Source organism: Pedobacter nototheniae (assembly GCF_004335085.1).
In the GTDB taxonomy this organism is placed as follows: Bacteria; Bacteroidota; Bacteroidia; order Sphingobacteriales; family Sphingobacteriaceae; genus Pedobacter; species Pedobacter nototheniae.
On record NZ_RQRS01000010.1, the window covers coordinates 1 to 57671 of the forward strand.

Genomic DNA, 57671 nt, shown 5'->3' on the forward strand with positions numbered 1-57671 from the left:
GCATTGCGGTCGTCGGTACGATCGAAAGAATCAGACACTAAAATACTAAATCCATTGCTTCTTTTTTCTTGATTCATTTTAAGGTTTTTTTAAACCAAAATGTGTCAAGTTTTTTTAGGAGAGGACAAAATCCCCTCATCCAATCATTTCTTATATACATTCAATCATTCCATAGTTACGTTTAATCATTAACCGTTAACATTCATTCAATCAAAATCCCCTCATTCAATCATTTGTTATATACATTCAATCACGGGATTATAAACTTTTAGTTAAAATGCCTTTCTTTGCGCCATGAAAAAAATATACGTTTTATTTTTTCTTCTGGTGGTTTCTTTACCCGGCATGGCACAGATGAAACTCATCAAAAAACTCCTTTCTGAAGAAAAAGATACAACTCGTAAAGCTAGCTTTATGCCTATCCCAGTTTTTGGATATGCACAAGAAACCGGCTTTGAATTTGGTTTGGGCGCACTTTTTTCTTACTATAGAGATAGAAAAGATACAACCAACAGGAGTTCAAACTTTTCTGGAACGGCATCATACTCTACCAAAAAAACATATAGTGTAAGTTTACAGGGTGATGCCTGGAGCAAGGGAAATATTTATCATACAATTGCTGATATCAGGTTTAAAAAAATGCCTTTCGACTTTTTCGGGATTGGTAATAACACGCATAAAATAGATCAGGATAAACTGGTACAACAGCAATTAAAAATTGCACTCGATTTAGAAAAAACCTTTCTTAAAAATGCTTATACTGGTGTTTCATTAGGTTTTGAAGATTATGAGTTTACGGATAAAAACCCTGATGGAATTTTTAATAAACACAGTTTTTCAGGAAAAAAAGGTGGAAGTGTAATTTTTACAGGTGTATCTCAAAGTTATGATACCAGAAACTCCAACAACTACCCTACAAAAGGTTTCTTTGGGCGTGTAACTTACCAATATGCACCTGATTTTTTTGGTGGTGAGAGTTTTACCGGCAGTCAGATTACCTTAAACATCCGTAATTTTTGGAGCTTAGGCAAAAAACTGGTACTTGGTGCGCAAGGAATATACAATACTATACAAAGCAACCACACTCCTTTTTATTTATTGCCGCAATTGGGAAATGATGAGATTATGCGTGGCTATTATGCCGGCCGCTATCGGGATGAAAATTTACTGGCTTTACAAACAGAATTACGTTACCGCTATAACAACCGCTTTGGTGCTGTTTTATTTGCAGGAACGGGTACAGTTTGGGGAAGAACGGATTTTAGAGTAAATAAGTTTAAACCAAACTTAGGTGGTGGATTACGTTATTTCTTTGATCCAGCTAAAGGTTTAAGTGTACGCTTGGATTATGGTATTGGAGAAAAACTAAGAAATGAAAAGCGCCAAAGCGGGTTTTATGTGAGTTTGGCAGAAGCCTTTTAATTGCTTCTTCTACGCTCCTCTTCATTTCCAGGTTTCCGATCTTGTTGTTTAATTTTTGCATTACCAAAGCTATAGCGAATACTAAGTCGAAACTGGCGAGAATCGTAATAATTGTTATAGGATTGATTGATTCCATTAACAACGGTATTAAATCTATCCTTGTTAGTTTTAAAAACATCTGATGCACTGAAAGCCAACTGCAGCTTTTTATTAAGAAGCAAGGTTTTGAAACCCAAATCAATATTGCTTTGACTTTTTGTTTTGTTAAAACCATCTAAACCTGGAAATTGATACCAAAAACTAATATCGGTAAAAAGAGTTTTCTTCTGGTTGAGGGTAAACTGGTTTAAGGTAGAAAAATAGGCTCCAAAACCGTTTAAATTGGGCAAGGTTTGACTTATTTTGGATGTGGTTGTTGAATAAAGAATATCCAATCGATTACTACTTTCGAGCCATTTTAATTGATTAAGCGTTATTGAATTACTTAATTGGTATTGATTGCCGGTAATAAAGTTTACTGGTTTTGAAACTTGAATATTAGAGCTTGCTTCAACAAAGTTAACATCACTATAACCATTACTGGTATTACTGAAAGATAAAACGGTTGTAAAAATGCCAGCATAAGTATGAGAAATTTCAATATTATTATTGTACGACGGCTGCAAAAAAGGATTTCCTTCTGCATAGCTTGAGGGGTTGCTGTACCATCGGAATGGGTTTAATTTCCGGTAGGCTGGTCTATTAATTCGTCTGCCATAATTAATGGAGAGCACACTTTTGTTATTTAAATCATACGAAATAAATAAGGTGGGGAACAATTGAAAGTAATCGGTTTGATTTTCTTCATTTACGGATATTCCTTTAACTTGTGTGTACTCGCCTCTTAAACCTGCCTGGAATGCCCACTTATTAATCTGTTTATTCACATTTACATATATAGCCTGTGTATTTTCTTCATAGTTAAATACATTGCTTTGATTGGGATCGAGCTGATAAATTTCATTGTTCTTTTTATAGAATGAAACATCGCTGGCATTTTTAATGAAGCTTAACTTAGCACCAACAGAAAGCTTAAAAATTTTATAGGGTAAATCTACATCAGCCTTTAAAGTGTATAAATCTATTTTTTGCTTACTTGCAGATAAATATTCCGCAAACGAATTGGGAATAAAAGTACCATTGCCATAATAACCCGTATTATTAAAAAACCGTTGCTTATCATCGTTATATTTAAACCAATCTGCGTTAAAAATAATTTGCTTCCCGGCAGAATCAATTAGTTGCTTTATGTAGAAATTTGCGGCATTGTAATTTGATTTAATTATCGCATTTGCATCAGAATTTAAAATTGAATCTATTTTTTGCTGCTGGTTTAAGATCGTTGTCTTTATATTTTCTTCTGAATGAAAATCAGTATGACCTGCATTGTAAGATACCCCTAGAACCGTGTTTTTACTTAGCTGATAATCCATACCAACCTGTCCGCTGGGTACTGTTCTAAAATTTCGATCTTTATTTACCGTGTTTCGGGTTTGATCGGCGTAAAAAATATCGCTTTGCTCAAATGGAACTAAAGAACCTTTTCGAAAATTAAAATTCCCGTACAAGGTAAAATTGTTTTTTCTATAATTTAAATTACCGCCAATGGATGCCGTTTCATGACTAGCTTGTGTAAAAACAGAATTTATAGCACCTTGAAAACCTTCTGCTACAACCTTTTTAAGCACAATATTAATTAAACCATTGTTCCCTTGTGCATCATATTTGGCAGGTGGATTTGTAATTACTTCAATTTTTGAAATACTAGCAGATGGAATAGATTTTAAGTAATTTGACAGATCATCCTGAGATAACTGCACAAGTTTATCATTAATCATCACATTAACGCTGCTTTTACCCACTAACGAAATCTTATCGTTTAAAACCCTAACGCCAGGTACTTTTCCAAGCAACTCAAGTGCATCGGTACCTATACCTGCTATGCTATTTTCAGCATTAAAAACTGTTCTATCAATTTTTTTCTCTACTAATGGCTTTTTAAAGCTAACCTGAACATCATTAAGATTAGTTGTTGCAGCTGTTAAAACAACATTAAGCTCAAGGTTCTCTTTTAAGATTATTGTTTTTTCTTCACTAAGAAAATTGATGGATGAAAAAGCAAGTTTATATTCATCAGCTTTTAAATTATTAAAAGAATAATAACCTGTTTCATTACTTTGAGCATACTTAATACCATTTTTGCTACTCAATTTAATTGTAACTGCGCTAAGAAACTTATTCTCATTATCACTTATTTTACCACTAATTGTAAATTGTGCTGAAACATTTAATGTAAAAACTACTAATGCTAAAAAAGTTAAAAATATTTTCATTGATGGAAAATGATTATAGTTTAGGCTTTTAATTAATCTTGCCAAATCTCAGTTTTTCCCTTTAAGTCAAATTTTAAACTTTTCCCAGAAATTATTGCCTGATTTTTCCTGTTTACAAAAACAGGATCTTTTGCTGAGCCAGTTAAAGTTTTAGTGTTATAAATAATTTGATCTGCCATAATATCAAAATCCTTATAGCTCATTTTTGCATTTCCATACAAATAGATAATGCTTTTATCTTTACTCATTTTGACAGAATCTTTTGCGCTATATTCCACCTTATCTTCCAGTATGCTTTCAGGTCTTAATTCTGATGGCATGCTACTAGATTGCTTTAATTCTGTATTTGCATAATAAGTGCCTTTCTTTAACTCAAAAATCATTGTTTTGCTACTTACTTCATTTCCATATCTATTAACAAAAACAACATCTTTAGCATTGATAATTCCATTTTCCATATCCACTTCTGCGAAGGCAGCTTTGAGTTTACCCCCATAAACTTCCATTTCAACATCTTCAAACTTGTTTAGCTTTCTTTTCATATCTCCTATAAGCTTATTGTAAGATATTAATTTTGGCATCACCAATGCCCCGAATTTAGCTGTATCAGCATTTAGCGGTGTGGTTTTAAACTCTCTTTCTTTAGCTTTAAATTTAGAAGAACTAATTGTTTGTTTGTTTTTAGTTACTTCACTCGAAGTAGATTTCCGAATAAGATCTTTATTAACACTAACATTAGCTGGAGCTAAAATCTGAGCATAAACAATTTGAACAGAAAATAACCACATTAAGCCTAGGCCAAACGGCAAAACCAATAAATACGTTAACTTTTTCATGCTTTTAGATTTAGATTGAAACAACATTTTAATTCTTTCTTTAACTGGGCTTTTCACAAAGTTGTGAACTAAAGGCATATCGCTCTTTATTATTGCCAGTTTTAGCAACAAACCTGCATATTCTTTATTCCCAAAGCTTAAAGATGAAAGGTGATCCGCCTCGTACTCATGAACTTGTTCTAAAGCTTCATTATACAAGTACACGATAGGATTAAACCATAAAATCGCCTTACAAATCATCATCAGTATTTTATCTGCCGAATGATATTGATTAGCATGTACCTGCTCATGCTTTAATAAAATCTGTAACTCATCATCCGTTAAATTATCTCGATTAAAGAATACATAATTTAAGAAGGAGCAATTTGTAAAACCGCCTTGCTTAGGTATTAATTTTAAGCCATTTACCTGATGTGTGTATTTTTTAGCCTGCGTAAATAATTGAAATAATCGCAGCATAGAAATTAAAAACAATACTACCACTACAATAATATAGATCGTTTCTGCCAAAGTAAGCCAGTTTATCATTGCAATTGGTTCATCCTCTATCGTTTGTACTAATGGCATCGATTGTACTATTTCCTGAGGTTGAATAATTAAATTTTGTTGAGAGCTTATAGCGCTAGGCTCAGCAGCCCGCTCTATATTAATCTGAATTGCAGGAATAATGAAGCTTAATAATAAGCTGATAATTAAATAAAAACGGTTAATTTTAAAGAAAGTTAATCTCCTTAAAACCAAAAGATAAAATCCAAAAAGCAAAGTTGTACAAACACTTACTTTGAACAAATAGATTAACAACCATTCCATATTATGATATTATTAGCAACCTCTCTTTGAAAATGCCACAAAGCCATCCAAAATCAAATTGCTGATTCGACGTATATTTTTTTCCTCCTTGATGTAGGATAAACTTTTCTCATTAGAAATATTTCCAAGTTCAATCAAAATTGCTGGCACCTTTGATTCCCTTAACAAGAAAAGATTTCCATCCCTTAAGGATTTTTCTACTTCAATACCCTTTAACTGGCTAAGTTTACTCAAAATGCCTATCCCTAATTCTTCGGCCACTTTAACCTTGCTGTTTAATTTAGAAACATATACTTCAATACCGTTAAAGCTAGGCTTAACACCGTTTGAAACTGCATTGTGATGAATAGAAATAAATGCTGTAGAATTTTGTTTCGGTAATCGATCACGAAGTGTTAAGTACTCATCATTATTTCTGGTCAGAATTACTTTTATCCCTCTTTTTACAGCTTCCTCCTCTAAAATTTTAACTGCATTTAGGTTTAAATCCTTTTCTTTTTGCCCGTTCAATGCCATTCCAGCATCATCTTTTCCTCCATGCCCAGCATCTACTACTAAAGTAATTTCATCTTCTTTTAAATTTGGATTTACTTTCAAACCATTCTTAAAGTAACTTACCTCAAAAGCATTCGTCTCTATATTATTAGGCTGATTTTGGCTCATGTCTGCATGGTTTGCTACAATTATTTCTTTATGATTAACAAAAGCCACCAAACAGACAAAAACCACAGGAATAATTAATAGATAAATAAGTTTTTGTTGCTTTGAAGTTGGTTCTTTATACAACATCTTCACCCTGCTTTTTAGTGGAAGTTTACTAAAACTATTTGTTATAAAGCTTTTTGATGGTATGGCGAGATTCAATAATAATGAAGCATAAATCTTCTTATCAGAGGTTTTTGAAGTTTCTCTATCAGCTAAAAATTCGTGATTGTGGTCTATTGCATTTCTCCAGAAATAGATGATTGGATTAAACCACAAAATAGCCACAATTAGGTTGGCTAAAATCTTATCAAAAGCATGCATTTGCTTCACATGTACCGATTCATGTTTAATAACCAAACTTCTTTCTTTAAAAGGCAAAGCAGAATCAATTATGATATAGTTAAAGAAAGAACAGTTTTTTATTGCCGATTTTGCATTAACTAGAAAAACAAATCCATTTTTATCGATGGTTTGTTTACGAATTTCAGTTTTTACAAACCCTATCATAAACAGCATTTTAAAAAGATAAATTGCCAAAATAGAATAATAAGTATACTCAAAAATTCTACTCCAATTTATGTCTACAGTATGGGAAGATGCTCCATTATCTTGAAAATCTTTCTCAACTGTATTTGCATTATTATAGGTTACTTTGTTTACAATTGAGTGCTTAGGAGTTTTAATTTCTAATCGGCTTTCGACTGTTAATGCTGGTATAATAAAACTCAGCAATAGCATGAACAAAAGATAAACCCTGTTTAAGTTAAAAAACGTAAGTTTTGACAGCATTAATTTGTAAACCACAAAGAAAATCGCTGTACATGCCGAAACCTTCAGTAAATAAATTAATATTATCATTTCGTTTCCTGGTTAATAATTTTCTGAATTTCTTCTATTTCCTGCTGGCTTAGGTTTTCCTTTTTCACCATGAAAGAAATTAGGTTGCTAACCGAGTTATCAAAATAGCCCGAAAATAGTTTGGTGAAAGTTGTTTTAGCATATTCATCCTTGCTAATGGCCGGATAATACTCATATGTTTTTCCATATGCCTTATAAGCAACATATCCTTTTTTCTCTAAAAGCCTCACTATTGAAGATATGGTGTTATATGGCGGCTTCGGCTCGTCATCCAATTCATCAATAATATCCTTAACAAATGCCTTTTGCAGTTTCCATAAAACCTGCATTATACGCTCTTCTGTTTTAGTTAATTCTTCCATACTCAAACCTATAACTTATTTTTCAGTTTTACAACTTAAAAATAAGTTACACAACGTAAAAATCAGTTATTAAATATAAAAACCTGATAATAAAGCTATTAAAATAGTTTTCAAGATAAATAAAACTTTGAGAAGAGGACGTTTGGTGCTTATTGCGCTACCAAATAGCAAGACATTAAGTAATTACTTTCTGTTTTTAGCAAGCTTGCTTCTGGAACAGAAATTTTTAATATATGTTTACCAGCATTTAGCGGGCCCAAATTAACAATGCGAACTGGCACAGGGGCACCAGGGCACCAACTACGACGTTCATTCGCAATATTGCCGAAATATATTCCGTTGGGCTGGGTGTTATAAATTTCGAAAGGGCTACAATTTTGGCTCATATCTAAATGAGTATATTCTTTCCCATCTAAATACAAAACATGTTGCCTCCAATTGTATTCTTCGCCATTATCACCAGCTCCATGTCCTGATGAAATTAGATACAATACATTAGATTTACTATTTTTCTTTACCGTAAATTCAATTTCTTTAGCATTATAACCAGCAGTTGTATCCTTGCCATCCAAAGGGAAATAACTCAGCAAAGGGGTAATTTGACTGGAGCTTTTAGTTTTATTTTTATCGCTAATAAAATCAACAGAAACAGTAAAGGTTAACAGAGAACCATTGCAACCAACTACTTCTTTTTGTCCTGCTCCCGTTGTTCCAAAAATTTCTGTTAGTACCCAAATATCACTGCTTTTATCTTTAAATAAACCCGTTACCTGATCTGCTTGCACGATATAAGGAATTTGATCGGGCTTACGTGATTTATACATAAAGGGCGTCATAATACGCAATAACTCATATTCTTCGGCTTTGGGATCGTCAAACGATTTATTTTTTGGAGTCTTATATAAAGTTACCCGTCCTATTCTATCATAATTATCACAACCTGCAGTTACCACCAATTTAACACCCAAAGTACTGCCAATATTTGCTTTTTCTTCATCGGTAAACTTGCGCATGTATTTGGTGTTGCTTAATCTGGTTAAGCCCGGCAAAACTGGTTCATTTACTGGCTTTGCATAACCATCGTAAAAGTTTACACCACTAAGCACGCTGATTGTATTTCCATCCTTTTGAGCCAAACAGTATAGAGAACTACAGAAAATTAAACTAAAAAGAAAAATGTGTTTTTTGAAGATTATCATAGTCTTTGTTCAGATTAATTCTTTTTGTCTTTTTTCCTTAAATCAGCAATTTCTTTGACAATATCATTTCCATCAGCAGATTTTTGTTGCTCTACGGGCAGCGAATTAAAATAACCTTCTGCCTTGGCTAAATCAAGAGTAGAACCATTGGCTTTTAAGTACATAAAAATGGCATCAGGCGCATAAGGCTTACTTATATTTTGATCTAAAAATGTAACCAAAAGCTTCATTTTAGCATTTCTAACAGAATCTATCTCATTATCTACAGCTTTCATTTTTAAACTATCAGTTGCTTTGGTCCTTTTCTTTTTCCAGCCCAACAAACGCAAATTCGTATCTATTTTTAAATATACTTTTTTAAAAATCACGTATTCTTCCTGCATGGGTACACCAGTAACTTTTGCTCTACCTAAATATCCAGTAGCATCTACATTTACCGATCCTTCTTTTACAAAAAAGTTTAAAGTATTAGGATCTGCAGCCTGATTTGGCGAAGTTCCAGGTTTGGTAAAAAGTAGCTTTACCTTAACATTAGGACTTAAATTTTTATTGAAAGTAAAGGCATTATTTTTTATCCAAGTACTATCCAAAATGGATTGATCTTTTAGTTGATAAACGAAATAAATTAACCTCGAACTTTTATCATATTCAGGAAAATTTATTTTCCCATTTATTTGAGTTCTTACCCCCTGTGCAAAACATAAAATTGGAAGTAAGCTAAAAGTTAATATCAAAAACCGCTTCATAGTTGTAAATCTGGTTAGGATTTAAGCATTAATAAAAATCAAAAAATAAGTCTAAAATTTAAGCTTGAAGTGCTCTTTAGCTTGTCCTTTTTTGAAATAAACAAGTCCAATCCAAAACAAATCTATAGTTACTGTAACATCAGGATGGTTTTTAATTTCTGCCCAAGCTTCTTTCATTCCCTCACTCCAATAAATATCATCAAAAATCAGAAGTGAATTATCATGAACTTTAGGCAAGCACCAATTAAAATAATTTAAAGTTGCATCCTTTCGGTGGTTACCATCAATATAAACAAAATCTAACTTTTCTTGCTTGTCGATAATACCAGGCAATATTAAATCAAAATTACCAACGTGGAGTTCAATATTATCCAAATTCAAGGCTTTAAAATTGCTTTGAGCAACTTTTGCCGTTTGTGGACAACCTTCTATGGTAATAATTTTTGCTTCGGGTTTTGCTTTTGATAAATATGCTGAAGTGATACCGAGACAAGTTCCAAGTTCTATTAAGTTTTTCGATTCCGTGTTTTTCGCAAGGCGATAAATTAACTGGGCTAAACGCGGACTTTTAAGGGCATTTTTCGCAATCTGGCTAACCTTTTTTGTACGGTTTTTATTAAGGTGAGAACCCGCTCCAAGGTCTGTAACGGTGATTTCTGAATCGTCATTAAAAAGTTTTTTTCGCTGCGCTTCTACGTTTTTATATTCAGTTTTCTCTGTAAAATCGTAAATTACCTCATCGGCCAGTTTATAGGCAAACGGAGAATGTGTACCGTGCCTTGATTTGGCTGTTAAACGGTGTTTAAGATAATCTGTAATAAATTGAAATAGCATATTATTGCAAAAGTAATTAAACGTCGCAAATGGATGTACATTTTATGGAAAATAACGCAGAGATAAGTGCTTTAGTAAAATTGCTTGATGATCCTGATGAAGAAGTTTATCAGCATGTTGAGCAAAAGTTGCTGGAATATGGTGGCGCCGTGATCCACTATTTAGAAAATGCTTGGGAGCAATCTTTTGATGGGCTTTTACAAGAACGTATTGAAAATATTGTTCATCAAATACAGTTTAATACCGTTAAGGAAGATTTAAATTTATGGTATTTAAGTGGTGCATTTGATTTATTACAGGGTGCGCTGATAATTAATCGGTACCAATATCCTGACTTAGATGAGCAGAAAATAATAATTCAGCTGGAAGAAATTAAACGGGATATTTGGCTGGGCTTGCAGTACGAAATGAGTTCGGTAGAAAAAGTGAAACTAATTAACCATATACTTTACCAACAATATGGCTTTGGTGGAAACACTAAAAACCACCATGATCCGCAAAATTCTTACTTAAACCAGGTTTTAGAAAGTAGAAAAGGTAATCAAATTTCTTTGGCAATCATTTATTCTACGCTCGCTCAAAAGCTTGATTTACCTATTTATGGCATTAATTTGCCACAACATTTTATCTTAGGTTATATAGATGAAAGCAAGCAAGAGGGTACAGAGTATGGTGTGCTTTTTTATATTAATGCATTTAACCGTGGCAATATATTTGGTAAACATGATGTAGATCAGTTTTTAAGGCAACTTAATTTAGAAGCTTTACCAGAATATTATCGCCCCTGCACCAATAGCGACATTATTAGGCGGGTAATTAGAAACTTAATTTCTGCCTATGAAAATGCTGGTGCTACAGAGAAAGTGGCAGAATTAAATGAATTGCAAAATATTATTGCCGAAGATAAAGCTTAGAATGAGGTAGTTTTAAATAACCACCTCATTTATATAATTTATTTACAGCCGTAACCTATCTTATATTTAAGATTTGTAGTTACATCGGTATTGGTGGTGGTGCCAGTTAAGGTTTTAACATTTTTCACAATACCAATTGATACATAATTAGGCAACTGATCTACAGGACTAGAGGTATCGTTAACTACATTCCTCTCATATGTATAAGTATTAGTTGTAACGGTTTGATTAGTTACCGTACCCGAAACCGTTGTTTGGGTATTAACTATTTTGGTTACAATGCCAGTAGACATGTTTCCATAGATACGATATGGAGCATCAAAATGAGAAACCATTGTATTAAATGGCTCAGCAAATTGCAGATAAGGATTTGTTGGAGTTGATGAATAAGTGATTGCAGTAACATCAGTTTGATCTGCCGTCCAGCCTACGTCCTTTCTTGTAATACCAACTAAATTACCACCAGAATAAGACAAGGTATAAGTTGATTTTAAAACATTGGCTTCGTAATACTTTACAGAAGTAATATATCCATTGGTATAGGTATATTCTTCATAATTGGTGGTACCAGTACCCGCTACTTTAACAGCTGTGCCTGCATTTAGGGTAATATCCAAACTGCCGCTGTTAGTGCCAGTAACAGTTACCTTATCCGTATCGTAAGTAATATTTAAAGTGTTTTTTGTGCCCGCACGTTGAATTAAACGGTTACTAGCATCATAAGTAAGGTTATACGTATTATTTAAAGTTGTTTCTGTATAATCATCAATTTTAACAGCTTTGCAACTTTGATCTATTACTGGGTCAGTATCTGATGTTTTTTTACAGCTGGCTACCGCAATTATTGCCAATGCAAAGCTTGCAAACAAAACCTTTATTAGTTCTTTATTCATATTCCTTTGAATTTGTTTCAATAACTAGATTACTGAAATGTTTTTAAGCCAATCTTTCAATAAATTAAACCAATCTACATCAGATGTTTTATTGTGCAAGCCAAAACCATGACCGCCGTTTGGATACAAATACAATTCCGTTTTTACGTTATGTTTTTTAAGTGCATCGTACATCAAAATACTATTTTGAACCGGCACCGTTGTATCATCTTTAGCATGCACTAAAAATGTTGGCGGAGTTTTTTTCGTTACATTTTGGTTTGCCGAAAAGTAATGTTTTAAGCTATCTGGCGGATTTGAGCCCAATAAATTTTTCATTGTACCGGTATGTACCGATTGCTCAAAACTAATTACCGGATAAATTAAAGCACCGAAATCAGGCTTTAAGCTAACCTTTTCTGCATCATTTATTTTTACATCGTGGTAATGCGTAAGCAAGGTAGACGCTAAATGTCCGCCAGCAGAAAAGCCCATGATTCCAATTTTATTTGGTTTAATAGCATATTGCTTAGCATTTTTTCTTACCAGATAAATAGCTTGTTCAGCATCCTGAAGCAAGGCATAGGTTTTATCAACCATAATTTCTTCACTTGGCAAACGATATTTCAATACAAAAGCAGTAACACCTATTTCGTTAAATCGTTTAGCAACTGCGGTACCTTCGTGGTTATAGGCCAATATGCTGTAGCCACCACCAGGGCAAATAATTACGGCCGCTCCATTGGCTATTGCCGCAGGTGCCTGAAACACCATAAGTGTTGGCTCGCTCACTTTGCTAATCCGAATAATTCCGTCTTTTCCTGTTTCAGAAACCTCTTTATAAGTTTCACTATCTTTTGATCCAGGTATTTTACTCTGATATAAAGGAATAATTTGCTGCCCATGAGCATAAGTTGCGACCATAAAAAACAGAATACCTAAAAGTGATGATTTGATCATAATTTTCAATTAAAACTCCATTAAATATGCTTTTAGGAAATCATTAATATCGCCATCCAAAACCGCCTGCGGATTCGAAGTTTGATAATTCGTACGGTGATCCTTAACCCTGCGATCATCCAAAACGTAACTCCTAATTTGAGAACCCCATTCTATTTTCTTCTTAGAACCTTCAATTGCAGCGGTTTCTTCATTGCGTTTTCTTTGTTCAATTTCGTAAAGCTGAGATTTTAATAAACGTAATGCATTTTCCTTATTCTGCAGCTGAGATCTGGATTCCTGATTTTTTATAATAATACCTGAGGGTTTATGATACAAACGAACAGCAGTTTCAACTTTGTTTACATTTTGTCCTCCTGCACCACCAGCTCTAAAAGTTTCAAATTCCACATCGGCAGGATTAATATTAATCTCTATCGTATCATCCACCAATGGATAAACGTAAACCGAGGCAAAAGAAGTATGTCTTCGTGCATTAGAATCAAAAGGAGAAATCCGTACCAAACGGTGAACACCATTTTCTCCTTTTAGGTAACCATAAGAAAAGTCGCCATCAAATTGAATGGTTACTGTTTTTATACCTGCAATCTCTCCGTCTTGCCTGTCTTGCTCCGTAATTTTATAGCCGTTTTTCTCGCCCCACATCATGTACATACGCATTAACATGTAAGCCCAATCGCAACTTTCAGTTCCACCAGCACCCGCAGTAATTTGCATTACGGCAGAAAGCTGATCTTCCTTACTACTCAGCATGTTTTTTAATTCAAGATCGGCAACAGCTTGTTTACTTAAATCAAACTGCTCTTGCATTTCTTCTTCAGAAGCGTCTCCAGACTGATAAAAGTCAAACATCACTACAGCATCTTCTACTGCACGGTTTGCTTCATCAAATCCATCAGTCCATTTTTTCTTCGAACTAATATCGGCTAATACTTTTTCTGCTTTTTTCGGGTCGTCCCAGAAATCGGGCGCCATCGTTAATTTTTGTTCCTCACGGATGGCATAAAGTAGTTCATCAACGTCAAAGATGCCTCCTCAGTTCCGTTATTCTGGAACTTAAATCCTGTATTTGTTCTTTAGTCATTACGCAAATGTACTTATATATTTTTTTAATGGTTGGAGAAGATGTTTCGAAAGATCTAATCTAATCAATTTAAATTAATTAGATTTCAGGCGAAACAGAAAAGGCTATACAAATCTGTATAGCCTTTGAGAAAGAATCTTTTTTTCTAATTAAACATTCCTTTTAATTTATCAAGAATGCCGCCACCTTCTTGTTGCGTACCAGCAGCCTGATCTTTATTACCGCCACCAAACATTCCAATTACATCAGTCAGGTCAAATTTGCCATCTGCACCGCCAGCTAACTTACCAATTACATCCTGAATGTTAAATGAACTATCATTAGGATCATTGGTTTTCTGTGTAAACTTGCTAATAATTACAGGAATAATACTCGCCGCAATAGATTTGGCTGTATCACCACTAATTCCTAAAGCACTTAGCTTATCAACAAAAGTACCCGAAGCCTGAGTGGCAACGGCGCTCCCTTCTGCATTTTCGCTTTTAAAAATATCGGTTAAAGAACCAATATCACCTGAAGTTAATTTATCCTTCAAGGTATCAAAAATAGAGCTGGAAGCGGCTTGTATTACAGCTTCATTGTGCTCGTTTGGTATTGCGCTATTGTTAACAACAGCATCCTGTGCGTTTTCCCGCACTAATTCATTTAAGTTTTCTAACATGATGTTTTTATTTCTTATAATTTAATGAGGATGATTAACTGTCAATAGGAACTATATGCAAGTTACTTGCTTTAATCGAAATAAAAAATTCTTTTGTTTTTGAACCTTAAAAGACAATTTTAAATTTTTGCTTTATTACTTTTACAGAAAACAAAAGAATATGCTACCAAAAATAAATTTTACCGAAACGGAAGCTTACAAATACCTGGCTGACCATTTTATAGATATTAATCAAAAAAGTATTAAAGATCTTTTTGAAGCAGATGCGGATCGTTTTACCAAATTTTCGGTATTCTTTGAAGATATTTTACTCGATTATAGTAAAAACAGAATAAGCGATGAAACATTGGCTTTATTGATGCAACTGGCTCGTGAGTGTAAATTGGATGAAGCCATTAAATCAATGTACAACGGTGAAAAAATTAATGAAACTGAGGATCGCTCTGTTTTACACATTGCCTTACGTAATTTAAGCAATACTCCAATTTTGGTTGATGGCAAAGATGTTATGCCTGATGTAAATGCTGTTTTGGCTAAAATGGAAAAGTTTAGCAATAGCATTATCAGTGGCGAATGGAAAGGCTATACCGGTAAAGCAATTACTGATGTTGTAAATATTGGTATTGGCGGTTCTGATTTAGGCCCTGTAATGGTTACAGAAGCATTAAAACACTACAAAAATCACTTAAATATTCACTTCGTTTCTAATATTGATGGTACACACATTGCCGAAACTCTAGCTGATTTAAATGCAGAAACAACGTTATTTTTAGTGGCTTCGAAAACTTTTACCACACAAGAAACCATGACTAATGCACACTCTGCACGTAGCTGGTTTTTAGAAAAAGGTGGAAAAGAAAATGATATTGCCAAGCACTTTGCAGCCTTATCAACTAATGCTAAAGATGTTGCTGCTTTTGGTATTGATACCGAAAACATGTTTGAATTTTGGGATTGGGTTGGTGGTCGTTACTCTTTATGGAGCGCCATTGGCTTATCTATTTCTTTAAGTATTGGTTTTGATAACTTTAAACAATTACTTGCCGGGGCACACGCTACAGATAATCACTTTAAAACTGCAGAATTTGAAAGCAATCTTCCAGTAATTTTAGGCTTACTTGGCGTTTGGTATATTAATTTCTACAATGCAGAAACTCAGGTAATTTTACCATACGATCAATATTTACACCGCTTCTCTGCTTATTTCCAACAAGGTGATATGGAAAGTAACGGTAAACATGTAGATAGAAATGGCAACGAAGTTGATTACGAAACAGGACCAATTATTTGGGGCGAACCAGGCACCAACGGACAGCATGCTTTTTATCAGCTAATCCATCAGGGTACAAGAATTATTCCTGCTGATTTTATCGCTCCTGCACAAAGTTTAAATCCACTTGGTGAACATCACGCAATTTTACTTTCCAATTTCTTTGCACAAACTGAAGCTTTAATGAATGGTAAAACGGAAGAAGAAGTGGCTGCTGAGTTGAAAAAAGATGGTAAAACAGATGCTGAAATTAAAAAACTGGCTCCGTTTAAAGTTTTTGAAGGTAACCGCCCGACAAATTCAATTTTATTGAAAAAAATTACACCATATAGTCTTGGAAGTTTGGTTGCCATGTACGAGCATAAAATATTTGTGCAAGGCATAATATGGAACATTTTTAGTTTCGATCAATGGGGTGTAGAATTAGGTAAACAACTCGCTAAAAAAATCCTTCCTGAGCTTGAAGGAACAGGAAAAGTTTCTAGCCATGATAGCTCAACAAATGGACTAATTAACCAATATAAAGATTGGAGATAAATTAAATCAAATATTTAAAAGACAGCCACAAGCTGTCTTTTTTTGTAATATATTTTTTTACTTTAGCACAACTAACCCTATAGTTACAAACACTTATTATTTAAAATGAAAAGAAAATTCCTCTTAACAATGGCCATTTCGGGGCTGTACTTTGGCGCTTTTGCTCAAAAAGTACAGTTCACTGAATATGATCTCGACAACGGTCTTCATGTTATTTTGCATCAAGACAAAACTGCGCCAGTTGTGGCTGTATCTGTTATGTACCACGTAGGTTCTAAAGATGAAGATACCACGCGTACAGGTTTCGCACACTTTTTTGAACACCTTTTATTTGAAGGTTCTAAAAACATAAAAAGGGGTGAATTTATGAAACTTGTGAGCAGTAATGGCGGCCAAAACAATGCCAACACCTCTCAGGATCGTACATTTTATTATGAGGTTTTTCCTTCTAACCAATTAGAATTGGGCTTATGGTTAGAAAGTGAGCGTATGTTACAACCAGTAATTAATGAAGTTGGTGTAAAAACGCAAAACGAAGTAGTAAAGGAAGAAAAGCGTCTTCGTATAGATAATTCTCCATATGGTAAATTCACAGAGAAAATATTTTCACATCTTTTTGATGGCTCTCCATACAAATGGCAGCCAATTGGTTCTATGCAACATTTAGATGCTGCTAAACTAAGTGAGTTTATTGCTTTTTTTAAAAAGTATTATGTACCTAATAATGCAGTATTAACCATTGCTGGCGATATTGATGTAGAAAAAACCAAAGCTTTGGTAAAATCTTACTTTGCCGAGGTACCAAAAGGTGCACCCGTAATTAGAAAAACTTACGAGTTGCCTGCAATTACAAAAGAAGTTATAGATACAGCTTATGATGCCAATATTCAAATTCCTGCAATTTTTGCTGCTTACCGTGTACCAGGAATGAAGAGCAGAGAGAATAAGGTTTTAGGAATGATTAGCTCAATTTTATCTGGCGGTGGAAGCTCTAGATTAAGCACTAAAATGGTTGATCAGAAAAAAACTGCATTACAAGTGGCTGCATTTAATTATACTTTGGAAGATTATGGTGCTTATATCACACTAGCTTTACCAAATAAAAACACACCGCTTAACGATTTATTAAAAGATATAGATGATGAAGTTTTGCGTCTTCAAACCGATTTAATAAGTGAAAGTGATTATAAAAAACTCCAAAATCAATTTGAAAACAATTATGTAAGTGCAAATAGCAGAATGCTTGGTGTTGCAGAAAACTTAGCAAATGGCTATACTTTTCACAATAAAGATACAAACGATATTAACAAGCAACTGGAGGTTATTAAATCAATTACCCGTGAGGAAATTAGAGATGTTGCAAAAAAATATCTGAACAAAAACCAAAGGGTTGTATTGTATTACTTACCAAAAAAATAACAGCTAAAAACTATTTTCAAATTAATTACATTTCAGAACATGAAAAAATTATTCATTATAGCTGCTGTTTCCTTATTGGCTCAAGGCATATCAGCACAAACCATAGATCGTAGTCACAAACCAAAACCAGGCCCAGCGCCAATTATTACCATTGGTGATCCTGTTATTTACAAATTAGCAAATGGAATAACAGTTTTAGTAGTAGAAAACCATAAACTTCCTAAAGTAACGGCTAGTTATAGTATTGATGCGGGCCCTATTACAGAGGGTGCAAAAGCTGGAGTTGTATCCTTAATGGGTAGCATGCTAAACGAAGGTACAACAGGCAAAACCAAAATAGAATTTGATGAAGCTGTAGATCAGCTTGGTGCTGATGTAAATTTAACTGCTGCCGGCGGAAGTGTTTCTGCTTTAACGCGTTATTTTAGCAATGCATTTATGCTAATGGCCGAAGGAATCCGTAAGCCCTCTTTTCCACAAGCTTCTTTTGAAAAAATTAAATCTCAAACTTTAACGGGACTAAAATCTAACGAGAAGAGCGCAAAAGCAATTTCTGCTCGTGTTGTAAATGCACTTGCTTATGGCAAAAACCATCCAAACGGAGAATTTACAACCGAAACTTCTATTAATGGAATAACATTAGATGACGTTAAGAATGCCTACAAACAATACATTACGCCATCAAGAGGTTTCTTAACTTTTGTTGGAGATATTAAACCTGAAGCGGCAAAAGCGCTTGCAGAAAAAGCATTTGGCGATTGGAAAGGTACTGCGCTAACAATTCCAAAGTTGGCAAAAGTTAGCAATCCTGCTAAAACCGAGGTAGATGTTGTAAATGTTGGCAACGCTGTTCAATCTGAAATTACAGTTACCAACCTAATTGACTTACCAATGAGTAGCCCAGATTATTTTGCTGTTTTATTGGCAAATCAAATTTTAGGTGGTGGTTCTGAATCCAGATTATTTAATAACTTGAGAGAAAAGCATGGCTTTACTTATGGTGCTTATGCGAGTACAGGAGCTGGTCGTTTCCAATCAAAATTTTCTGCCACTGCTGCCGTAAGAAACGAAAAAGTAGATAGCGCTGTTGTTGAATTTTTAAAAGAAATAAACACTATTCGTACCGAAAAAGTTTCTGCAGAAGAACTACAAAATGCTAAAAATCTATATAATGGATCATTTGCCTTAGGACTCGAAAATCCTGCCCGCACGGCTTCGTTTGCAAGCAACATTTTAATCAACAACTTGCCTAAGGATTTCTACCGTACCTATCTGCAAAAAATTAATGCGGTAACTACAGATGATGTTTTAAGAGTTGCCAAAAAATATTTCAATCACGATGATACACGTGTTGTAATAGTTGGTAAAACGGAAGCATTTATTGAAGGCTTAAAGAAATCAGGTTTCACCGTGAACCAGTTTGATAATTATGCAACGCCTGTTGCTGCAAAGTAATCACTCAAATTTTATAACTTTTTTACAAAAACCTTTCCTTATTTAATTAGGGAAAGGTTTTTTTTATCAATAATTTTTACCTTTTGGTTATTTATTGGCACACTTAACCGGGATTATAAATAGCCTGAATTTTGGATGTTAGTATTATGAAAGATAATGCCTCTTTAAAAGAAAATAATCCCTCTCAAACAAGGAAATACAATGTCCCTTTTAGACAGCCAAAGATACCAAGTCATTCGCGATCGTTACCAAGTCATTCTAGACCATTACCAAGTCATTCTAGACCATTACCAAGTCATTCCAGACCGTTACCAAGTCATTCCAGACCGTTACCAAGTCATTCCAGACTGTTACCAAGTCATTCCAGACCGTTACCAAGTCATTCCAGACCATTACCAAGTCATTCCAGACCATTACCAAGTCATTCCAGACCGTTACCAAGTCATTCCAGACCGTTACCAAGTCATTCCAGACCATTACCAAGTCATTCCAGACCCATGGTCGGTGTTTCAAAATCTATCTTAAAAGATCCTGAACTAAACGACGCAGTCCTCTTGAAGACAAAAGCAACAATAACTGCTACTGAAAAATCCAGGGTGGCGGAGTAAAATATTTAGTTAGTGAAATTTAAACCGTTTCTTAGTATATTTATTATAATAATTCCTTTTATCTATGGATTTTTAACACTTTCTGCATCTTTAAATTGTTAAACACATATAAGAATGAAAAATTTAAAATATTTAATGAGCATAATACTCCTTGCAGTAACCGCTCAAGTTTTTGCGCAAACAGATAAAGAAACAACGGTCAGAATTGTGGATAATAAAAACTTCGTTTTTGTTGCAAACTCTGCCACACCACTATTTAATATGGATGTTACCAGAGTAATGGCAAGCATGCCTGGAGGGCAAAATGGAAGTTTAATTAATTTATCTGGTTCGCAGTACGACGTAAAAATAACACCAGATAGTATTGTCGCGTATCTTCCATATTATGGCCGTGCTTACAATGCACCTATGGATCCTAACGAAGGTGGAATAAAATTTACTTCAAAAGATTTTACATACACCCAAACGAAAAATAAAAAAGGAAACTATACTATCCAAATTAATACGAAGGATGTTAAACGGGATAATTATAGATTAACTTTTAGCGTTTCTACAAGTGGTTATGCCAGCTTAAATGCAATTAGTACAAATAGGCAGCCCATTACTTTTAATGGCTATATAAGTGAGCCAAAGAAGAAATAAGAATATTAAGATTTACATCAAAATGAGCTTGTCGAAATGCCATATTTACAAATAACTTTTAGACAAGCTCATAATTAATAACCTTATTTTTTGATAACCTGAATCTGAAAGATACTTGGCCATTTTTTACCTGCTACAAATAATCTTTTTCCGGCCTTATCGTATGCAATTCCATTAAGTACGTTATTTGCAATTTCATCTTCTGTTTTAAAATAGCCATTGGGTAAAAGTCCCGAAAGATCTATTTTACCTTCCACAGCACCTGTTTTTGGATCTATAATTAAAATATTATTGGTAGTATAAACATTTGCATAAATTTTTCCATCAATATACTCCAATTCATTTATCTGTTTTATTGGTCCTTTATTATCAAAGACATCGATTGAGCCGATTTTCTGATAAGTATCTTTATCAAGGAAATAGATTGTGTTAGAACTGTCGGTATTTAAAATTTTTTCTCCATCAAAAGCTAAGCCCCAACCCTCAATACCAACGGTATAAGGGAATTCAGAAAGTTTTTTAAAAGTAGTTTTATCGTATACAAAACCAACTTTTTCTCTATAAGTTAATTGAATTATTTTATTTCCAACCACAGTAATTCCCTCGCCAAAATATTGCTTATCCAAGTCTGTTTTCTGGATTACTTTTCCTGTATTCACCTCAACCTTTCTCAAACTTGAAGCGCCATAACTTCCGGCACTTTCATAAAAAAACCCATCATGATATTCCAAACCTTCTACATAAGATGAAGTATCGTGCGGCAAAGTTTTAATTATTTTATAAGTATATTCTATAGGAGCTTGAGCGGCCAAAATATTAATATTAGAAGTTAAATCTTCAGATTTGCCATCCTTATAAATTTTTGCAATAATTAAATGGCTTCCCATTTTAAAGCCGTCAGTTTTTAATTTAATATCTGCAGTATCCTTTTGAGAAACTATTTTGTTAGAATCAATGAAGTAAACCACAGAATCTACAGGCTTATCTTTTCCAAACTGAATATTTACATCCACTTGCTTCCCTAAAGCTACGTTTGTGCCAGATTCTGGCGTTATAAAACTTCTATAAGTGGTGGTGGTTTCTTGGTGACAAGCACTTGCAAATGCAATGGTGATGCCTATAAAAAATGTATTTTTAATTTGTTTAATCCTCTGGCCAAAATGCATCTTCAATATGTTTTAGTGTATAATTATGATCTTTTGTAAATGTGATGGCGATTATGTCAAAACGAATTTCATTTTGATGATCCATCATTTCAATATAAGCAAGCGAAGCCAATTCCATTTGCCTCTGCTTTGCTTTGTTTACGAAATCCTCTGGCTGTCCAAATGCTACTGAGCTTCTTGATTTTACTTCTACAAAAAACATTAAACCATTTTTATAGGCAATTAAATCTATCTCGGATTTACCGTGCGTCCAGTTTTCGTCTAAAATTTCGTATCCCTGTTCCTCTAAATAGCGCTTTCCAATAGCTTCACCCAATCTTCCTAAATCATTATGGATTGCCATGGAATGTATTTAATTAATAATTATTTAACAATTACAGACCCTAAAAATCTTGAAATATCTCTTTCAACATTTTTAATAGTTGCATATCGCTGCATTAAAATGGCTTGGTTATCACCGTCTTTTTCTTCTTTAATTTCCTTCAAAAGAGAGCTTAAAATTTCATCTACCTTCCTTTTCTTCAAATGAAATATCCCTCCTAAAATTGTAGCTTTTAAATTTGATGATTCATCCTTAACGTAAATAAGGTGTTTATTTAGCCAGTTTTCACTTAAAGAATATGGAGAAGTTGAAAGCGTAATAGCCAAATCTGCAATTGCCCTATCCTCGTGTTTAATAAAATGATTAGCGGTTGGTAATCGCCCATCCTCCAATTCTATTTTATAGTAATCGATTATCTTTTTGCACAGCGGATCGGTAAATTCAACATCGGCTAAGTTTTGCACAATAAAGGAGCCAATGTACATATCATCTATGCTATCCCAATTTACAAATTCGTGGCCATATGCTAATAATAACCGTACAATTTCCTTTTCCTGGTGCTCATCGGTATCAGCCTGCTCTTGTACGCCATCAGGCCCAGCGCTATCATCCCATAAATTATCAGGTGGACCTAGCGGTTCTGGTGGGCCAGACGAGTATGAATTATTATTTGAATAAGAATTGTTATTATTTGATGGAAAGCTTTTCTTCAGCTTTGCCGAACGCATTTTATTTAATTCTGTTAAGAGAATCCGTTCTTCAATTTCAAGCAAGCTACTGCATTCTCTTATAAATACGGAGGCTTTAATCGGATCAGGAATTTTAGCAATACTTTCTACAATATCACGAATAATCCCTGCTCTTTTAATGGGGTCGTTGCCAGCTTCCTTTAATAGAACGTTGGCTTTATAAAGGATAAAATCTTTTCGATTGTTTTCGATGTAAATCCGAAAAGCGCCTGCACCCACATGATGCATGTAAGAATCAGGATCGTGCCCATCAGGGAAGGAAACAATCTTAACATTTAGCCCTTCCTCCAAAATCATGTCCAAACCGCGTAAAGATGCCTTAATACCCGCTGCATCTCCATCAAATAGAATGGTTACATTTTGTGTAAAGCGACCAATTAGCTTAATCTGTTCGGTTGTTAATGACGTTCCTGATGATGCCACAACATTTTCTACACCAGCTTGGTGTACAGAAAGTACATCTGCATAACCTTCGGCAAGGTAACAGTTATCTAAGTCTCTTATAGCCTTTTTAGCATGAAAAAGACCGTAAAGAACATTAGATTTATGATAAATTTCACTCTCAGGCGAGTTTACATATTTAGGAACATTTTTATCAGTTTTTAGCGTACGTCCACCAAAACCAATAATTCTGCCAGTAAAATTATGAATGGGAAACATAACACGACCACGAAAGCGATCGTAAATTTTTCCCTTTTCATTTTTAATGGATAAACCTGTTTGCTCTAAAAACTCTAAATTATGGCCATTATTAATGGCGCTTTGGGTCATGGCATCCCAAACATCTGGTGAATAGCCAACTTCAAATTTCTTTAAAATATCTTCTCTAAAGCCACGCTCTTTAAAATAGCTTAATCCGATGGTTTTACCTTCGCTAGTTTCCCAAAGTTGCTTTACAAAAAACGCAGCCGCATACTGAGAAACAATGTAAAGGCTTTCCTTTGCACTTTGTGCTTCTGCATCTTGAGGTGTTAATTCTGTTTCGGCAACCTCAATATTATATTTATTCGCTAAAAATTTAAGTGCTTCAGGATAAGAATATTTCTCATGGTCCATAATGAAACGAACCGAATCGCCACCTTTGCCACAGCCAAAGCACTTATAAATACCTTTGGTAACGGATACGTGGAAAGATGGTGTTTTTTCTCCATGGAAAGGGCAATTACCAATTAAACTGGTTCCGCGTTTTTTTAAGTGCACAAAATCCCCTACTACCTCCTCAATACGGGCGGTATCCATTATCTTATCTATCGTTTCGCGGTTAATCATATACACATAATCCTCAAAATGAGAATTTCCCTTCTATTATTTAATCTTTAATTCTATCCATGTTCACTAAAGAACTTGCTTTATTTTACTAAAGGCAACAATTGATCTGCTACCAATTGATTACCAATATTGTTTAGATGTACTCTATCAACGGTTAAAATGCCTTTTTCTTTATCTTCAGGATTATTTTTGGCTTCATATTCTGTAAAAACCTTTCTCAAATCGCAAAGCGGAAGATTATTTTTTGCGGCAAGTTCTCTTATACCCGCTGCATATTTATTTAAATCTGCATCAAGATCATTTGAACCATCTTTTTTCTCGCCAACAACGGATGGGGTGCACAACACAACTTTACTTCCAACACCTTGAATTTTATTGATTAGAGCCTGATAAAATTTTAAATATTTATCATAATCTGTTCCAGTATGCGAAGATTGTTTGTGCCATACATCATTAATACCAACATAAATAACAACTAAATCTGGTTTTTTATTTAGTACGTCATCTTCTAAGCGCAAATATAAATCGTAAACTTTATTGCCACCAATTCCGGCACCTATAACATTGTATTTCGTAGAATCTAATGCTTTTTTAATCAAAGTTACGTAGCCATTAGCAGATACGCCTTGCTGGGTAATAGAATCACCAAAAAAGATTATACGTTTTGGTTTATAAGTCATTGCTGTTAAAGAAATTAAGCAAACGCAAAGCAGAATGCATGTTTTAAATAGGGATTTCATAATTTATATTCTTTGGTTCATGTTATTTCTTATCGTTCTTTTTAAAGTCAAGATCCTGGAAATCAAAACTAAAATCCGTTAATGGAGAAATGGCTTCCATTTTAAATCCATTTGAGCTGGCATTATTATCAAGAGAGAAATTTACAAATGCATCGGCATCTAAACTTCTGTCGTACCATTTTACAATAAAGGTATTTCCCTTATAATAAACCATATCTCCGCTTAGTTTTGGTGAGTTTTTAGCTTGAAAATGCATTTTCCCATTCTGTTCAGTAATGGTTACTTCACCAAACCAAACATCAGAATAAGTTCCTAAATATTTTTTTGCATCAACTTTATTAGGATTATTTTTTTGCTCTGCCGCAATATCAGCCCAAATCTTATCGGTTACTTTTTTAGCATAATCAACTTCTGCTTTTGCGCCTGCGGCATTATCTTTAACTCTGTCTTTGCCTTTAACATCGAAATACCCATCTTTAATAGACTGGGTGATGGAAGAGAAGGCTCCGCCAGCTTGTTGGTTGGTTAAAACAATAATCCCAAGTTTTAACTCTGGAACCAAAGTTACTTCACTTACCATTCCGGCCAATCCTCCTGTATGGTCAGCAACAAGATTTCCTTTTTCATCACTTAAAAACCAGCCCAATCCATAGCCATAAAAATGCCTGTTGTAAGAGCCTTTACCAGCAGGAATAACGCTGTGCATTGTCCACATATTATTTTGCGCAGCTTTACTAAATAAGGTTTTATCAAGCTTATCACCATATTTACCACCATTAAGTTGCACAAGTACCCATTTACTTAAATCATTTACACTGGTATTAATTCCGCCAGCTGCGTTACTATTTGCAGAGAAATCTTTAGCTATTACACTAACTTTTCCATTTATAGGTGCATGGGCATCAATAATATTACTTTTATCTTTTAGTCGATCAAACGATAAAGCACTTTTTGTCATTCCTAATGGTTGCATGATTCTGTTTTCTACAAAATCTTCATACTTTACGCCAGCCACACGCTCAATTACTTCTCCGGCTACGATATACAATAAATTGTCGTAATCCCATTTGGTACGAAAACTAGAAACTGGCTTCAAATATCTTAGGTTATGGATAATTTGCTTTTTAGAAACTGTTGAAGAATCAGGCCAAATCATTAAATCTCCTGCCCCCAATCCTAATCCACTTCTATGGGAAAGTAAATCGCTTATAGTAAATTCTGCCGTAACATAGGGATCAAACATCTTAAATTCGGGTATAACATCTGTTACTTTGGTATCCCAAGTTAACTTCTTTTCATCAATCAATATACCTAATGCCGCTGCTGTAAAGGCTTTTGTATTGGATGCAATGCCGAAAAGTGTATTTTCATCAACCTTTTGAGTGGATTTTAAAGAGCGTACTCCATAACCTTTTGCATGGATAACTTTTCCATCCTTTACCACAGCAACCGCAATTCCTGGAACATCAAAAGTTGTTAAAACCTTTTCAGTAAGACTATCTATTTGTTTAGACGTTAGTACTTGCGCTTGTAAACCTTCTAAAGAAAAGGCTGTTAAAGCAAAAAAGAATATGAGTTTGGAATAATAGCGTGGGCGCATGGATTAGGATTTAATTAAAACATTTAAAGATAATAAATCTTTTAGCCGTTTATAAGTCCTTATTTACCTTTCTCCAGTTTATAATCTTTATGCAGAATAAGGAAACTTGCTCTTTCTTCTTTTTTAAAGGGAACATTCCAATTGCCTTGATAAGTAATTTTTGTAGGTAATTTGTCTTCACCAAAATACCCCATTTCAATATTCATTTGTACATTAAAATCAAACAACATGTTGCTATATTTCATATCTACATAACGACCAAGAATATTAAAGTTGCGTTTATCAAAAATGGTTACAAGTTCTTTAATCATGATTCCATCTTTAGTCCAGCTGCTTAATTCGGGCTTAACAGAAACTCTAAACCGATACACGGGGATAGAATCCAGATAAGTTCCGCTTGTAAATCCATAATCATAATATTGGCGCATGTTGGCTGTAAAAATTTCTGTTTTACTACCAATAAATGGAATCCCTTTTACGGGGCGACCTGGATTAAAAATTAAAGTTTTCAACTTTTGTTTATACCCTTCGTTTGTTGTTCCACCTTTTTTGCCATCCAAAGGTGCGTCTTTAACAAAATCAGAACTATAGGCATTCATAAAAATATAATCAAACATTTCTACAGTATACAACTGGTATTTACCGTTTTTCTTGTATACTTTGCCTGTATCCTGCTTAACTAAATATTCAATTTTATATGGACCGCTATTATTATGGCGAATTTTTCGATAGATACGTCCATCAACTTTGTTCTTCTTATCATAGGTATAAATTCGGTTTTCAGCAATAAAACTATAACGTTTCATATCTCTGAAAGACTGATAAAAAGTGGTATCGTTTATAATAGCATTGATAAAAGTTTCGATATTTAAACGCTCGGCTTTAATATTTACGGTAGAATCAAGCGTTATGGTCTTTATCGTATCGGGGTTAAAACGATTAATTTCCTGACTATAACCTTTGAAAAAGAACGGTATTAACAATAAAAACAAAAATATTTTTTTCATGTGTTACTTTAAATGCAAAAATAAAGCCAAAGGAAATATCACTTATTAAAAGCACGAAGTAATCATACAGTTATAACTTAATTGTAATGTTGCTTCGTGCAGGCAATTACGATGGTAGCGTTCACTCTAATATTAGTTTCCTAATTGTTTTACAGCGATATAAGCCATTAACCCCGTTGATAGTTTAAGTGCATCTTCATCTACATCAAATTTTGGTGTATGCACGGAGTGCTGTGTATCTTTCGCTGCATTTCCAGTACCTAAGCGATAAAAACAAGCATCAGTTACCTGCGAATAAAAAGAGAAATCTTCGGCAGCCATCCAAATATCTAGATCTATCACATTTTCTTTACCCAAAAAATCTTCGGCAAAGCTTCTGGCATTTGCTGTTAATTTCTCTTCGTTAATTAAAAATGGATAACCTTTATGAATATCGAAATCACAACTTCCACCCATGCTCTCTGCCATACCTTCGGCCATTTTTTTCATGCGCACATGTGCCTCAGCACGCCAGTTTTCGTCAAGGGTTCTAAATGTACCTTCAATTTTAACTTCATTAGGAATGATATTAGTTGCGCCATTTGCAATTACTTTACCGAAAGATAAAACTGACGGCAAACGAGGATCTGCATTGCGACTAACAATTTGCTGCAAGGCAATAATGATGTGCGAAGCAATTACAACTGGATCGATATTTTGATGTGGTTGTGCGCCATGGCCACCTTTTCCGGTTACGGTAACATACAATTCATCAGTAGAAGCCATGTAAATACCTGATCTGAAACCAACCTTACCTGCGTCAATCAAAGGCATTACGTGTTGCCCAACAATAGCATCAGGTTTGGGATTTTCCAAAACACCTTCTTTAATCATAATGCTTGCTCCACCGGGCAACAACTCTTCTGCTGGCTGGAAAATTAATTTAATTGTTCCACCAAAATCATCCTTAAGCTGATTAAGAATATACGCAGTACCTAAAAGTGAAGAACTGTGTACATCATGGCCACAGGCATGCATTACGCCATGGTTTTTTGATCGATATGGTTTATCGTTTGCCTCATGTATAGGCAATGCATCCATATCGGCACGTAAAGCAATTACTTTATCAGATGGTTTATTCCCTTTAATTAAGCCAACTACTCCTGTGTTGGCACAATCAGTATATTCAATACCCCATTTGCTTAATTTTTCTTTGATAAATAAAGAAGTTTCAAATTCTTTAAATGAAAGTTCGGGGTTGGAGTGTATATGGCGACGGTAACCTACAACATCATTAAAAATGGTTTCGGCTAGGTCTTTAATTTTATCTTTGATCATCAGTAGTGGTATCTAAATTAGGTGCATTAATTTTTTCCCTGAAAATAAATAAGGTAGGGAAATTTGGTCTGAGTTCGTTCATTAATCGTTGCGCTTCAAGCTTTGTTCTAAAATCGCCAACGCGAACGTAATAATTGGGCTCTTTATAAATTATATAAGTATTAAGCTTTGGATAAAGGCTTTTAAACCTTGCCTGCTCATTAAAAACTTCTCGCCTATCCGAGCCATAAAAAATTTGAAGCCGGTAACCATACGAGGAAACAATGGCTTTATTGGGCTTAACTTCGCCCGAAGATTTATAAACTTCTATCCTTTTGGCAATTAAACTATCAATCAAAGGATCCTTGATAACCGTTACTTCTCCCTTTTGAGCAAAAGAAATTTTTGAAAAAAATATACAAAGTATAAAAGTAAAAACTATCTTCATGGTTAATTAACGTTCTAAGGCATAAACAGTATGACCGAAATCAATACAAAATTCGGCATTCTTTATGGCTATTACAAATTATATAGACAGGGCATTACTCAAAGTTGCCCAAAAACAGACCAATAACTATTATTAAAAAATAACCAGAAGTACACCAAAATAACCAACAAATAACCTCAACTTTAACCAACAACAAACTACAATAAGATTAAAATTTGGTCTTTTTAGATTGATTTTAATTTTATAATTGTGATTTTCATATAACCAATGAACCTTTTAACGCAAAAATCTCATTCAGATAAAGAACTGCTTCTTTTATTGAAAGAAAACAACCAAGTTGCGCTTAAATATATCTATAACTCCTATTGGAAACAGCTTTACCTTACTGCTTTTAGCATTATTAAAGATGCACAACAATCTGAAGACATTGTTCAGGATATTTTGCTTCAACTTTGGATTCGCAGAAATGAGGTAGAAATCGAATCGCTAAAATCCTACCTTTTCACTGCTGTTAAATACAAGGTTTTAACTTACATTAAATCAGCTGGTAATAGAAAAGTATTTTTAGAAGCTGATGAATTTGAAAAATTTGCCGGAACCACCGATTTAGGTGATCGCTTGGAGGAAATAGAAATTAATATGCTTTTAGATAGAGGAATTTCTACTTTACCAGAGCGTTGTAAACAGGTTTTTATACTGAGCAGGAAAGAAAACTTAAATAATAAAGAAATTGCCGAAAGAATGGGAATTAGTCCTAAAACGGTCGAAAACCAAATTACAATAGCTTTAAGGCAACTAAAATTATCTATGAGTGATTATGTTCTAATTTTCACTATAATTTTATTTTCATAAATATTTCATAATCCTTTGGGGGTAAGTGTGCTGTAATTAGACTTACCTATATGAATGTTCCAAAAACAGATCAAGAATTTAGAGAACTTGCACGTAAATGCGAACTTGGTATAGCTACAGAAGCTGAGCAAAAAGCATTTGACGCTGCCTACGATGAGTTATCTTTAAGATACAAGGATTGGAACCCCAAATTAATGGGCGATGAAGATTCTGTTAAGCAAGATATTTTTGCCCGATTGGAGCAAAACATTGCCAAGCACGAATCAAACAAAAAAAGGTTATGGTTTTATAAATACGCAGCAGCCTTTGCAATTTTATTTTCTGTGGGCTTAATATTTTATGCTCAAAACCATAAAAATAAATCTGTTGATCAAATTGTTTCTAAGAAAACAATAAAAGAGGATCAAAATCATAATAAAGCTTACTTAACACTAGCAAATGGCTCTAAAATATCATTAACGGATGCCGCCAATGGTAAAATTTTGCAAGAGGCTGGTATTTCTGTTTCCAAAACTAACGATGGACAAGTTGTTTACCGTGTTTTGGGTAGTGATGATTATGATGAAAAGCCAACAATAAATACAATTTCTACTCCCGTTGGGGGCCAATATTTAGTGGTTTTACCTGATAATAGTAAGGCATGGTTAAATGCTTCATCTTCTATTACCTTCCCAACTAAATTTGTAAAAAAAGACCGAAATGTTACCGCCACTGGCGAAGTATATTTTGAAGTTTTTAAAGATGCAAATCACCCTTTTAAGGTCGAATCTGGCGAGGCTGTAGTTTCTGTTTTAGGTACACATTTTAATATTATGAATTACGATGATGAACCAAGCACGCAAGTTACGCTAATGGAGGGTTCGGTAAAACTAAATTTAGGAGAGGTTTCACAACTTATAAAACCAGGAGAACAGGCTTATTTTATGCGTAATACCGACAAAATTATGCTTAAAACAATGGATACAGATGACGTTATAGGCTGGAAAAACGGCTATTTCAATTTTGATAATACCCCTATCGATCAGGTAATGAGAGAAATTAAAAGGTGGTATGATGTTGATGTAACTTACGAAGGACCAAAACCAAAAATATCAATTACCGCAATGATTTCGAGAAGTAATAAAATCGATAAAATACTCGATTTGATAAAGAAATCTGGAGGAATTGATTTCCAAATAAACAACAAACTAATTACAGTTAAAAAAACAAATGGAGGAAACTAAATGAAGAAATAAATACTCAGACTACTATTCGGGTTAACAAAAAATAACCTTTCCAGATTGCACTCCGGAAAGGTAAAAGTCCTGCTTGTCGGCAGGGTGAAGGGTTACCCAGAAATCAAATTTGTGAATCAACTTACTTAATAAACCCAACAATCTAATATATGAATGATTTATCACATTCACTAAGGAGTTATATTGCTCTTTTTTATCCCACTATTCATAAAAAACCAGCCTTTTTAGGTATAAAAAAAGCCCTTTTGGTTATGAAATTAACAGGAATAATAATTTTGATGATTACCTTTCAGGCAAGTGCAACAAGCTTTGCCCAAAAGGTTAGTATCAGCAAAAAGAATACCGAACTAAAGGAGCTCTTCAAGGAAATCCACAATCAAACGGGCTATGATTTTATTTACAACAATGATGTTTTAAATTTTTCAAGCAATTTTGACGTAAACGTAAAAAACAAAGAAGTATCTGATTTACTGAACGATATTTTCTTAAATAAGCCACTTTCTTTTTCAATTGAGGATAAAAACATAATTGTTAAGGTAAAAGAAAGATCCGATGTAAAACCTGATCGCATTATAACAGGAAGAGTTATAGGTAGCGGAGATAAACTACCATTACCTGGCGCTAGTATTAAGGTAAAAGGTACTACTAAAGCTGCATCAACAAACAATAATGGAGAGTTTTCCATTAAAGTAAATGATGGCGACGTTTTAGTATTCTCTATGTTAGGTTACATTACTCAGGAGATTAACACCAACGGTAAAACTGCCATAAATGTTAGCTTGGTACAATCTGCAAGTAACTTAAATGAAGTGGTAATTACAGGTATTGGTGGTAACGTAGATAAAAGAACATTTACTGGTGCTACAACCAAAATATCTGTAAAAGATGCTGAATTGGGCGGTCTACCTGATCCAAGTAGAATGCTTGAAGGTAGAGTAGCTGGGGTAAGTGTACAAAATACTACTGGTACATTTGGTACTGCTCCTAAAATTAGAGTGCGTGGTGCAACTTCTATTTTAGGTAGCTCTAAACCTTTATGGGTTGTAGATGGTGCTATTTTAGAAGATGTTGCTGACGTTTCTGCTGATGATTTAGCCAGTGGTGATGCCATGACGTTAATAAGCTCGGCGGTAAGTGGATTAAATGCTAATGATATAGAATCATTTCAAGTATTAAAGGATGGTTCAGCTACCTCTATATATGGTGCTAGAGCTAAAGCCGGTGTAATTGTAATTACTACTAAAAGAGGACGTTCAGGATATAGTCAGCTTAATTATGTTTCCGAATTCACTTCAAGAGCCACACCTTCATACGATGGCTTTAATATTATGAACTCTCAAGAGCAGATGGGTTTCTATCAACAAATCTATCAAAGAGGTTGGTTAAATTTAGCTGATGTTTCTAACGCTTCAAATAGTGGTGTTTACGGTAAAATGTACCAGTTAATTAACTCTGGTCAACTTTTAAATACAGAAGAAGCACGAAATGCATATTTGAGACAGGCAGAATATAGAAATACAGATTGGTTTGGAGAATTATTTAGTCCTAATATAATGCAAAACCATTCATTGAGTATTACATCAGGTACTGACAAATCTCAATACTATGCATCAGCAAGTGTTGTTTCTGATCCAGGATGGGCAAAGCAATCGCAGGTTAAAAGATATACAGCCAATTTAAATGCAACCTATAATATTTCTGATAAACTTAAGATTAACATTCTTACATCAGGAAACTATAGAGCTCAAAAAGCGCCTGGTACTTTAGGTAGAACTACCAATCCAGTTACAGCTTTAGTGAGAAGAGATTTTGATATCAATCCTTACTTGTACGCTATGTTTACCTCCAGAACTTTAGATCCAAATGAGAGCTATACTAGAAATTACGCGTCATTTAATATCATGAAAGAGTTAGAAAATAACTATATGGATATTAATGTTGCTGAAGTAAAATTTCAAGGTCAAGTAACTTGGAAAGTTTTAAAAAGCTTGGAATTAAATGCTTTTGGAAGTGTTAGATATCAGCAAACCTCACAACAGCATTATATTAAAGACGAATCAAATCAAGCTGAAGCTTATAGAGCGATGGGTACAACAATTATACGTAGTAACAATCCTTATTTGTATAAAGATCCAGCTAATCCATATGCTTTACCTGTAAGTATTTTGCCTGCAGGTGGTATTTATAATAGAACTGATTATAAAGCGCTTGTTAACGATTATCGTGTAAATGCCCGTTACAACAATACATTTGCTGAAAAGCATGTTTTAAATGTAGAAGGTAGTGCTTCAGTTAATTCTATTGATAGAAACAACAACTGGTTTAGAGGTTGGGGCTTACAATATGGTTTAGGTGAAATTCCTTTTGTTGATTATCGCATATTTAAAAAAGCACAAGAAGGAAACTCTCAATACTATTCAGTAAGCAATACCAGAGGTAGAGAAATTGCCTTTTTTGGTAAAGCAGCTTATTCGTACGATGGTAAATATAGTTTGGAAGTTACAGGCAGGTACGAGGGATCTAATAGGTTAGGTAAAAGTACATCAGCAAGATGGGCTCCAACATGGTCTGTTGGTGGTTTGTGGAACGCAAGTGAAGAAGAATTCTTTAAAAAACTATCAACACCAATATCTACATTAACTTTTCGTGGCTCTTACAGCTTAATGGCTGATAGAGGACCATCTTATGTAACCAACTCTTTAGTGGTAATTGGTAGTTATAATCCATGGAGACCAAATGTTACCGATAACGAAACTGGACTTCAAATTAACGATTTAGAAAATTCGCAATTAGGCTTTGAGAAACAGCACGAATTAAACCTCGGTATGAATTTTGGCTTGTTCCAAAACAGAATTAATGGTGATATTAATTATTACAGCAGAAAACAATTTGATTTAATTGGCCCTATAAATACTCAAGGCTTAGGTGGTCAGATTACTAAATATGGTAATATAGCCAACATGAAATCTAGTGGTGTAGAAATTGCATTATCAGGTACAATTATAAAAACACCTAATTTTTCATGGACAGCTAATTTCAACTATACTCATGCAACATCTGAAATAACAAATTTCTTGAATAGACAACGAGTTATTGATTTAATTACTGGTGTTAACCCAATATCTCAACAAGGATATCCGGCAAGAGCTTTATTCTCAATCCCGTTTGTAGGTTTACGTGAGGATGGATTACCTCAATTTACCAATGCAGATTATTCTACAACTGTTACAGGAATTAACTTTCAAAGTAGAGTAAATCTTGGTTATTTAAAGTATGAAGGCTCTATTGATCCTACGGATTTTGGTGGTTTCGGTAACGTATTTACCTATAAAGGATTTAGTTTTTCTCCTTACATTACTTACTCTTTTGGAAACGTGGTACGCTTAAATCCTGTTTTTAAAACAGCATATTCAGATTTAGATGCAACTACAAGAGAATATTTTGATGCATGGAATGTTCCAGGTGATGAAAATAAAACAAATATTCCTGTGGTTTTAGACAATAGATATATCCGCAATAGCAGCCAATATGAATATGCCTACAACGCATACAATTATTCTTCTGCTACCGTTGCTAAAGGTGATTTTATTAGATTAAAAGATATTTCTGTTGCTTACCAATTGCCGAAAGCATTTTTAGCACGTATAAAAGTAGCATCAGCAAGTTTAAGATTTAATGTATCAAATCTTTGGTTGATATATGCTGATAAAAAATTAAACGGACAAGATCCTGAATTTGCTAATACAGGTGGTGTTGCATTACCTCTAGCTAAGCAATATACTTTAACATTAAAATTAGGATTATAAATTATTTAATAATGAAAAAGATTCATATATATATAGCAATGGCTATAGTTGTATTATTTGCCTTTTCATCTTGTAAAAAATACTTGGATGAATTGCCAGATAACAGAGCCGAATTAAACAATGCAGATAAAATATCGCGATTATTAGTTTCAGCATATCCGTATGGTTCATATGTTGTGCCTACAGAGTATTCATCAGATAATGTTGATGATTATGGACCCAATTTTTCAACTACAAGATTGTGGACTCAACTTTATAACTGGGAAGATGCTACTGAAACAGCCAATGATGGAATTGAAAGAATTTGGAGTGGTAGCTATAGTGCTATAGCTAGCGCAAATCAGGCCTTAACTGCCATAGAAGAGTTAGGTAGCCCTAGCAACTTAAATGCAGCAAAAGGCGAGGCTTTAATTGCTAGAGCTTATAACCATTTTATTTTGGTGAATGTATTTGCACAACACTATTCTCCAACTACATCTGCAACTGATTTAGGAATTACTTACATGACTAAATCAGAAAACACACTTGATCCTAAATACACCAGAAATACGGTAAAAGAAGTGTACGAGTATATTTTAAAAGATATACAAGATGGTTTGCCTTTAATAAACGACGCATCGTATGCTAACGCAAATGTTGCTAAATTTCACTTTAATAAGTCCGCAGCTAATGCTTTTGCAGCTCGAGTAAATTTATATATGGGCAAGTGGGCAGAAGCAATAAAATATGCTACTGCATCATTCGAAAACTCGCCAACAAGCTATGTAAGAGATTACAACAAAATTGCAGGCTTCTCAGCTTCATTCTCTAATATGGCACGCGAATATAATAGTAGCTCTATCAAGGCCAACTTATTAATCACACCAGCAACTTCTTCTATGGGAACTATTTTTGGTGCATACACAAGTAATAGCAGATTAGTACCAGGATTAGCACTTGCAAATTTCGAAACAATCCAGGCAAAAGGTCCGTTTGGAACATTTACAACCACTGGTTACAGATTAAAAGCATTCTCTTATTCGGGAACCAGTAATAAAGTACTTTTCCCACATTTAAGCTATATTTTTGAAACTACAGATCCTGTGGCTAATACTGGTTTTTCTAAAGGAATATTTGCTCCATTTACTTTCGAAGAGGCTTTACTTACCCGTGCAGAGGCTAATATTCAATTAAAAAATTATCCTGCAGCCTTGGCTGATATGCAGTACTGGGGTAATTTTACCTACACGAGTACAACTTTACCTACTTTAACAGAAGCCAACATAAACACTTGGGCTAACTCTTTAGCATATTACACGCCAACTGCACCTACCCCTAAGAAAAAGTTAAACCCTGAGTTTACAATAGAGGCTGGAACTCAAGAAAACATGTTACATGCTGTTTTATTTATGAGAAGGATAGAAACTTATCATACGGGTTTAAGGTGGTTTGATATTAAAAGATACGGTATTGAGGTTACCAGAAGGCTTACAACTGGTGCCGTAATTAATAGTGTTTATGATAATACTTTAACTGTAAAAGACCCTAGAAGAGCTATTCAATTGCCACAAGATGTAATTGCTGCTGGTTTAACTCCAAATCCAAGATAATATGAAAATTAAATATAACCTTATAGGCCTAGCTTTTTTAAGCATGATTTATGTATCATGTAAAAAAGATAAACTAAGCGATCAAAGTGTTTTTATTGATTCTAAAACACAAAAAAATCCTTTAGATAATTATATCTATAACAATTATACGCTTCCTTACAATATTGATATTCTTTATAAATATATCGACAGGGAAACAGATTTAGTATACAATGTTGTGCCTGCAACGCATGATGCATCTATAAGAATGACTAAATTGATATTGCAATACTGCTTGAAACCTTACGATGATATAACTGGAAGTCAGGCGTTTGTAAGAAGCTATTTTCCAAAACAAGTAATGTACATTGGATCTCAACCTGTTAGAAGTAATGGTACATTAATAAATGGAACAGCAGAAGGTGGCAAGAAAATTAATTTGTATAACCTGAATAATTTAGCAGCAAATTCTACCAGTATGGCTAATTTAACTTCTAGTTATTTTAAAACATTTCACCACGAATTTCAGCACATCTTAAATCAAACTAAACCATATCCTACTAGTTTTGAAATGATTTCAGGTTTAGCTTACGTAGGTGATACCTGGAATACCGCATTTACATCTCCAACAACCTCAATTACTGCGGGATTTATTACTCCGTATGCATCTAGTGAATCAGGAGAAGATTTCGCAGAACTATATTCTATCTATGTAACCAGAACTGCTGCCGAATATACTGCATATTTAAATCAAGCAGGAACTAGCGCTGCCGCTTTAGCTGGAATCGCTATTGTAAACACTAAAACGGAAATTGTTAAGACCTACATGAAGAATGAATTTGGTATTGATATGGATGCTTTAAGAGCTAATATACAAACTAGAGGGGCTGGCTTAGCTACATTTGATCAAACTACTCTACCTTAATTAAAAGAATTATGAAAAAACAATTTTTATTATTATCAGTATTATCAGTTCTTTTAGTTGCAGGTTGTGATAAAAAAAGAGATAGAATATTTGATGAAGATCCAACAACTAGATTAAACGCAAGTGTTACAAATGCGTACAATGCCGTAAAAGCAAAAAAAGCATGGATTTTTAGTTATTATCCTGGCGCCAATACCGAATATGGTGGCTTTAATCTTTTTCCTAACTTTACTACAGATGTTGATGTAACTATACAAGCTGATTATACTACAGCGGGACAAAGTGGAACATTTAAATTTTATCCAGGTGCTGGACCAATCCTTTCATTTGATAATTACAATTCTGTAATTCATTATTTTGCAACACCTGGTTATTATACTGGTGTAGGAACTTCAGATGGTGGTATGAAAGGTGACTTTGAATTTTTAGTACTAAGTGCCAATCAGGATTCTATCATGTTAAAAGGTAGAAAATATGGCAACCTTATGAAAATGAAATCTGTTGATGCAGCTCAATTGCCAACCATTATTGCTAACTACAAAGCTGGTGCAGCAACTTTTAATGTATTCAGAACTTTTAAATTAGAAGTAAATGGTACAGCTTATGCAACTACTGCAACAACAGCCACAATAAATGGATCAGTAAGACCAAATCGCTATTTAAATGTAACTGCTAAAAACATGTCCATTTCATTTATCGTAACCGATACAGGAATTGAGTTTTATAAAGAGTATCAAATTGATGGTGTTAAATTTAGTAAGCTAAAGTATAATGCTCCAAATGCTACTTATGCAAAAGGTTATTATTCAAATACCAATGATTCATTTAAGGTGATTCCATTGTAATACCCAGCAAACAAAAAAAAAGCGCCGCAATTAATATTAATTGTGGCGCTTTTTTTTTTAGCGAATTATAGTAAAATAAAGTGCAACCAACATGTGCGCTTTATTAAAGCAAGTCTAATTTTGCTTTTGAGGCTCTAGTTTAACCTCATAAACTATTGGATCATACTTCATCATGGCTCCTGTAACTGCATCTACAGCAAAACCAAGTACAAATAGGATATTGACTATACCAACTGGATTAAATGTAGTTTCTGGTCTAAATGTTCTTGTTTCATACCCATTCATTTTTAGTGATACTGTTTGAGGGGTAAATCCCTTTTTTAAAGAAACTGCCATTGGCGTAACCCCTACTTTAACGCCATCAACCTCAATATCTGCGGCCGGAGGTGTAGAATTAATTTGAACAGTTTGTTTGGTCCCTGTAAAAACAGTGGCGCAGCTAGAGAATAGCAATGTTGCGCCTAAGGCGACAACGGTAAATACTTTTTTCATTTGTGTGTGTTTGTGTGTGTGTTTCCTACTCTTATGGCTTTTCGGTTACGCCCCGTTTTTAATGGTTTCTAGACTCCATTTTAAGGTTATTTATCATTAGGAAACTGCCTACCAGTTTCTAATTGATTTATTTTATTTTATAAAACTGTGATATTAAATACGATAGAAATCTTGAAAATCTACTCTCTAAATATAAGATTTAATATGAATATTAAAAATTTAGCTATAAAAAAAGGTCTTGATTTCTCAAGACCTTTAATAAGTATTAATGTTTTAATTACAAGTTAGCTCCGTGGCAGTTTTTGTATTTTTTACCGCTACCACAAGGGCAAGGTTCATTACGCCCAACTGTTGCTTCTTTGCGGATGGGTTGTTGAGGAACAGCCTCACGAGTATCTCCAAATTCAATACCTGGCTCTTCTCTACCAAACTCTTGTTTTGTAGTTTGTAGCTTTGGTTGCTTTTGTGGTGCTGGTGCTTCTCTAACCTGCTCTGCTTCTTGCTGCACAGGAATGCCTCCTTTATATAAGAAACTTACAACCTCTTTATTCACTGCATTTAACATGCTTTTAAATAAGTTGAAAGCTTCCATTTTATAAATTACTAATGGATCTTTTTGCTCGTAAACAGCGTTTTGTACAGACTGTTTTAAATCATCCATTTCACGTAAATGTTCTTTCCAACTATCATCAATTAAAGCAAGTACAATTGTTTTTTCAAAAGAACGAACAACCTCTTTACCTTTATTATCAATTGCTTTCTTTAAATCTACAGCAACCTGAATTCCACGAATACCATCAGTAAAAGGAACAACAATTTGTTCGATATGCTCACCACGTTCTTCAAAAACTTGTTTTAAAACAGGTAATGATTGTTGAATAATCGCATCAGATTTACGTGCATAGAAAGATTCAGCTTCATCAAATAACTTCTCTGTTAACTGAGTTATATTTGATGATGAAAATTCCTTTTCAGTAATAGCAGTATCGAAAGAGAAGTTTTTAATCACCTCTAATTTAAAGCCATCAAAGTTTGCTTCTTGTTTGTATTCGGTCACGATATCTTCTGCAACATCGAAAACCATATTGTTCATATCTACATCTAAACGCTCGCCAAATAAAGCATTTTTACGTTTAGCATAAATAACCGTACGTTGAGAGTTCATTACATCATCGTACTCCAATAAACGTTTACGAATACCAAAGTTGTTTTCTTCTACTTTCTTTTGTGCACGCTCAATTGATTTTGTAATCATAGAGTGCTGAATCACTTCTCCATCTTCAATTCCCATACGCACCATGATACCAGAAATACGCTCTGAACCAAACAAACGCATTAAGTTATCTTCTAATGAAACGAAGAATTGAGATGAACCTGGATCACCCTGACGACCAGCACGACCGCGCAACTGCCTATCAACACGACGAGATTCGTGACGCTCAGTACCAACGATTGCCAAACCTCCAGCTTCTTTAACACCTGCACCTAGTTTAATATCTGTACCACGACCAGCCATGTTGGTTGCAATGGTTACAGTTCCTGCTTGTCCAGCTTCGGCAACAATATCTGCCTCTTTCTGGTGCATTTTGGCATTTAATACATTGTGTTTAATTCCACGAAGTTTAAGCATACGACTTAATAACTCCGAAATCTCTACTGAGGTTGTACCCACTAATACCGGACGACCCGCTTTTGGCTCTAACTGACCTGTTTGAGGATTAACCGCTGGAATTAATGCACCTTTAGCATCAAGCTTAGGCACAGCTCTACCAGTTGCATCATATTTAATTACTGGTTTGCCATCTTTTTGCTTCGCATTTCCTTCTTTATCCAATTCATACTCTGTTTCGTAATGCGAGTATGGGAAAACAAGGAATTGAATTTCAGATGCTACAGCGTTATATTTTTCACGAACAGTACGGTAAACGTAATCTTGCTCATCTTTTCTTGAAATATTTCTATTGGTTGGAATTTCTACAACATCCAATTTATAGATAGACCAAAACTCACCTGCTTCTGTGGTTGCAGTACCCGTCATACCGCAAAGTTTGTGGTACATACGGAAATAGTTTTGAAGGGTTACTGTAGCATAAGTTTGCGTTGCATCTTCTACCTTAACATTTTCTTTAGCTTCAATTGCCTGATGTAAACCATCTGAGTAACGACGGCCATCCATAATACGACCAGTTTGCTCATCAACAATTTTAATTTTTCCTTCATCGATGATGTATTCAACATCAATTTCGAATAAAGTATAAGCTTTTAATAATTGATTTACAGAGTGGATACGTTCTGCTTTTACAGAATAATCACGCATTAAGGCATCTTTAGTAACCACTTTTTCTTCCAACGGAAGATCAGATTTTTCTAATTCTGCCACTTCAGTACCTACATCAGGTAAAACAAAGAAATGAGGATCTTCTCCTGATTGGGTAATTAACTCAATACCTTTTTCAGTTAATTCTACCTGATTATTTTTCTCATCGATGTAGAAGAACAATTCAGAATCTACTTTAGGCATATTCTTAGATTGATCTGCCATATAGTGGTTTTCCGTTTTTAACAACAAACCACGAACACCGCTTTCACTTAAAAACTTAATTAAAGCTTTATTTTTTGGTAAACCGCGATAAGCACGTAATAATGCTAAACCACCTTCACCCTCTTCTGTACCAGTATTACCAGCATTAATTAATTTTTTAGCCTCATTTAAAGCTTGTGTTACATATGCTTTTTGAGCATTAACCAAACGCTCAATGCGTGGTTTTAACTCATAAAATTCGTGTTGATCGCCGTGAGGAATCGGGCCTGAAATAATTAATGGTGTACGTGCATCATCAATTAAAACTGAATCGACCTCATCCACCATTGCAAAGTGCTGCTTGCGTTGTACCAGCTGATCTGGGGTTTGCGACATATTGTCACGCAGGTAATCGAAACCAAACTCGTTATTTGTTCCGTAAGTAATATCTGCTGCGTAAGCTTTTCTTCTTTCTTCTGAGTTTGGCTCGTGTTTATCAATACAATCTACACTTAAACCATGGAATTCAAATAAAGGGCCATTCCACTCACTATCACGACGGGCAAGGTAATCATTCACGGTAACGATGTGAACACCCTGACCTGCTAATGCATTTAAATAAGCCGGCAATGTACTTACAAGGGTTTTACCTTCACCAGTAGCCATTTCAGCAATTTTACCGCTGTGTAAAACAATACCACCAATTAATTGCACATCATAATGCACCATATTCCATGATACTTCTGTACCGGCGGCATCCCATTTATTTGCCCACTGCGCTTTATCGCCAACAATTTTAACATTGTTTTTGCGTGCAGCATAATCACGATCAAACTGGGTTGCGGTAACTTCTAAAAAGTCGTTTTCACTTAAACGGCGTGAAGTTTCTTTAACAACAGCAAATGCTTCAGGAAGAATTTCCAAAAGTACTTTTTCTAATTCCGCATCACGATCTTTACCTAATGCATCAACCTGATCGTATAAAGCTGTTTTTTGATGAAGATCCAAATCTTCACTTTCAGCATCAACTTTTAATGCTGCAATTTTTGCATCTATATCTGTTAAAAAAGTAGTAATTCTACTTTTAAATTCTATTGTTTTAGCACGCAATTCATCATTGCTAATTGAAGAAAGTTTTGCATATTCTTCATTTATTTTAACAACCAACGGCTGTATGCTCTTTATATCTCTTTCTGATTTACTTCCGAAAACCTTGGCTAAAAATCCTAACATTATATTTTAAATCGTATTTATTATTAAAAAATGGAGTGTTACAACAACCACGCCATGGCTTGTTGCAAGTCAGTTTGGCAGTTGCTGGTATAAAATGGGGCTAAAAATCTAACTAAAGATCTTTTAAGAAGAAAAACTAAGGGCTGTTGTTTTTTGGTTTTTTCCTAATGGTTAAATCAGCTATAACCTGATTTTCATTTACATACTTGGCTACTTTTAATTGAGGTTGGGTACCAATTAAAGCAAGGCGAGTGTATGATAATAAATAAGGATTACGGTGTTCGTTAAGTTGAACAGGCGTTTTATCAGCAGAATTAATACTGATTTTATGTTCATTACAATATTCATTTAATATTCTAAGCCCTTCAACACGCTCGGCTTTTGCCAAATGTGTTAAGCTAAAAAATACAAGTGATATGGTAACTAGGTGTTTCATTAATAGCGGCAAAGCTAGTTTTAATCTTTTATAAAAAGAAATTTCATCCTTGCAAAAAGCATACCTTAATTTTTTACCAAGGGCTAATGTTTTATAAAAAAAAATAGTGATCGATGCATTTCCTATAACTCAGCATACTAAATTTTGCCATTTAACGATACAAAATTGCTTTACATCGTTACAAACTTATCGTTTTTGGCTGTTCTTTCTATTTTTATTCAAAGGATAACAAAACGTATTTACCATGGAAAGAAAAAACTTTTTAAGAAGCTTAATGATTGGGGCAGTTTCTACTCCAGTATTAATTGAAGCCTGCAAAAAAAGCAGCATCATGGATGAGAGCAACTCAAGTGGATCTGGATCTGCTGGTACAACAACTGGTACAAACGGATCTTGTACTGTAGCACCTACAGAAACTGAAGGCCCTTTTCCTACAAAAGTACCTGCTTCATATGTTAGAAGTGACATTACCGATGGTAGAACGGGTTACAAATTAACAGCAAAAATTACAATCGGTAATTTAAATAACAGCTGTGCGGGTTTAGCTAATGCAATTGTAGATATATGGCATTGCGATGCTGAGGGCAACTATTCTGAATATGGAGGCTCGGGTATGCAAAGCACAAATTACCAATCGGTACATTTTTTACGCGGCAGACAAACTACCGATGCTAATGGCTTGGTAACCTTTACCTCAATTTTTCCAGGTTGGTATAGCGGTCGTGCAACACACATACATGTACATGTTTACAATGCCGCAGGTACTTCATTAAACGTAACACAAATTGCTTTTCCGGAAGGGAGCGGAACTTCATTAGCTTTAGTAAATGGCTACGCGAAAGGTATGACTGGCTATACCTATAATAATGCAGATAATGTTTTTAGTGACGATACAACGGGCGTTGAAATTGCAAAAGTTACGGGTACACTTGCTGCTGGCTTTGAACTTACTTTTAAATTAAACGTTAAAGCATAATAAATATCCTTATTGTTTGTTTTATTTTTGATTTAGACGTTAAGTACAACCTTAACGTCTTTTTTATTTTGTAACGATGGCAAAAAAAATAATCACCTTGTGTTACCGCAAAATTATTGATGTGGATAATACCAATTTATGGGATAAATATGTGCATGAGGATAGCTTTATAGAGTTTAAAATGCAGGCACAGTTTTATAATCAGGAGCAACGGTATAAAACTTTTGCTGAGTTAATTTTAAATGTTCCAGATGCTAATAAACTTAACTTTTTGGTAAGCGCAGCAATTACTGGTTACATACAGCAACTAAAAAACATTATACCCGATGTATTGGATAATTTGGGAAGACGCTTTTTAACTTTCGAAAATTTTAAATTTGAAATCATTAATTCTGACATCGACAGCATACAAAAACATAAAATTGGAATTAACTTTTTCTCTACACCAATGATATGGCACGATACAATAGATAATCAATTATTGGTTTCACAAGTTAAAGAAAGTGACGAAGAAGAGATTTTTACTAACCTTTTTCAAATTCAACCTTTTGTAAGCATATATTCTATTAAAACCGTTTTATAATTTATGGAATTAACTCCAGGAAAAATATATTTAGCAGACCAGCGTGGTTTAACTGAAACATCAACTTTAAGAAGATACAGCACCTTTAACTTCGAAAAATATTATAATGAGCATAAAGAGGCTTTTGGTAATTTATTTATTTGTAATGATGATTCTCTTGCTGGCGGAAAACTGACATTCTTTTTATCAAAGGAAGATTCTTTTCAAATATTTATCCCCATAACTGGAGGAATAGATATTGTGAGCAAAGGCGAGGAATTTTCTGTTGATACTGGTCAGGTTTTAACTTTAAATCTGGAAAAAGGGGAAGTTTTAGAAATCAGCAATCCTTATGAAAAGGATATAATAAACTACCTTCAAATTGGGATAAAGAATAATGTTGTTTTATTTGAAAAGGTTAATGATACTTTTGCTTTTGACTTTGAAAAGGACAAAAATCAGTTAATAGAAGTTGTATCGTTTAATGATTTACCGTTAAAGATAAGTGCCGGGATTTTTGATGGTCGTGAGGAAGCGATTTATAAAATGCAAAGCCAAAAGAATAATTTTTATGCTTTTATAATTGATGGCGCATTTGAAATTGAAGGCAGATTAATGCATGCCCGCGATGGTTTAGCGCTTTGGGATATTGAACAAATAGAATTAGAAGCTTTAAGCAACAATGCTATAGCACTTATAATTGAAGTACTTAATTAATGAGAGAGAAAACTTCTCTCCCATTAATTAGTTTTATTTAAACACAACCTCTGTAGCACCATACCCAAATTTTTCTTTTCGGGCATCCATATAGGTTTTTATATGTGGGTTTTTACTAATTAGTTTATGTATTTTATCTCTCAGCGTTCCGTTTCCGGTACCGTGAATAAAAACAATTTTATCAAAGTGATGAACAATTGCCGCATCTAAAGCATTTTGAAAGTGAGCCAATTGAATTTGCAGCATTTCATCTGCCTCTAAAAAATGGTGATCGTCTCTTAACTTTTCGATATGTAAATCGATTTCTTTTTCTGGTGCGTTAACTGTTTTCTTTTCTGAAGTAGATTTAAAAAAACTTTCTTTTAGCTTTTGTGCATCAATGATTGGCGCTTGCTCATCCAATCTAATTAACCAGCCTTTATTTTTTAATTGAGGCAATTCCTTCTGGTCTGTGCTAAAATCCTTTGCCCTAAATTTCTTTTTTATTACTAAAGGTTGGGCTGGTTTAACATCAGCTTTGCTAAACAACAAAAACTGAAAATTAAATTCTGGCCAAATATCCAAATCAGGAATGGATGCAGAATACACCAAAACAGATTGATGTGCTTCGATAACACCATAATAAGAACCTGCATATTTCTCTTTACGCTCAGTTATTAAGGTAGCCAGTAGAATATTTGGTGAGTGGTTTTGCAAATGAAAATGAACCACATTACCTACTTTATCATCGGTAGCAACGGCAAGGTAAATTCCATTTTCAATTTTATTTATTGCAGGTACATTTACAGCAATTGGTTTTGGTGCATCTTCTTCTTCGGTTGAAGCACCATGACCATGCACTGAGGTTAAGTTACTTATTGCAACTGGAATTTCAAATCCATCACTATCCGTTACGCCCAAGGTTTGGTTATCGATAATTTTAGTTACGTAACCCTCACGTTTTTCATCAACAAAACGAACAAAATCTCCCAGTTTAAATTTCATCTCTTTATTTTTTTACCACAAAGGCTCAAAGTACACAAAGATTTTAAGCTATTGGCACAAAGCAATTATGATTTGTTTAATGCCTTGTATCGTTTCCATGATAGATGCTTAAATAGCTTTCGTATCTCGAAACAGCAATTTCACCCTCATTAACGGCTTCCAAAACTGCGCAACCCGGTTCATTAATATGCCTACAATTGTTAAAACGGCAATTATGAGAGGTTTTAAATATCTCCCTGAAGAAATGTCCCAACTCTTCTTTTTCAATATCAATAACACCTAACTCTCTAATTCCAGGGCTATCTACAATGAAGCCACCTTGCGGCAATTCAAACATTTCGGCAAAGGTTGTGGTGTGTTGTCCTTTATCACTCCAATCAGAAACTTCGCCTGTCCTTAAATCACGATCAGGTAAAAGCGCATTAATTAAACTCGATTTCCCAACACCTGAGTGACCAGAAATCAATGTAATTTTATCGGTTATTAGCTCCTGAATAACAGGAATATTAATTCCTTTTAAAGCAGATACTTCATAACACGGATACCCAATTGCCTCATAAATGGCTTTAAATTCCTTCAAAATTTCAAGGCCTTCTTTACTAAACAAATCAAGCTTATTAAATACCAATACTGTTGGTACATCATAAGCTTCGGCCGTAACTAAAAAGCGATCTATAAAACCTAAAGATGTACGTGGAGATGCCAGTGTAACCACCAGAATAGCCATATCTAAGTTTGCTGCAAGAATTTGTGCCTGCTTACTTAGGTTAATAGACTTACGGATGATGTAATTTTTACGGGGCATTAATTCATTAATAATACCCTGAATACCATCACGTTCCAAATCAAACTTTACCCTATCGCCAACAGCAATTGGATTAGTTGTTTGAATACCTTTCATTCTGAATTTCCCTACAATACGGCAATCGTAGCGCTCGCCATTATCGGCCAAAACACTGTACCAACTCCCTGTAGATTTAATAACTAAGCCCTGCATATTTGCTACAAAGGTATTAATAAGCGTTGGAAAAAATTGTAAAAATAGGGAACGTAAATGCTTAAACGGTTTGAAACTAATTTAGAGAAATTTAAATCTCGCTTAAATAAGGCTTTAATCTTCTTAATTCCTTTCTGGCTTCGCCCACTTTAATGGTAATTAGAACTACACCATTTTGCGCTCTGTATCCGTACAAAGAAGTTGCCTGTGCATCCTTCAAAACTTTTACATCTTCAATAGAATTAGCATTAATATTCTTAATTCCTATATTATCTACTATGTAACTTTTACTTTTCAAAACCATAACCCAAAGTGGTTGGTTACTTGGGATTGAATTTGAACAAATGATTGGTGAAGACTTATTTGTTTGCGCAAAGCACACTAAATAAAGAGAAGAAAAGATGATAACAAAAGATAGTGTTCTAAAGAATTTCATGAATTGTTTTTCATTGAGGATTCAAAAAAGTAGGCTAATCCATAAATACCTTTAAATAAAATACTTACAAAACATAACCAATAGACCATAAATTTCCAGTAACGCCGTTATCTTTTAAGCTAAGTAACTATTTAAATATCGTTAAACAAGTTGAGTTCTCAGTTCAAAATATATGGCTATTTCACTGTATACGCCATTTTATTAAAAAGTTTTAAATAAAATTTAAAAAACATTTGCATTTTAAAAAAATATTCTTCTACTTTACGGTGTACAAAGTACACAAAGACGAGATGAATTTTAACACTTCAATTATTTCAACAATTATTACAACCACCGGTATAAACCAGAGGGGCTAATTTGTTGTAAATTGATAAAAACATAAAACACAAAAAACGCCCCCGAAAATCGGGGGCGTTTTTTTTTAACCCATATTTTTTAAACCCAAAAATAATGAAGGTACTTAAATTCGGCGGCACATCCGTAGGTTCGGCCGAGAACATTAAAACGCTCTTACGCCTGGTGGCGGAAGAAAAACAGAAGAACAATCCGGTAGTTGTATTATCGGCAATGAGTGGTGTAACCAATTTGCTAACCGACATGGCTGAAAGTGCTGAACGGGGTGAAGATTACGACTCATCTTTAAAAGAAATTGAGGCAAAACATTTTGCTGTAATTCGCTCGCTACTTCCAGCTGCAGCACAAAACCCAGTATTTACCCGTTTAAAAATCTTTTTTAACGAACTGGAAGATTTATTGCAGGCAGTTAGTAATTTACGTGAGTTGAGTTTGCAAACCAAAGACCAGATTTTAAGTTATGGCGAGCGTTGCTCTACCTTTATGATTGCGCACATTGCTTCACAATCCTTTGGTGATGCAATGTATGTAAATGGCTCCGAGTTAATTAAAACAGATAGCAATTTCGGTCAAGCTAAGGTAGATACCGATTTAACAGAAATGTTAATCAATGATTTTTACCAGGCAAATAAAGATAAGGTACTTTTTGTAACTGGCTTTATTGCAAGCAACACTAGCGGCAGAGTAACAACCTTAGGTAGAGGCGGTTCTGACTATACCGCTGCCGTTTGGGGCGCAGCTTTAAATGTGGAAGAAATAGAAATATGGACAGATGTAAACGGTATGATGACTGCTGATCCTCGTATTGTTAAAAAAGCATTTTCCTTACCAGAATTAAGTTATACAGAAGCGATGGAACTGAGTTATTTCGGGGCTAAGGTAATTTATCCGCCAACGATGATTCCTGCTTTTATGAAGAAAATTCCGATCGTTATTAAAAATACATTCCAACCGGATTTTGCTGGTACATATATTAAAAGTGATGTTAAAGTATCAAAATTACCAATTAAGGGTATTTCCTCTATCGATCACATCAGCATAATTAATTTAAGCGGAAGCGGCATGGTTGGCAAAGCAGGTTTTAGCGGGCGCTTATTTTCTCTACTATCTCGGGAGCAGATTAATGTAGTATTGATTACGCAATCATCATCAGAACATAGCATCACCTTTGCGGTTAAACCAGCAGATGCATCGCAGGCAATTGCTTTAATAAAAAAAGAATTTGAACTAGAACTTGATGCAAAAAAATTAGAGCTTCCAGAGGTTGAAAACAATCTTGCGATTTTGGCCATTGTGGGCGAAAACATGAAACGTACACCAGGTATGAGTGGCCGCTTATTTAATGCTTTAGGTAGAAACGGAATTAATGTGCGTGCAATTGCACAGGGTTCTTCTGAATATAATATTTCAGTAATTATTAGTGCAACCGATTTATCGAAAGCTGTAAACGCTGTGCACGATGCTTTCTTTACCGATTTAAAAAGAACGTTGAATATTTTCTGTTTGGGAACGGGAAATATCGGAAAAACCTTGTTTAATCAATTAAAAGAACAAATGCCTTTTTTGGCTGCTAACAATGATTTACAAGTTAAGGTTGCCGGAATAAGTAATACCAGAAAAATGATTTTCAATGCTGATGGCTTGTCGCTTGAAGATTGGGAAAAGGAGCTAAATAACGATGGCGAACAGGCTGATTTAGCAGGCTTTGTAGAAAAAATGAAAGCTTTAAACCTACCGAACTGCGTTTTTGTAGATAACACGGCAAGCGAATCGCCGATTGAATTTTATCAGGGAATTTTTGAAAGCAGTATTTCGGTTGTTACTTGCAACAAAAAAGGAAACTCGGCCGATTTTGCGCAGTATAAATCTTTTAAGGATACTGCTCGTAAGTTTGGCGTAGATTTTTATTATGAAACCAATGTTGGTGCAGGTTTGCCAATCATCCGTACGTTAAGAGAACTGATGATGAGTGGCGATAAAGTTGCACGCATTGAAGCTATTTTATCGGGAACCATTTCTTATATCTTCAATAATTTTAAAGGTGAAGCAGGTTTTTATGAAACCGTAAAGGAAGCGCAAGAATTAGGTTATACAGAACCAGATCCACGAGACGATTTAAATGGAAAGGATTTTATGCGTAAAATGCTTATTCTCGCTCGCGATGCTGGCCATCCTTTAGAAGCAAGCGATGTTAAAATCGACAATATTTTGCCTGATGCTTGTTTAAAGGCTGCAACCGTTGAGGATTTTTACCATGAATTGCAAGCTAATTCAGCATACTTTGAAGAGCTGAAAAACAAAGCCGCTAATGATGGTAAAGTTTTGCGCTACATAGGTAAGCTTGAAGACGGGAATGTTGAAATTAGCCTGCAAATGGTTGATGATAGCCACCCGTTTTATATGCTTTCAGGAAGTGATAATATTATTTCATTCACCACAGATAGATATAGTTCTCGTCCGCTGGTGGTTAAAGGGCCAGGCGCAGGAGCAGAAGTTACCGCAGCAGGTGTTTTTGCAGATATTATCAACGTTGGTAATTTAAATAATTAACATAATGAATCTCGTTTTGGAACAAAAAAATGAGATCATTGCACTGGTTAAACAAGCAATGATAGATTTTGAAAACATAGCTGATGAAAATTGGAATGATAAGCCACAGCCTTTAAAATGGTCTAAAAAGGAGTTATTAGGTCATTTGGTTGATAGCGCTTCAAATAATATTCGCCGGTTAATTGTAGGGCAATATGAGCAGGGTGTTAAAATTGTTTATCAACAGGATGAATGGGTAAGCTATCAAAATTATCAGGAAACCCATATCGAAGATATCAAGACAGTTTGGAAATTACTGAACAATCAAATTTGTAGAGTGATTGAAAGAATACCTGAAAACAAACTTCAAAACATTTGCGATACGGGTAAAGGAAAAATCGATATGCATACACTTGCTTATTTTATAGAAGATTATGTTGAGCATTTAAAATATCATTTAAAGCAATTAACCCCTTAATATTATGTTAGGAATAGAGAATTTAGGTGCATTTATATTAGCTGCAATTATAGTGGTTATCACTCCCGGAGTTGATACTGTGATGGTTTTAACCAGAAGTATTTCTAAAGGTAAAACTGCAGGTTTATATTCTGCTTTAGGGGTAAGTTTGGGCTTGCTTGTGCATACCTGCGCTGCTACGTTTGGTCTTTCTCAAATTTTATCTAAATCGGCAATGGCATTTAGTGTTGTCAAGTACTTAGGTGCAGCTTATTTAATTTATTTGGGATATAAATCTTTCACCAGCAAAACGAAACCCATTGAAATTAAGCCTGTCGAAACGAAAGTTACAGGGATGAAAAAAATGTTTTTCACAGCTTTATTAAGTGATGTTTTAAATCCAAAAATCGCACTGTTTTTCCTGGCATTTTTACCTCAGTTTATCAATAGTAATCAAATTAATAATCCGATTCCTTATTTGGTACTTGGTTCAGTTCTTTTTGTCATTACCTTAATCTGGTGTTCGTTTTTAGCATTAACAGGAAGTAACGTTGCCAGGTTATTTAATAAAAATAAGAACATAGAAAACTGGATGAACAAAGCAACGGGAGTTATTTTCATCCTGCTGGGTTTAAAGATAGCACTAACTAAAAAGTAGTAACACGTTATTAAATGAATGTCCAGACTAATATTTCGGTAAAAGAAAACTTAAGTAAAGCAGAAAAGGAAGCTATTATAGTATTTGTGAGAATATCAGCTGGAAAACGAGAAAATGTCTGCTTTAAAAATAAAATGGGTGTGTAAAAAATAAACCTTGCCACCTTAAAAATATATTCTGAAAAGATAATAATGGAAGATAAATTAGAAATCAAACCAAAAGAAGAGTTGAAAAAAGCACCTATATATGCGCCTAAAAGCATAAAGGTTTTCGCACCTGCAACAGTAGCCAATGTGGTTTGCGGTTTTGATGTATTGGGCTTTGCTGTTAATGAACCAGGTGATGAAGTTGAAATGCGTTTAACAGATACACCAGGCGTAACGATAAAAAGAATTACTGGCGATGATGGCAGGTTGCCACTTGACGCTGCAAAAAACACGGTAAGCGCAAGTGTTCAGCATTACTTAAAACACATCAATCGATTAGATATTGGTGTAGAAATAGAATTGCATAAAAAAATGCCTATTGGTAGTGGCTTAGGCTCAAGCTCTGCAAGTACAGTAGCTGGTTTATTTGCCATAAATAAATTAATGGGTGATATATTAACCGCAAAAGAACTGGTACCCTTTGCCATGAAAGGCGAGGAATTGGCCTGTGGCTACGGTCATGCCGATAATGTTGCCCCTGCCCTGCTTGGCGGCTTCGTTTTAATAAGAAGTTACGAACCACTTGATGTAATTTCCTTACCAACGCCTAAGGGCATGTACGCCGCAATTGTTTATGCAGAGGTTGATGTACCAACAAAGGATGCCCGCCAAATGATTAGAAGTAAAGTACTTTTAAAAGATGCAGTAACCCAATGGGGAAATGTAGCAGGCTTGGTTAGTGGTTTATTTATGAATGATTTTGACTTAATCGGCAGAAGTATGAAAGATGTTTTAGTTGAACCTACACGCTCAATCCTAATCCCTGGTTTTGAAGAAATGAGAAGCCTTGCAATGGACAATGGTGCTATAGGTTTCGGTATTTCGGGCTCCGGTCCTTCTGTTTTTGCTTTAACAAAAGATGAAGAAACGGCTAAACGGATTACTAAAGCGCAGCAACAATACCTAAACAAAATCAATATAAACAGCAAAGCTTATGTTTCTTCGGTAAATGCTGAAGGCCCAAGAGTATTGTAAAAAGCGGTAAGATTAAAGCGTACAAACCTAAGCCTTACCCACAAACCTTAACGATAAAATGAAACTATATTCAACTAACGATACAACTTTACGTGTTTCTTTTAAAGAGGCCGTTTTTAACAGCATGCCGCAGGATAAAGGCTTATATATGCCGGTAGAAATTCCGCAGCTTGATGCAGATTTCATTCAAAACATTGAACAATATTCCTTACCAGAAATTGCTTATAAAGTAGCTTCAGCGTTGCTTAAAGATGAAATTCCAGCTGATGATTTAAAAGCCCTTGTAAATGACGCTATTAATTTTGAAGCCCCAGCTGTTAAGCTCGATGATAAAACTTTTGTACTGGAATTATTTCACGGACCATCCTTAGCCTTTAAAGATTTTGGCGCCCGTTTTATGAGCAGGATAATGGCTTATTTTCTTAAAGATGGAGAACAATTATTGGATGTTTTAGTGGCTACTTCTGGCGATACCGGTGGCGCTGTAGCACTTGGCTTTTTAGGCGTTCCAAATACCCGTGTAACAATTCTTTATCCTGAAGGTAAGGTTAGCCCCATACAAGAACTTCAACTTACCACCAACGGGCAAAATATACGTGCTATTGAGGTAAAAGGTACTTTTGATGATTGCCAGGCTTTAGTAAAGCAAGCTTTTGCTGATGATGATTTGAATGCAAAATTTAGGTTAACATCTGCTAATTCTATTAATATTTCGAGGTTAATTCCGCAAACTTTCTACTATTTTAACACCTACGCACAGTTAAAAAAGCAAGGTATACGTGATGTTATCTTTTCTGTACCAAGTGGAAATTTTGGTAATATTGGCGCTGGTTTATTAGCCTACAAATTAGGTTTACCTGTTAAACAATTTATTGCCGCAACCAACGTAAATGATACTGTCCCTCGTTTTTTAGAAACTGGCATTTACCAAACAAAACCATCGGTGCAAACTTATGCCAATGCCATGGATGTTGGTGCACCAAGCAATTGGGTACGCATTATGGATTTATTTAAACAGGATTTAGAAGCATTAAAAAAAGTGGTTACTTCTTATCGCTTTAACGATGAAGAAACACTTGAAGCTATTAAAGAAATCTACGCTAAATATAATTATGTTGCTTGTCCGCATACAGCTATTGCGTATTTAGCGATTAAACAATTTAGAAAAGAAAATCCTGAAGATAATAGTGCATCCGTTTTCTTATCTACAGCTCACGCATGCAAATTCCCTGATATTTTTCCGGAGGATTTAACCGCTAAAATAGAAATCCCTGAGCAGGTAAAAGCTTTAGAAAGCAAGCCTAAACATGCAGATAAACTTGGAGTAGATTTTGAAGGTTTTAAAGGTTATCTGTTAGGTAAAGCTTAGAAACTTTAATTACAAAATTGCCTGTGATGCTGGCATTAATAGAGTTATATCGAAACAAAAAAGGTCAGGAATAATTCCTGACCTTTTCTTTTTTAGTGACCAGATTTCATGCTGGTTACTTCTATATTTTTTAATCTTTTCGAGCAATAAATCCCGAAGTATAAAATAAACAGGTAACAAACCAAAGGTAAAACGAATGAGTGGTGAACGCCAATTTTATCGGCAATTGCAGCTTGAATAAGTGGCATAATTGCGCCACCTAAAATAGCCATAACCAATAATGAAGAGCCCTGACTGGTGTAGCTTCCCAATTTGGCAATTGCTAAAGTATAGATGTTGGAGAACATAATTGAGTTAAAAATTCCGATTCCCAAAATGCTGTACATTGCAATATCTCCTTTATTAACCATTGCAGAAACAAGTAATAATACGTTAACGGCTGAAAATATAGCCAAAGTTCTGGCAGGTGCTGATTTCCCGATTAGGAAAGCAATAAAGTTTAATGCTATAAAAACAAGAAAGAAACTGATTTGTGCAAAGGTTAAGCTTACAATGCTGAAAATTAAGGCGAATACTAAAATTCCCGTTCCAAGCATATAAATAGTCTTTTTAGTTTGGCTTAAAGTGTGGTTAAGTGAAATTGAGCCTACAAAACGACCAATCATTGCACCGCCCCAATAAAGTGAAAGATAATTTTTACTAATTACTTCATCAAAGCCTTTAATCTCTTTTAATAAGCTAATGATAAAACTTCCGACGGCAACCTCTGCTCCAACGTAACAGAATATGGCAACTATCCCAAGTTTTAAGTGCGTAAATTTTAGAACGCCAAAACCTTTAACTTTCTCATCTTCATCTGCTTTGAAGGATGGCAATTTTACATAAAAAATCAATAAAGCAACTAACAACAGTATACCGGCAAATATTAGATATGGAATACGTGTTGCTGATGCACTAAAACTTCCATCTGGTTCAGAAAATAATTCGAAAATTAAGTGTCCTCCTAAAATTGGGGCTATCGTTGTACCGAATGCATTAAAAGCCTGAGTTAAATTTAAACGGCTTGATGCGCTATCCTCCGGCCCTAAAAGTGATACATAGGCGTTTGCCGTAATTTGTAAGACCGTAAAACCTAAGCCTAAAACAAATAAGGCACCCAAAAATAATGGATAAACGGAATAAGTTGCCGCAGGATAAAATAGCACACAACCTACAGCCGCCAAAACAATTCCGAAGAGAATACCTTTTTTATAGCCTACTTTATTAATCGGATCGCCTTTGGTATAGGAAATGATGAAATAAATCAATGAGCCTATAAAATAAGCACCAAAGAAACAAAACTGAACCATTAAGGAACCAACATAACTCAGTTTAAAAAGCTCTTTCAGGTAAGGAATTAAAATATCATTCATGCAGGTTATAAAACCCCACATAAAAAATAAAAGTGTAATGGTAATTAGAGGAACGGCGTAATTTGTCTTAGTCTTGCTTTCGGCAATTGAGTTATTCATTATTCTTATTAGTATTTATTGCCGTAAAACTACCGAATAAACCCGTTTAAGCTATTATAAACCACAGATTAGTTACCACTATACATTGTTAATTTAACATCTTGCTGACTATATTATGGCAGAACAGTCATGATTTCGATTTTACTTTCATTCCCTGTTCTATCTACAGCGCTTACCGCAATATTTTTAAGCTCAATTTTATTGCTGATTTTCCCTGAAGTATACACGGCTGCTTTAGGCACTAATAAAAATTTACTTTTAGCATTTAAAATGGTATAAGTCCACTGGTCGCCATATTGGCTATAAACAATATATCTAAAAACATCGCTTTCATTTCTGGGTGTCCACTTTAAGTAAACATCATTTTCTTTAAGTTCGATATTAACTTTTGGTTCGGCAGGTGCACGATCATCCAGCCATGGCGATGCAGGCACCAAAGCATCTTGTTTGTAAGGCCCTTTCAATAAATCGTTGCGTAAACTTTCGTGTTTGGTTAATGCGCCAATACTCCAATGAACTGCCCCAGGACTTTTAGGTAAAATCCCTCTGGTAATCATAATTTCATTGATGATTTCGTCGCTATTTTTTTCTCCACCACCAATTCCACTATTCATCCCTGGCCATAAATGCCTTTGTTTGGTGTTTTCAGATTGCCACCAAGCCAATAAAACGGGAAAACTTTGCGGTATATTATTAATTTGCCAATACAGTTGCGGTGTAAAATAATCTATCCAGCCTTCATTTAACCATAGTTTTGCATCGGCATAAAGTTTATCGTATTGATCGTAACCTTTAATAGATTCAGGATATCCTGGTCGCCAAATTCCGAATGGGCTAATTCCAAATTTTACATATTTTTTCTCTGCCTTTATGGTTTTATAAATTCTTTTAATGAACGTATTTACACCTTCTCTGCGCCAATCTCCTCTTGATAATTTGCCTCCCTCTTTTTGATATTCTGCATAACTTGCATCATCTGGAAAATCTGCTCCACCGTTATATTCATCATATGGATAAAAATAATCGTCGAAATGTACACCATCAATATCGTAGCGCTTAACAATATCCTTAACCACTTCAGCAGACAAATCTTGCGTTCCTTTTTTAGAAGGATCGAGCCACCAATACCCTTGCTTAAGCTTATAAACTAATTCTGGGTGCTTTTTAACAACTGATAAAGGGCCTGGTTCTCCGCCAGCAATATGATGGGCACGATATGGGTTTAACCAAACATGTAATTCTAAACCTCGCTCATGTGCCGCATTTATCCAAAACTCCAAAGGGTCATAATAAGGATCTGGTGCTTTGCCTTGTATACCTGTAAGAAAGTAAGACCAAGGTTCCAAATCACTTTTATAAAAAGCATCGGCCTGCGGGCGAACTTGAAAAATTACCGCATTAAAATGATTAATCTTAAGCATATCAAGCAAGGCTAAAGCTTCATCTTGCTGTTGTTTTGTACTTAAACCGGGCTTACTGGGCCAGTTAATATTAGCGACAGAAGCAACCCAAGCAGCCCGAAATTCTCTTTCAACCTTTGGTAAAACTGGTGCTGGTAGTTGTTGAGCATAAATATTTACACAAACAATAAGTAGAACTAAACAGGAAAGAAAATTTTTAAAGCGCATAATATTTAAATGAATCTTAAACTTAGCTCATTTTGTTTAATTGGAAACCATTATGTTAAACATTTTACCTTTTATCAAGCTTATTCCAATAATCCAAAACCTCTGTTTTAACACTTTCCGGTAAACCAGCAAAATTCTCGCTTTGGCTTTTCTTACCATCTGAAGTTTCTGAAAGGGTATAAGTTTCATTTTTATGAAAAAGAAGAAGATTTACGGATAACTGCTTTTTAAACTCA

General features: G+C 34.6%; 49 protein-coding genes (1 of these 49 running past the window's edge). 20 read left to right on the plus strand and 29 right to left on the minus strand.

Annotated features, from left to right (window positions below; all coding sequences use genetic code 11):
* Positions 1-294: 294 nt before the first annotated feature.
* The gene (locus EHC72_RS10190) at positions 295-1422 is read left to right on the plus strand and encodes a BamA/TamA family outer membrane protein (protein ID WP_131537590.1); all 1128 of its coding nucleotides are present in this window, start codon (positions 295-297) and stop codon (positions 1420-1422) included.
* Here EHC72_RS10190 and EHC72_RS10195 read toward each other — a convergent pair.
* The 7 genes from EHC72_RS10195 to EHC72_RS10225 all read right to left on the minus strand — a co-directional run bounded on the left by EHC72_RS10195 (position 1419) and on the right by EHC72_RS10225 (position 10144).
* Positions 1419-3794, minus strand: coding sequence for an outer membrane beta-barrel family protein (locus EHC72_RS10195; RefSeq protein WP_131537591.1), 2376 nt, complete (start codon positions 3792-3794; stop codon positions 1419-1421). The genes EHC72_RS10190 and EHC72_RS10195 overlap by 4 nt on opposite strands.
* Positions 3795-3826: 32 nt before the next feature.
* On the minus strand, positions 3827-5440 hold the full coding sequence (locus EHC72_RS10200) for a M56 family metallopeptidase (RefSeq protein ID WP_131537592.1): 1614 nt from the start codon (positions 5438-5440) through the stop codon (positions 3827-3829).
* Positions 5441-5452: 12 nt separating this feature from the next.
* A complete protein-coding gene (locus EHC72_RS10205) occupies positions 5453-7003 on the minus strand; it encodes an N-acetylmuramoyl-L-alanine amidase (RefSeq protein ID WP_131537593.1) in 1551 nt (516 codons plus the stop codon).
* On the minus strand, positions 7000-7365 hold the full coding sequence (locus EHC72_RS10210; RefSeq protein ID WP_131537594.1) for a BlaI/MecI/CopY family transcriptional regulator: 366 nt from the start codon (positions 7363-7365) through the stop codon (positions 7000-7002). Before EHC72_RS10210 ends, EHC72_RS10205 begins: the two co-directional genes overlap by 4 nt.
* 149 nt (positions 7366-7514) lie before the next feature.
* Positions 7515-8501 (minus strand): peptide-N-glycosidase F-related protein, encoded by a 987-nt coding sequence (locus EHC72_RS10215; RefSeq protein WP_211660303.1) that lies wholly within the window; start codon positions 8499-8501, stop codon positions 7515-7517.
* Positions 8502-8578: 77 nt separating this feature from the next.
* The gene (locus EHC72_RS10220; protein WP_131537596.1) at positions 8579-9310 is read right to left on the minus strand and encodes a DUF4369 domain-containing protein; all 732 of its coding nucleotides are present in this window, start codon (positions 9308-9310) and stop codon (positions 8579-8581) included.
* A gap of 51 nt (positions 9311-9361) precedes the next feature.
* Complete coding sequence (locus tag EHC72_RS10225; protein ID WP_131537597.1) at positions 9362-10144, minus strand: O-methyltransferase; 783 nt, start codon at positions 10142-10144, stop codon at positions 9362-9364.
* 44 nt (positions 10145-10188) lie between these two features.
* Here EHC72_RS10225 and EHC72_RS10230 point away from each other — a divergent pair, with 44 nt between their 5' ends.
* Complete coding sequence (locus tag EHC72_RS10230; RefSeq protein WP_131537734.1) at positions 10189-11058, plus strand: transglutaminase-like domain-containing protein; 870 nt, start codon at positions 10189-10191, stop codon at positions 11056-11058.
* A gap of 38 nt (positions 11059-11096) precedes the next feature.
* Here the strand turns inward: EHC72_RS10230 and EHC72_RS10235 are convergent, their stop codons facing one another.
* The 4 genes from EHC72_RS10235 to EHC72_RS10250 form a co-directional block, all read right to left on the minus strand.
* Positions 11097-11951, minus strand: coding sequence for a hypothetical protein (locus EHC72_RS10235; protein WP_131537598.1), 855 nt, complete (start codon positions 11949-11951; stop codon positions 11097-11099).
* Positions 11952-11975: 24 nt separating this feature from the next.
* On the minus strand, positions 11976-12890 hold the full coding sequence (locus EHC72_RS10240; protein WP_131537599.1) for an alpha/beta hydrolase: 915 nt from the start codon (positions 12888-12890) through the stop codon (positions 11976-11978).
* A gap of 9 nt (positions 12891-12899) precedes the next feature.
* Positions 12900-13974 (minus strand): peptide chain release factor 2 gene (gene prfB / locus EHC72_RS10245; RefSeq protein WP_211660304.1). Its coding sequence is split into 2 segments (ribosomal slippage): positions 12900-13913 and positions 13915-13974, totalling 1074 coding nucleotides; the frame shifts between segments, so codons are not numbered across the junction.
* 145 nt (positions 13975-14119) lie between these two features.
* On the minus strand, positions 14120-14635 hold the full coding sequence (locus EHC72_RS10250; RefSeq protein ID WP_131537601.1) for a DUF937 domain-containing protein: 516 nt from the start codon (positions 14633-14635) through the stop codon (positions 14120-14122).
* 160 nt (positions 14636-14795) lie between these two features.
* Between EHC72_RS10250 and pgi the strand changes: the two genes are divergently transcribed.
* The 3 genes from pgi (at position 14796) to EHC72_RS10265 (ending at position 19316) form a co-directional block, all read left to right on the plus strand.
* Positions 14796-16442 carry a glucose-6-phosphate isomerase gene (pgi, locus tag EHC72_RS10255; protein ID WP_131537602.1) on the plus strand — a complete coding sequence of 549 codons (1647 nt, stop codon included), beginning with the start codon at positions 14796-14798 and terminating at the stop codon, positions 16440-16442.
* A 105-nt stretch (positions 16443-16547) separates the two neighbouring features.
* On the plus strand, positions 16548-17861 hold the full coding sequence (locus EHC72_RS10260) for a M16 family metallopeptidase (protein WP_131537603.1): 1314 nt from the start codon (positions 16548-16550) through the stop codon (positions 17859-17861).
* A 39-nt stretch (positions 17862-17900) separates the two neighbouring features.
* Positions 17901-19316 carry a M16 family metallopeptidase gene (locus tag EHC72_RS10265; RefSeq protein WP_131537604.1) on the plus strand — a complete coding sequence of 472 codons (1416 nt, stop codon included), beginning with the start codon at positions 17901-17903 and terminating at the stop codon, positions 19314-19316.
* Between the two features lie 279 nt (positions 19317-19595).
* Here EHC72_RS10265 and EHC72_RS10270 read toward each other — a convergent pair whose 3' ends face one another.
* Complete coding sequence (locus EHC72_RS10270) at positions 19596-19829, minus strand: hypothetical protein (RefSeq protein ID WP_131537605.1); 234 nt, start codon at positions 19827-19829, stop codon at positions 19596-19598.
* Between the two features lie 209 nt (positions 19830-20038).
* Between EHC72_RS10270 and EHC72_RS10275 the strand changes: the two genes are divergently transcribed.
* Entirely contained in the window at positions 20039-20566 is a 528-nt protein-coding gene (locus EHC72_RS10275) for a DUF4251 domain-containing protein (RefSeq protein WP_131537606.1), read from the plus strand.
* Positions 20567-20649: 83 nt separating this feature from the next.
* On the opposite strand, the gene EHC72_RS10280 is transcribed toward EHC72_RS10275, so the two are convergent.
* From EHC72_RS10280 to EHC72_RS10315, 8 genes are all read right to left on the minus strand, one after another.
* A complete protein-coding gene (locus EHC72_RS10280) occupies positions 20650-21732 on the minus strand; it encodes a glutaminyl-peptide cyclotransferase (RefSeq protein WP_131537607.1) in 1083 nt (360 codons plus the stop codon).
* Positions 21710-22075, minus strand: a complete 366-nt coding sequence (locus tag EHC72_RS10285; RefSeq protein ID WP_131537608.1) for a YraN family protein — start codon at positions 22073-22075, stop codon at positions 21710-21712. The genes EHC72_RS10280 and EHC72_RS10285 overlap by 23 nt, the downstream gene beginning before the upstream one ends.
* Before the next feature lie 20 nt (positions 22076-22095).
* Positions 22096-24072 carry a DNA primase gene (gene dnaG, locus EHC72_RS10290; RefSeq protein ID WP_131537609.1) on the minus strand — a complete coding sequence of 659 codons (1977 nt, stop codon included), beginning with the start codon at positions 24070-24072 and terminating at the stop codon, positions 22096-22098.
* Between the two features lie 80 nt (positions 24073-24152).
* Positions 24153-24812: an SGNH/GDSL hydrolase family protein gene (locus EHC72_RS10295; RefSeq protein ID WP_131537610.1), complete on the minus strand. Its 660-nt coding sequence runs from the start codon at positions 24810-24812 to the stop codon at positions 24153-24155.
* Between the two features lie 22 nt (positions 24813-24834).
* A complete protein-coding gene (locus EHC72_RS10300; protein WP_131537611.1) occupies positions 24835-26412 on the minus strand; it encodes a serine hydrolase in 1578 nt (525 codons plus the stop codon).
* A 59-nt stretch (positions 26413-26471) separates the two neighbouring features.
* On the minus strand, positions 26472-27419 hold the full coding sequence (locus EHC72_RS10305; RefSeq protein WP_131537612.1) for a hypothetical protein: 948 nt from the start codon (positions 27417-27419) through the stop codon (positions 26472-26474).
* 132 nt (positions 27420-27551) lie between these two features.
* Positions 27552-28736, minus strand: a complete 1185-nt coding sequence (locus EHC72_RS10310) for a M20 metallopeptidase family protein (protein WP_131537613.1) — start codon at positions 28734-28736, stop codon at positions 27552-27554.
* On the minus strand, positions 28723-29163 hold the full coding sequence (locus tag EHC72_RS10315; protein ID WP_131537614.1) for an SPOR domain-containing protein: 441 nt from the start codon (positions 29161-29163) through the stop codon (positions 28723-28725). Before EHC72_RS10315 ends, EHC72_RS10310 begins: the two co-directional genes overlap by 14 nt.
* Positions 29164-29430: 267 nt before the next feature.
* Between EHC72_RS10315 and EHC72_RS10320 the strand changes: the two genes are divergently transcribed.
* The 6 genes from EHC72_RS10320 to EHC72_RS10345 all read left to right on the plus strand — a co-directional run bounded on the left by EHC72_RS10320 (position 29431) and on the right by EHC72_RS10345 (position 38394).
* Positions 29431-30015 (plus strand): RNA polymerase sigma-70 factor, encoded by a 585-nt coding sequence (locus tag EHC72_RS10320; protein ID WP_131537615.1) that lies wholly within the window; start codon positions 29431-29433, stop codon positions 30013-30015.
* A gap of 50 nt (positions 30016-30065) precedes the next feature.
* On the plus strand, positions 30066-31238 hold the full coding sequence (locus EHC72_RS10325) for a FecR family protein (protein WP_131537616.1): 1173 nt from the start codon (positions 30066-30068) through the stop codon (positions 31236-31238).
* Between the two features lie 161 nt (positions 31239-31399).
* Positions 31400-35056, plus strand: a complete 3657-nt coding sequence (locus tag EHC72_RS10330) for a SusC/RagA family TonB-linked outer membrane protein (RefSeq protein WP_131537617.1) — start codon at positions 31400-31402, stop codon at positions 35054-35056.
* An 11-nt stretch (positions 35057-35067) separates the two neighbouring features.
* Positions 35068-36645, plus strand: coding sequence for a RagB/SusD family nutrient uptake outer membrane protein (locus EHC72_RS10335; protein ID WP_131537618.1), 1578 nt, complete (start codon positions 35068-35070; stop codon positions 36643-36645).
* Position 36646: 1 nt separating this feature from the next.
* The gene (locus tag EHC72_RS10340; RefSeq protein WP_131537619.1) at positions 36647-37549 is read left to right on the plus strand and encodes a zinc-binding metallopeptidase; all 903 of its coding nucleotides are present in this window, start codon (positions 36647-36649) and stop codon (positions 37547-37549) included.
* Positions 37550-37560: 11 nt separating this feature from the next.
* Positions 37561-38394, plus strand: coding sequence for a DUF4302 domain-containing protein (locus EHC72_RS10345; protein ID WP_131537620.1), 834 nt, complete (start codon positions 37561-37563; stop codon positions 38392-38394).
* A gap of 114 nt (positions 38395-38508) precedes the next feature.
* Here the strand turns inward: EHC72_RS10345 and EHC72_RS10350 are convergent, their stop codons facing one another.
* The 3 genes from EHC72_RS10350 to EHC72_RS10360 all read right to left on the minus strand — a co-directional run bounded on the left by EHC72_RS10350 (position 38509) and on the right by EHC72_RS10360 (position 43076).
* Positions 38509-38886 carry a PEGA domain-containing protein gene (locus EHC72_RS10350; RefSeq protein ID WP_131537621.1) on the minus strand — a complete coding sequence of 126 codons (378 nt, stop codon included), beginning with the start codon at positions 38884-38886 and terminating at the stop codon, positions 38509-38511.
* Positions 38887-39163: 277 nt separating this feature from the next.
* On the minus strand, positions 39164-42640 hold the full coding sequence (locus EHC72_RS10355; protein ID WP_131537622.1) for a preprotein translocase subunit SecA: 3477 nt from the start codon (positions 42638-42640) through the stop codon (positions 39164-39166).
* A 136-nt stretch (positions 42641-42776) separates the two neighbouring features.
* Complete coding sequence (locus tag EHC72_RS10360) at positions 42777-43076, minus strand: hypothetical protein (RefSeq protein WP_131537623.1); 300 nt, start codon at positions 43074-43076, stop codon at positions 42777-42779.
* A 244-nt stretch (positions 43077-43320) separates the two neighbouring features.
* Between EHC72_RS10360 and EHC72_RS10365 the strand changes: the two genes are divergently transcribed.
* From EHC72_RS10365 to EHC72_RS10375, 3 genes are all read left to right on the plus strand, one after another.
* Positions 43321-44052, plus strand: coding sequence for a dioxygenase family protein (locus EHC72_RS10365; RefSeq protein WP_131537624.1), 732 nt, complete (start codon positions 43321-43323; stop codon positions 44050-44052).
* Positions 44053-44128: 76 nt separating this feature from the next.
* Positions 44129-44635 (plus strand): hypothetical protein, encoded by a 507-nt coding sequence (locus EHC72_RS10370; RefSeq protein ID WP_131537625.1) that lies wholly within the window; start codon positions 44129-44131, stop codon positions 44633-44635.
* A gap of 3 nt (positions 44636-44638) precedes the next feature.
* The gene (locus EHC72_RS10375; RefSeq protein ID WP_131537626.1) at positions 44639-45331 is read left to right on the plus strand and encodes a pirin family protein; all 693 of its coding nucleotides are present in this window, start codon (positions 44639-44641) and stop codon (positions 45329-45331) included.
* Between the two features lie 33 nt (positions 45332-45364).
* Here EHC72_RS10375 and EHC72_RS10380 read toward each other — a convergent pair whose 3' ends face one another.
* The 3 genes from EHC72_RS10380 to EHC72_RS10390 all read right to left on the minus strand — a co-directional run bounded on the left by EHC72_RS10380 (position 45365) and on the right by EHC72_RS10390 (position 47748).
* Complete coding sequence (locus tag EHC72_RS10380) at positions 45365-46315, minus strand: Smr/MutS family protein (RefSeq protein WP_131537627.1); 951 nt, start codon at positions 46313-46315, stop codon at positions 45365-45367.
* A gap of 76 nt (positions 46316-46391) precedes the next feature.
* On the minus strand, positions 46392-47312 hold the full coding sequence (rsgA, locus tag EHC72_RS10385; protein WP_131537628.1) for a ribosome small subunit-dependent GTPase A: 921 nt from the start codon (positions 47310-47312) through the stop codon (positions 46392-46394).
* Positions 47313-47403: 91 nt separating this feature from the next.
* Positions 47404-47748, minus strand: a complete 345-nt coding sequence (locus EHC72_RS10390; protein ID WP_131537629.1) for a hypothetical protein — start codon at positions 47746-47748, stop codon at positions 47404-47406.
* Between the two features lie 450 nt (positions 47749-48198).
* On the opposite strand from EHC72_RS10390, the gene thrA reads away from it, so the two are divergent.
* From thrA to thrC, 5 genes are all read left to right on the plus strand, one after another.
* Positions 48199-50652 carry a bifunctional aspartate kinase/homoserine dehydrogenase I gene (thrA, locus tag EHC72_RS10395; protein WP_131537630.1) on the plus strand — a complete coding sequence of 818 codons (2454 nt, stop codon included), beginning with the start codon at positions 48199-48201 and terminating at the stop codon, positions 50650-50652.
* 4 nt (positions 50653-50656) lie between these two features.
* Positions 50657-51109 carry a DinB family protein gene (locus EHC72_RS10400; protein ID WP_211660305.1) on the plus strand — a complete coding sequence of 151 codons (453 nt, stop codon included), beginning with the start codon at positions 50657-50659 and terminating at the stop codon, positions 51107-51109.
* Between the two features lie 4 nt (positions 51110-51113).
* Positions 51114-51746, plus strand: a complete 633-nt coding sequence (locus tag EHC72_RS10405) for a LysE family translocator (RefSeq protein WP_131537632.1) — start codon at positions 51114-51116, stop codon at positions 51744-51746.
* Positions 51747-51937: 191 nt separating this feature from the next.
* On the plus strand, positions 51938-52927 hold the full coding sequence (locus tag EHC72_RS10410) for a homoserine kinase (RefSeq protein WP_246029417.1): 990 nt from the start codon (positions 51938-51940) through the stop codon (positions 52925-52927).
* A gap of 58 nt (positions 52928-52985) precedes the next feature.
* The gene (thrC, locus tag EHC72_RS10415; RefSeq protein WP_131537633.1) at positions 52986-54296 is read left to right on the plus strand and encodes a threonine synthase; all 1311 of its coding nucleotides are present in this window, start codon (positions 52986-52988) and stop codon (positions 54294-54296) included.
* Between the two features lie 92 nt (positions 54297-54388).
* On the opposite strand, the gene EHC72_RS10420 is transcribed toward thrC, so the two are convergent.
* The 3 genes from EHC72_RS10420 to EHC72_RS10430 form a co-directional block, all read right to left on the minus strand.
* Positions 54389-55807: a sugar MFS transporter gene (locus EHC72_RS10420; RefSeq protein WP_131537634.1), complete on the minus strand. Its 1419-nt coding sequence runs from the start codon at positions 55805-55807 to the stop codon at positions 54389-54391.
* 113 nt (positions 55808-55920) lie between these two features.
* On the minus strand, positions 55921-57435 hold the full coding sequence (locus EHC72_RS10425) for a glycoside hydrolase family 10 protein (protein WP_131537635.1): 1515 nt from the start codon (positions 57433-57435) through the stop codon (positions 55921-55923).
* A gap of 64 nt (positions 57436-57499) precedes the next feature.
* Positions 57500-57671 carry the 3' end of a hypothetical protein gene (locus EHC72_RS10430; protein ID WP_131537637.1) on the minus strand. It continues 380 nt past the right edge of the window, so the window shows 172 of its 552 coding nt (coding positions 381-552); the start codon falls outside the window, past its right edge; its stop codon occupies positions 57500-57502.

Coding starts and splice junctions, on each gene's coding strand:
- EHC72_RS10190 (WP_131537590.1), top strand. CDS start 295: ATGAAAAAAATATACGTTTTATTTTTTCTTCTGGTGGTTTCTTTACCC.
- EHC72_RS10195 (WP_131537591.1), bottom strand. CDS start 3,794: ATGAAAATATTTTTAACTTTTTTAGCATTAGTAGTTTTTACATTAAAT.
- EHC72_RS10200 (WP_131537592.1), bottom strand. CDS start 5,440: ATGGAATGGTTGTTAATCTATTTGTTCAAAGTAAGTGTTTGTACAACT.
- EHC72_RS10205 (WP_131537593.1), bottom strand. CDS start 7,003: ATGATAATATTAATTTATTTACTGAAGGTTTCGGCATGTACAGCGATT.
- EHC72_RS10210 (WP_131537594.1), bottom strand. CDS start 7,365: ATGGAAGAATTAACTAAAACAGAAGAGCGTATAATGCAGGTTTTATGG.
- EHC72_RS10220 (WP_131537596.1), bottom strand. CDS start 9,310: ATGAAGCGGTTTTTGATATTAACTTTTAGCTTACTTCCAATTTTATGT.
- EHC72_RS10225 (WP_131537597.1), bottom strand. CDS start 10,144: ATGCTATTTCAATTTATTACAGATTATCTTAAACACCGTTTAACAGCC.
- EHC72_RS10230 (WP_131537734.1), top strand. CDS start 10,189: ATGGAAAATAACGCAGAGATAAGTGCTTTAGTAAAATTGCTTGATGAT.
- EHC72_RS10235 (WP_131537598.1), bottom strand. CDS start 11,951: ATGAATAAAGAACTAATAAAGGTTTTGTTTGCAAGCTTTGCATTGGCA.
- EHC72_RS10240 (WP_131537599.1), bottom strand. CDS start 12,890: ATGATCAAATCATCACTTTTAGGTATTCTGTTTTTTATGGTCGCAACT.
- EHC72_RS10250 (WP_131537601.1), bottom strand. CDS start 14,635: ATGTTAGAAAACTTAAATGAATTAGTGCGGGAAAACGCACAGGATGCT.
- pgi (WP_131537602.1), top strand. CDS start 14,796: ATGCTACCAAAAATAAATTTTACCGAAACGGAAGCTTACAAATACCTG.
- EHC72_RS10260 (WP_131537603.1), top strand. CDS start 16,548: ATGAAAAGAAAATTCCTCTTAACAATGGCCATTTCGGGGCTGTACTTT.
- EHC72_RS10265 (WP_131537604.1), top strand. CDS start 17,901: ATGAAAAAATTATTCATTATAGCTGCTGTTTCCTTATTGGCTCAAGGC.
- EHC72_RS10275 (WP_131537606.1), top strand. CDS start 20,039: ATGAAAAATTTAAAATATTTAATGAGCATAATACTCCTTGCAGTAACC.
- EHC72_RS10280 (WP_131537607.1), bottom strand. CDS start 21,732: ATGCATTTTGGCCAGAGGATTAAACAAATTAAAAATACATTTTTTATA.
- EHC72_RS10285 (WP_131537608.1), bottom strand. CDS start 22,075: ATGGCAATCCATAATGATTTAGGAAGATTGGGTGAAGCTATTGGAAAG.
- dnaG (WP_131537609.1), bottom strand. CDS start 24,072: ATGATTAACCGCGAAACGATAGATAAGATAATGGATACCGCCCGTATT.
- EHC72_RS10295 (WP_131537610.1), bottom strand. CDS start 24,812: ATGAAATCCCTATTTAAAACATGCATTCTGCTTTGCGTTTGCTTAATT.
- EHC72_RS10300 (WP_131537611.1), bottom strand. CDS start 26,412: ATGCGCCCACGCTATTATTCCAAACTCATATTCTTTTTTGCTTTAACA.
- EHC72_RS10305 (WP_131537612.1), bottom strand. CDS start 27,419: ATGAAAAAAATATTTTTGTTTTTATTGTTAATACCGTTCTTTTTCAAA.
- EHC72_RS10310 (WP_131537613.1), bottom strand. CDS start 28,736: ATGATCAAAGATAAAATTAAAGACCTAGCCGAAACCATTTTTAATGAT.
- EHC72_RS10315 (WP_131537614.1), bottom strand. CDS start 29,163: ATGAAGATAGTTTTTACTTTTATACTTTGTATATTTTTTTCAAAAATT.
- EHC72_RS10320 (WP_131537615.1), top strand. CDS start 29,431: ATGAACCTTTTAACGCAAAAATCTCATTCAGATAAAGAACTGCTTCTT.
- EHC72_RS10325 (WP_131537616.1), top strand. CDS start 30,066: ATGAATGTTCCAAAAACAGATCAAGAATTTAGAGAACTTGCACGTAAA.
- EHC72_RS10330 (WP_131537617.1), top strand. CDS start 31,400: ATGAATGATTTATCACATTCACTAAGGAGTTATATTGCTCTTTTTTAT.
- EHC72_RS10335 (WP_131537618.1), top strand. CDS start 35,068: ATGAAAAAGATTCATATATATATAGCAATGGCTATAGTTGTATTATTT.
- EHC72_RS10340 (WP_131537619.1), top strand. CDS start 36,647: ATGAAAATTAAATATAACCTTATAGGCCTAGCTTTTTTAAGCATGATT.
- EHC72_RS10345 (WP_131537620.1), top strand. CDS start 37,561: ATGAAAAAACAATTTTTATTATTATCAGTATTATCAGTTCTTTTAGTT.
- EHC72_RS10350 (WP_131537621.1), bottom strand. CDS start 38,886: ATGAAAAAAGTATTTACCGTTGTCGCCTTAGGCGCAACATTGCTATTC.
- EHC72_RS10355 (WP_131537622.1), bottom strand. CDS start 42,640: ATGTTAGGATTTTTAGCCAAGGTTTTCGGAAGTAAATCAGAAAGAGAT.
- EHC72_RS10360 (WP_131537623.1), bottom strand. CDS start 43,076: ATGAAACACCTAGTTACCATATCACTTGTATTTTTTAGCTTAACACAT.
- EHC72_RS10365 (WP_131537624.1), top strand. CDS start 43,321: ATGGAAAGAAAAAACTTTTTAAGAAGCTTAATGATTGGGGCAGTTTCT.
- EHC72_RS10370 (WP_131537625.1), top strand. CDS start 44,129: ATGGCAAAAAAAATAATCACCTTGTGTTACCGCAAAATTATTGATGTG.
- EHC72_RS10375 (WP_131537626.1), top strand. CDS start 44,639: ATGGAATTAACTCCAGGAAAAATATATTTAGCAGACCAGCGTGGTTTA.
- EHC72_RS10380 (WP_131537627.1), bottom strand. CDS start 46,315: ATGAAATTTAAACTGGGAGATTTTGTTCGTTTTGTTGATGAAAAACGT.
- rsgA (WP_131537628.1), bottom strand. CDS start 47,312: ATGCAGGGCTTAGTTATTAAATCTACAGGGAGTTGGTACAGTGTTTTG.
- EHC72_RS10390 (WP_131537629.1), bottom strand. CDS start 47,748: ATGAAATTCTTTAGAACACTATCTTTTGTTATCATCTTTTCTTCTCTT.
- thrA (WP_131537630.1), top strand. CDS start 48,199: ATGAAGGTACTTAAATTCGGCGGCACATCCGTAGGTTCGGCCGAGAAC.
- EHC72_RS10400 (WP_211660305.1), top strand. CDS start 50,657: ATGAATCTCGTTTTGGAACAAAAAAATGAGATCATTGCACTGGTTAAA.
- EHC72_RS10405 (WP_131537632.1), top strand. CDS start 51,114: ATGTTAGGAATAGAGAATTTAGGTGCATTTATATTAGCTGCAATTATA.
- EHC72_RS10410 (WP_246029417.1), top strand. CDS start 51,938: ATGGAAGATAAATTAGAAATCAAACCAAAAGAAGAGTTGAAAAAAGCA.
- thrC (WP_131537633.1), top strand. CDS start 52,986: ATGAAACTATATTCAACTAACGATACAACTTTACGTGTTTCTTTTAAA.
- EHC72_RS10420 (WP_131537634.1), bottom strand. CDS start 55,807: ATGAATAACTCAATTGCCGAAAGCAAGACTAAGACAAATTACGCCGTT.
- EHC72_RS10425 (WP_131537635.1), bottom strand. CDS start 57,435: ATGCGCTTTAAAAATTTTCTTTCCTGTTTAGTTCTACTTATTGTTTGT.